The sequence below is a fragment of the Burkholderia sp. MSMB1498 genome, assembly GCF_001526245.1.
GTDB classification, from domain to species: Bacteria; Pseudomonadota; Gammaproteobacteria; order Burkholderiales; family Burkholderiaceae; genus Burkholderia; species Burkholderia savannae.
The window spans coordinates 1-57,671 of the sequence record NZ_LOYJ01000132.1 but is presented as its reverse complement, the minus strand read 5'-3'; the positions used below and the strand labels follow the sequence as shown (position 1 = coordinate 57,671).

The 57,671-nt window shown below is 67.9% G+C and carries 46 protein-coding genes and 3 pseudogenes (1 of these 49 running past the window's edge); 24 read left to right on the top strand and 25 right to left on the bottom strand.

The window, feature by feature from the left end; all coding sequences use genetic code 11:
* The 4 genes in view from WS91_RS31465 to WS91_RS31450 are tightly spaced (at most 1 nt apart) and all read right to left on the bottom strand, a layout consistent with a single transcriptional unit that may run on beyond the window.
* Positions 1-528, bottom strand: the 5' portion of a protein-coding gene (locus WS91_RS31465; protein WP_059671678.1) for an acyl-CoA reductase. 1,875 nt of this gene lie to the left of the window's left edge; only the first 528 of its 2,403 coding nucleotides appear in the window; its start codon is at positions 526-528; the stop codon falls past the left edge of the window.
* A 1-nt stretch (position 529) separates the two neighbouring features.
* Positions 530-1,660 (bottom strand): LuxE/PaaK family acyltransferase, encoded by a 1,131-nt coding sequence (locus tag WS91_RS31460; protein ID WP_059671677.1) that lies wholly within the window; start codon positions 1,658-1,660, stop codon positions 530-532.
* Complete coding sequence (locus WS91_RS31455) at positions 1,657-2,559, bottom strand: hypothetical protein (protein WP_156432582.1); 903 nt, start codon at positions 2,557-2,559, stop codon at positions 1,657-1,659. Before WS91_RS31455 ends, WS91_RS31460 begins: the two co-directional genes overlap by 4 nt.
* A complete protein-coding gene (locus WS91_RS31450) occupies positions 2,502-2,924 on the bottom strand; it encodes a hypothetical protein (protein WP_156432581.1) in 423 nt (140 codons plus the stop codon). Before WS91_RS31450 ends, WS91_RS31455 begins: the two co-directional genes overlap by 58 nt.
* Positions 2,925-3,397: 473 nt before the next feature.
* On the opposite strand from WS91_RS31450, the pseudogene WS91_RS35315 reads away from it, so the two are divergent.
* Positions 3,398-3,723 (top strand): annotated as a pseudogene (locus WS91_RS35315) (amidohydrolase); the annotation flags it as partial.
* A 157-nt stretch (positions 3,724-3,880) separates the two neighbouring features.
* Positions 3,881-3,985 (top strand): annotated as a pseudogene (locus WS91_RS36600) (extracellular solute-binding protein); the annotation flags it as partial.
* A gap of 475 nt (positions 3,986-4,460) precedes the next feature.
* Here the strand turns inward: WS91_RS36600 and WS91_RS31445 are convergent.
* Positions 4,461-5,420, bottom strand: coding sequence for a LysR family transcriptional regulator (locus WS91_RS31445; RefSeq protein WP_059671674.1), 960 nt, complete (start codon positions 5,418-5,420; stop codon positions 4,461-4,463).
* 158 nt (positions 5,421-5,578) lie between these two features.
* On the opposite strand from WS91_RS31445, the gene WS91_RS31440 reads away from it, so the two are divergent.
* From WS91_RS31440 to WS91_RS31420, 5 genes are all read left to right on the top strand, one after another.
* Entirely contained in the window at positions 5,579-7,087 is a 1,509-nt protein-coding gene (locus WS91_RS31440) for a M81 family metallopeptidase (protein WP_059671687.1), read from the top strand.
* A 285-nt stretch (positions 7,088-7,372) separates the two neighbouring features.
* Entirely contained in the window at positions 7,373-8,461 is a 1,089-nt protein-coding gene (locus WS91_RS31435; protein ID WP_059671686.1) for an alpha/beta fold hydrolase, read from the top strand.
* 17 nt (positions 8,462-8,478) lie between these two features.
* Positions 8,479-8,997, top strand: coding sequence for a cytochrome P460 family protein (locus tag WS91_RS31430; protein ID WP_038755152.1), 519 nt, complete (start codon positions 8,479-8,481; stop codon positions 8,995-8,997).
* 263 nt (positions 8,998-9,260) lie between these two features.
* The gene (locus WS91_RS31425; protein WP_038755154.1) at positions 9,261-11,339 is read left to right on the top strand and encodes a carbon starvation CstA family protein; all 2,079 of its coding nucleotides are present in this window, start codon (positions 9,261-9,263) and stop codon (positions 11,337-11,339) included.
* Between the two features lie 12 nt (positions 11,340-11,351).
* The gene (locus WS91_RS31420; RefSeq protein WP_038755157.1) at positions 11,352-11,558 is read left to right on the top strand and encodes a YbdD/YjiX family protein; all 207 of its coding nucleotides are present in this window, start codon (positions 11,352-11,354) and stop codon (positions 11,556-11,558) included.
* A gap of 189 nt (positions 11,559-11,747) precedes the next feature.
* On the opposite strand, the gene WS91_RS31415 is transcribed toward WS91_RS31420, so the two are convergent.
* The 11 genes from WS91_RS31415 to ispH form a co-directional block, all read right to left on the bottom strand.
* Positions 11,748-12,173: a transcriptional regulator gene (locus WS91_RS31415; RefSeq protein ID WP_038755160.1), complete on the bottom strand. Its 426-nt coding sequence runs from the start codon at positions 12,171-12,173 to the stop codon at positions 11,748-11,750.
* A 348-nt stretch (positions 12,174-12,521) separates the two neighbouring features.
* Positions 12,522-13,880, bottom strand: coding sequence for an aspartate aminotransferase family protein (locus WS91_RS31410; protein ID WP_059642644.1), 1,359 nt, complete (start codon positions 13,878-13,880; stop codon positions 12,522-12,524).
* A gap of 607 nt (positions 13,881-14,487) precedes the next feature.
* Complete coding sequence (locus WS91_RS31405; protein WP_038755278.1) at positions 14,488-14,925, bottom strand: hypothetical protein; 438 nt, start codon at positions 14,923-14,925, stop codon at positions 14,488-14,490.
* Positions 14,926-15,063: 138 nt separating this feature from the next.
* A complete protein-coding gene (locus tag WS91_RS31400; protein WP_059671673.1) occupies positions 15,064-16,542 on the bottom strand; it encodes an efflux transporter outer membrane subunit in 1,479 nt (492 codons plus the stop codon).
* Positions 16,543-16,551: 9 nt separating this feature from the next.
* Positions 16,552-17,466: an efflux RND transporter periplasmic adaptor subunit gene (locus tag WS91_RS31395; RefSeq protein ID WP_059671672.1), complete on the bottom strand. Its 915-nt coding sequence runs from the start codon at positions 17,464-17,466 to the stop codon at positions 16,552-16,554.
* Between the two features lie 16 nt (positions 17,467-17,482).
* Positions 17,483-17,677, bottom strand: coding sequence for a DUF1656 domain-containing protein (locus WS91_RS31390; RefSeq protein ID WP_038755172.1), 195 nt, complete (start codon positions 17,675-17,677; stop codon positions 17,483-17,485).
* On the bottom strand, positions 17,667-19,793 hold the full coding sequence (locus WS91_RS31385; protein ID WP_059575609.1) for an FUSC family protein: 2,127 nt from the start codon (positions 19,791-19,793) through the stop codon (positions 17,667-17,669). The genes WS91_RS31390 and WS91_RS31385 overlap by 11 nt, the downstream gene beginning before the upstream one ends.
* A gap of 111 nt (positions 19,794-19,904) precedes the next feature.
* Positions 19,905-20,828: a LysR family transcriptional regulator gene (locus tag WS91_RS31380; protein ID WP_059642634.1), complete on the bottom strand. Its 924-nt coding sequence runs from the start codon at positions 20,826-20,828 to the stop codon at positions 19,905-19,907.
* A 724-nt stretch (positions 20,829-21,552) separates the two neighbouring features.
* Complete coding sequence (locus tag WS91_RS31375) at positions 21,553-21,906, bottom strand: DOPA 4,5-dioxygenase family protein (protein ID WP_059671671.1); 354 nt, start codon at positions 21,904-21,906, stop codon at positions 21,553-21,555.
* A 704-nt stretch (positions 21,907-22,610) separates the two neighbouring features.
* Positions 22,611-23,771 carry an adenosyl-hopene transferase HpnH gene (gene hpnH / locus WS91_RS31370; RefSeq protein ID WP_059575607.1) on the bottom strand — a complete coding sequence of 387 codons (1,161 nt, stop codon included), beginning with the start codon at positions 23,769-23,771 and terminating at the stop codon, positions 22,611-22,613.
* A 12-nt stretch (positions 23,772-23,783) separates the two neighbouring features.
* Entirely contained in the window at positions 23,784-24,725 is a 942-nt protein-coding gene (gene ispH / locus WS91_RS31365) for a 4-hydroxy-3-methylbut-2-enyl diphosphate reductase (protein WP_038755192.1), read from the bottom strand.
* Positions 24,726-25,106: 381 nt separating this feature from the next.
* Here ispH and WS91_RS31360 point away from each other — a divergent pair, with 381 nt between their 5' ends.
* Entirely contained in the window at positions 25,107-26,297 is a 1,191-nt protein-coding gene (locus WS91_RS31360) for a glycosyltransferase (protein ID WP_059671670.1), read from the top strand.
* 461 nt (positions 26,298-26,758) lie between these two features.
* Here the strand turns inward: WS91_RS31360 and WS91_RS31355 are convergent, their stop codons facing one another.
* The gene (locus WS91_RS31355) at positions 26,759-28,396 is read right to left on the bottom strand and encodes a hypothetical protein (protein ID WP_059671669.1); all 1,638 of its coding nucleotides are present in this window, start codon (positions 28,394-28,396) and stop codon (positions 26,759-26,761) included.
* 881 nt (positions 28,397-29,277) lie between these two features.
* On the bottom strand, positions 29,278-30,285 hold the full coding sequence (gene hpnA, locus WS91_RS31345) for a hopanoid-associated sugar epimerase (RefSeq protein ID WP_038755202.1): 1,008 nt from the start codon (positions 30,283-30,285) through the stop codon (positions 29,278-29,280).
* 160 nt (positions 30,286-30,445) lie between these two features.
* Here hpnA and WS91_RS31340 point away from each other — a divergent pair, with 160 nt between their 5' ends.
* The 3 genes from WS91_RS31340 to WS91_RS31330 all read left to right on the top strand — a co-directional run bounded on the left by WS91_RS31340 (position 30,446) and on the right by WS91_RS31330 (position 33,697).
* Entirely contained in the window at positions 30,446-30,754 is a 309-nt protein-coding gene (locus WS91_RS31340; protein WP_038755204.1) for an acylphosphatase, read from the top strand.
* A complete protein-coding gene (gene rarD / locus WS91_RS31335) occupies positions 30,751-31,644 on the top strand; it encodes an EamA family transporter RarD (RefSeq protein ID WP_059575599.1) in 894 nt (297 codons plus the stop codon). The genes WS91_RS31340 and rarD overlap by 4 nt, the downstream gene beginning before the upstream one ends.
* Positions 31,645-32,596: 952 nt before the next feature.
* Entirely contained in the window at positions 32,597-33,697 is a 1,101-nt protein-coding gene (locus WS91_RS31330; RefSeq protein ID WP_442854985.1) for an OpgC domain-containing protein, read from the top strand.
* On the opposite strand, the gene WS91_RS36590 is transcribed toward WS91_RS31330, so the two are convergent.
* Complete coding sequence (locus WS91_RS36590; protein WP_156432580.1) at positions 33,687-34,412, bottom strand: hypothetical protein; 726 nt, start codon at positions 34,410-34,412, stop codon at positions 33,687-33,689. The genes WS91_RS31330 and WS91_RS36590 overlap by 11 nt on opposite strands.
* 130 nt (positions 34,413-34,542) lie before the next feature.
* Here WS91_RS36590 and WS91_RS31320 point away from each other — a divergent pair, with 130 nt between their 5' ends.
* Positions 34,543-36,216, top strand: coding sequence for a phosphodiester glycosidase family protein (locus WS91_RS31320; protein WP_059671668.1), 1,674 nt, complete (start codon positions 34,543-34,545; stop codon positions 36,214-36,216).
* A 46-nt stretch (positions 36,217-36,262) separates the two neighbouring features.
* Here the strand turns inward: WS91_RS31320 and WS91_RS31315 are convergent, their stop codons facing one another.
* Positions 36,263-36,466, bottom strand: a complete 204-nt coding sequence (locus WS91_RS31315) for a hypothetical protein (protein ID WP_059575592.1) — start codon at positions 36,464-36,466, stop codon at positions 36,263-36,265.
* Positions 36,467-36,578: 112 nt separating this feature from the next.
* On the bottom strand, positions 36,579-38,081 hold the full coding sequence (locus WS91_RS31310) for a peptide MFS transporter (protein WP_038755209.1): 1,503 nt from the start codon (positions 38,079-38,081) through the stop codon (positions 36,579-36,581).
* Positions 38,082-38,717: 636 nt separating this feature from the next.
* On the opposite strand from WS91_RS31310, the gene WS91_RS31305 reads away from it, so the two are divergent.
* From WS91_RS31305 to WS91_RS31275, 7 genes are all read left to right on the top strand, one after another.
* Positions 38,718-39,299 carry a cupin domain-containing protein gene (locus WS91_RS31305; protein ID WP_038755211.1) on the top strand — a complete coding sequence of 194 codons (582 nt, stop codon included), beginning with the start codon at positions 38,718-38,720 and terminating at the stop codon, positions 39,297-39,299.
* Positions 39,300-39,481: 182 nt separating this feature from the next.
* On the top strand, positions 39,482-41,101 hold the full coding sequence (locus WS91_RS31300) for a peptide ABC transporter substrate-binding protein (RefSeq protein WP_038755213.1): 1,620 nt from the start codon (positions 39,482-39,484) through the stop codon (positions 41,099-41,101).
* A 12-nt stretch (positions 41,102-41,113) separates the two neighbouring features.
* A complete protein-coding gene (locus WS91_RS31295) occupies positions 41,114-42,052 on the top strand; it encodes an ABC transporter permease subunit (RefSeq protein WP_038755215.1) in 939 nt (312 codons plus the stop codon).
* Between the two features lie 12 nt (positions 42,053-42,064).
* A complete protein-coding gene (locus tag WS91_RS31290) occupies positions 42,065-42,967 on the top strand; it encodes an ABC transporter permease (RefSeq protein WP_038755217.1) in 903 nt (300 codons plus the stop codon).
* A 3-nt stretch (positions 42,968-42,970) separates the two neighbouring features.
* Positions 42,971-43,960, top strand: a complete 990-nt coding sequence (locus WS91_RS31285) for an ABC transporter ATP-binding protein (protein ID WP_059575586.1) — start codon at positions 42,971-42,973, stop codon at positions 43,958-43,960.
* Positions 43,957-45,090: an ABC transporter ATP-binding protein gene (locus WS91_RS31280; RefSeq protein ID WP_059671667.1), complete on the top strand. Its 1,134-nt coding sequence runs from the start codon at positions 43,957-43,959 to the stop codon at positions 45,088-45,090. Before WS91_RS31285 ends, WS91_RS31280 begins: the two co-directional genes overlap by 4 nt.
* Positions 45,091-45,247: 157 nt before the next feature.
* Positions 45,248-46,684 carry an OprD family porin gene (locus WS91_RS31275; protein ID WP_052145222.1) on the top strand — a complete coding sequence of 479 codons (1,437 nt, stop codon included), beginning with the start codon at positions 45,248-45,250 and terminating at the stop codon, positions 46,682-46,684.
* Positions 46,685-46,931: 247 nt separating this feature from the next.
* Here WS91_RS31275 and WS91_RS31270 read toward each other — a convergent pair whose 3' ends face one another.
* The 4 genes and pseudogenes from WS91_RS31270 to WS91_RS31255 form a co-directional block, all read right to left on the bottom strand.
* Positions 46,932-47,921 (bottom strand): DedA family protein/thiosulfate sulfurtransferase GlpE, encoded by a 990-nt coding sequence (locus WS91_RS31270; RefSeq protein WP_059671666.1) that lies wholly within the window; start codon positions 47,919-47,921, stop codon positions 46,932-46,934.
* A gap of 157 nt (positions 47,922-48,078) precedes the next feature.
* Complete coding sequence (locus WS91_RS31265; RefSeq protein WP_038755227.1) at positions 48,079-48,351, bottom strand: hypothetical protein; 273 nt, start codon at positions 48,349-48,351, stop codon at positions 48,079-48,081.
* Positions 48,321-48,553, bottom strand: a pseudogene (locus tag WS91_RS38065) (hypothetical protein). The gene WS91_RS31265 and the pseudogene WS91_RS38065 overlap by 31 nt, the downstream one beginning before the upstream one ends.
* A 137-nt stretch (positions 48,554-48,690) precedes the next feature.
* The gene (locus WS91_RS31255; RefSeq protein WP_038755230.1) at positions 48,691-50,094 is read right to left on the bottom strand and encodes a GntP family permease; all 1,404 of its coding nucleotides are present in this window, start codon (positions 50,092-50,094) and stop codon (positions 48,691-48,693) included.
* Between the two features lie 285 nt (positions 50,095-50,379).
* On the opposite strand from WS91_RS31255, the gene WS91_RS31250 reads away from it, so the two are divergent.
* The 5 genes from WS91_RS31250 to WS91_RS31235 all read left to right on the top strand — a co-directional run bounded on the left by WS91_RS31250 (position 50,380) and on the right by WS91_RS31235 (position 57,399).
* The gene (locus WS91_RS31250) at positions 50,380-51,909 is read left to right on the top strand and encodes a sigma-54 interaction domain-containing protein (RefSeq protein ID WP_059575580.1); all 1,530 of its coding nucleotides are present in this window, start codon (positions 50,380-50,382) and stop codon (positions 51,907-51,909) included.
* A gap of 289 nt (positions 51,910-52,198) precedes the next feature.
* Positions 52,199-52,747, top strand: coding sequence for a BON domain-containing protein (locus WS91_RS31245; RefSeq protein ID WP_082754974.1), 549 nt, complete (start codon positions 52,199-52,201; stop codon positions 52,745-52,747).
* A 67-nt stretch (positions 52,748-52,814) separates the two neighbouring features.
* Positions 52,815-53,102 (top strand): hypothetical protein, encoded by a 288-nt coding sequence (locus WS91_RS37060; RefSeq protein ID WP_162483273.1) that lies wholly within the window; start codon positions 52,815-52,817, stop codon positions 53,100-53,102.
* 102 nt (positions 53,103-53,204) lie between these two features.
* A complete protein-coding gene (locus WS91_RS31240; protein ID WP_038755234.1) occupies positions 53,205-53,495 on the top strand; it encodes an H-NS histone family protein in 291 nt (96 codons plus the stop codon).
* A 1,549-nt stretch (positions 53,496-55,044) separates the two neighbouring features.
* The gene (locus WS91_RS31235; RefSeq protein WP_059671665.1) at positions 55,045-57,399 is read left to right on the top strand and encodes a bifunctional acetate--CoA ligase family protein/GNAT family N-acetyltransferase; all 2,355 of its coding nucleotides are present in this window, start codon (positions 55,045-55,047) and stop codon (positions 57,397-57,399) included.
* Positions 57,400-57,671 lie beyond the last annotated feature (272 nt).

Sequence of the window (57,671 nt, the reverse complement as noted above, 5' to 3'; positions counted from 1 at the left end):
TCGCGCGCTCGGCACCGGCAGCACGGCGATGTGCGCGGCGAGCCGGCCGCTCGCGTCGTGTCGCAGCAGTTCGGCGAGCAGGCGCGCGCTCAGGTCGTCGGTGCGGCTGCTCGGGCGCAGCCAGTTGATGTTGCCCGCCAGCAGACCTTCCAGCACGGCCATGAAGGGCAGCAGTGCGGCGTTGGCGGGCGTCACGTGCAGCACCACGCCGAGTGGCCGCCATGCTTCGAAGCGTGGCTCGCGGTAATCCGGACGACGCAGCGAGCCGGGCTGCTCGCCCAATTCCCGCGAGAGCTTGGCTTGCAGTGCCGGGCGCCGGCAGAACGCGGCCAGTTCGGCGCGCGCGGCGGTGTCCGGCAGCGCCGACGGCGCGCCTTCCTGCAGCGCCTCGGCGAAACGTTCGGCGCAGGCGAGCACGGTCTCGCTGTCGAGCGGATCGGCGAGCGTGTCGGCGAGCCGTTCGCGCAGCAGCGCGAGCGCCGTGTCGAGGTCGTGGTCGGCGTGCAGCACGCCGTGAAGCAGGTACATGTCAACGCTCCTTGATCAGTTCGGATGCCGCCATCGCGCAGCTCCGGTTCTTGCTGGTGCCGGCGCGGCCCAGCAGGTCGAACCAGTAGGTGGGCGCGCCGCAGCCGCAGCGCTCGGCCGGCCACAACACGGCCAGGTCGCTCAACAGCAGGCTGTGCGCCGGGCTGGAGGAAATGAAGGGCGACGCCAGGTGGAGAAAGCCCGGCGCACCATAGGGCAGCCGGGCCAGCGTGGCGGTGTCGCGGGCCCACGCGCGCGCCCAGCTCGGCACGTGAAAGCGATGGCGGGCACACTCGACGTAGGGCACCGGATGCTCGACCGAGCCATAACCGTCGCGACAGCGCGAATCCGGCACGCCGAGCTGTTCGCCCAGGCGGCGATACAGCTCGGGCTTTGGAATCGCGGCATCCGCATGGGTTTTCCAGCCGCCGCCGAGAAACACCAGCGAGTCGGGATGCAGCGTCAGCGGCGGGACGCCCATGTCGCCCATGCGCCGAAGCGTGAACCACAGGAACGCGGGAAAACCGAAGATGCGCACCGGCAGGCCTTCGTCGGCGAAACGCTGCAGCGCGCGGATCGCGCCAAACGGGTCGAACTCATGACCCGTGCCGGTATGGCGAAGCACATGGACCGCGTGATTGACCGGCGCGTACTTGCACAGGAACTGGTCGGTATAGGCCGTGCCGAGCGTGATCGCGCTGCGGGGTTCGTAGCTGAGCAGCAGGTAGTTGCAAGGTTGATCCGGCGTATGCCAGCCGTAATGCTCGAAGACCCGGTCCACCATCCGCTGGGCGGCGCCCATGCTGCGCGCGTCGTAGCGCATGCGGCTCTTCTGGCCGGTGGTGCCGGACGAGGTCAGCTCGAGTGCGTCCTGGCCGGTTTCGCTGAGCAGCAGATTGCGCTTGAAGTAGTTGGCGAAGATCGGCGGCAATGCCGACCAATCGGACAGTGCGCCCAGGTCCGCGGGCGGACAGCCGTTCCGCTCCAGCCAGCGGCGGTAGCCGGGGCTTGCGTCGCAGTGGTAAGCGACCAGTTCGCGCATCGCGGCGTCGAACAGATGGTCGCAGGCGTCGTCGGCGCGGTATGGGTGTTCGAGCGCGCAGAGCGCGTCCACATGGGGCAGCGTAGTCATGAGAGGGGGAGCAGGGAAGGTGGAAATCGGGCGACGGTGGGAGCAGGGCGCGCTTGGCGCAGCACGCGCCAGAGCAGCGGCGCGGCCAGCAGCGAGACCAGCAGCGAGACCAGGCTGACGCTGATGCCGAAGCGGGTCGGCGAATCCCCGGCGCGGACCCACGCGAGGGCTGCGCCGCCGGCCGCCGGCATCGCGACGGACGGCATGCCGAGCGGCGCGGCGACGCTGCCCGTGGCCTCGTCGGTACTGTATAGCGTCAGCCGGTAAGGCGTCGCGTTACCCAGGCCCACGCCGAATGGGTGGACGGAGAGGCCGGCACGCAGCAGTGGCAGCGTGGGTGACAGCGGCACGACGGCGCCCAGCAGTAGCAAGCCAGCGGTAGCCGGGTACAGCGCGATGCGCAGCAAGCGGGACACGTCGGGCCGGACGGTGAGCCGGTTCAATGCCAGGTTGCCGGCGATCACGGCGCCGAACACGGAAAGCTGCCAGAGTCCGTAGGCCAGCCCGCCGTACCCCGGATCGCGGATCAACCGCGGCGGCAGGCCGATCCACACGATCGGCGGCAGCGGCAACAGGCCGAGCGTGAGGCTGCCGTACACGGGGTCTCGATGACGTGGCTGCGTCGCGTAGTGGGCAAGCACCGCCCGCGCGCGCGGCGGCCGGGGCGGCGGCGCGGCGCGCGCCGTTTCCGGCATACAGCGCCACAGGCCCAGTGTGACCAGCGCGCCAACGGCGCCGATCGCGACGAACAGCTCGCGCCACGACTCTGCCCGCAGCAGCAGCGTGCCGGCCAACGGTCCGGCGAGTGGCGACTGGAGCGCGATATCGGCGAACAGCGCCATCAGCCGTACCGCGTCGCGCTCGGCAAAGGTCTCTTGCAGCGCCGGGTAGCTGACCACGACGAAAAGGTGCCCTTGACGAAGCGCAGCAGGTTGAAGCCGCCGATATGCCGGCTGGCGACCGCGGCCAGGCAGGCGGCTGCGAACACTAGAGTGCCGGTGAGCAGCAACGGCCAGCAGCCGATGCGGTCCGACCGCGGCCCCCGCGGCCATTGGAACGCGATGTCGCCGAACAGGAAGGCATGGAGTGCGACAGGCGCGTGGTGCCGCGCGGCGGACAAGTCGTGGGTGACCTGCAACATCGTGGGCATCACCATATCGCTGGTGAGATGGGCGAGCAGTTCGAAGGTGGCCAGCGCAAGACAGAACAGCACGTCTCGACGGCGGGAAATTTCCAGTAACGGGCGAAATACGGATTCAGACATGGACGATGAATGCGTGATATATGCGGAAAATCAATGGAAATGAATTTTCCAAATAAATGTTGATTTATTTGATTTTAGAATTTCAGAAATTTATTGAACTGAAAAACAATCGTGCAATGAATTTTGAATGAGTCAATTGTCTCGTCATCAGATGCGGCGATGCCGCCTCAACAGTCTCAGGGAAGTCGATCCAGAAAGATTGACGAGGTCGTTGCCGGCAAAAGACGACGGCAGAACGATTCCGGCCACCCGTGCCACGCAGCCTGCGTCAACAATCTATATCAATAGAAATCGGACTAACTCGAAAGATGGATTCCGAAGAATGGCCATTCAAAATCAATTTTAATGGAATTTCTTGGCGCCAGATAATAGTCTAGATGAAATGGAAATGCAGCGATGTGTTTCGTCGGCGCTACAGTGAGAAAAATCAATTGACCGATCGGAATCGAAAAGAAAGTCAGCGAAATCGAAGAGGGGGGAGGTGTCGACGGCGGTCGCAATCCGCGCTTTTCCGGCGGCGTCATAGAGTGGCAGCACGACACATGCATAAAGACGCGGCGTTCGGTCTGCGCAACTGGCCGGGCACTTCGCGGTGCGGCCGGGGCTGCTGAAGGCGTCGACGAGCCTGTTCCGGATCGACGTGCGCGGCGCCGGCCGCCATGGCGCGATACCGCATCTCGGCTGCGATCTGGTGTTCGCGGTCGTGCAGATCCTGACCGCGCTGCAAGGAATCGTCACACGCAACAAGAATCCGCTCGACGCGGCGGTGTTGTCGGTCACGCAGATTCACGGCGATGAACGGAATCAACGATCAGTGTTTCAGCGCCGCCCATGGGGCGGGCTTCACGATGGCGAATCGGCCGGGCGACCGGCCCGTGCCGATTTGCTCGCACAGGCGATGCTCAAGCAGCAAGGGCAATGCTGCGTCGCTTGCATCATCATGGTCGACACGCCGTGGGTACGACGTCGTGATCGCCGGCGACTATTACGTCCCCGTGCTGGTAAGGTCCGGTCTGCTGTTCAGGCTCGATAAGAACAGGTTGCCGAACATGGCAGACATTCCTATCGTGCGGACCGGAGCCGTCCGCCCGGAACCGCTCGCAACCGCCCGCAACCGCTCGGCCGGTGCGTCTCGCGAATTTCGAGCCGCCATCGGATGCCCGATTTCGAGCGGAGGCGTTTGCGACAAGCTGGGCCAAGCCGCATCGCGGCCCCGATGAGCCACCCGCGACGGTTGCGAGTTCGCCATTCGATGCGCCGGTGATACTCGTCACGGTCATGCGCGCGATGGCGTTGTTTGTGCGAACGCGATACGTTCGCGGCGAATACGAGGTTCTTGCTGACGCGCCAATGTCGCCGGATTGCCGATGGCGCTCCGTGGCTCGCGGCGCAAGGCCGGCCGCGACGCCTGAGGGCCGCCAAGGAAAACCATGGATCTCCGCGGCTCCTCGTGTGGCCCGTGAATCCCATTGCAATCGACGCGTTCGCCTATATCAGCCACCGTGACAAAACGAAGCAAGCACTGAATGCAAGCGTTCAATGCTTGCCGTGTCGACTCTTTCGTTTCCTGCCGCCGCCGGCAGCCGGCCCCGAAAACACCGCCAACCGAGTCTCGATCCATTTGAGCAATTCGAGCGGACCGGGCGCGAGCGGCCGTCCCGACTTGACGAGCACCCGCGCATGCGTCCCCTCGAATAGCGGATGCGCGATCGGCACCGTCGTCAGCTCGCCGTTCGCAATCTCCCGATAGGCGGCGAACTCGCCGATCAGCGTGATGAAGTTCTCCGCGGTGACGATGCGCTTCAAGGCCGTCAGCGAATTCGTCGTCAACGTCGGCCGGATCGCGACGTTCTCGGCCAGCTCCAGCATCTTCACCACGTGACCGATGCCGAACGTCGGCGGCATCAGCGCGAGCGGGTACGCGCGAAGATCGTCGATGGCCGCCGGCCGCTTGCGCCGCGCGAGCGGGTGATCGCGCCGCAGCAACAGCACGACCGGCTGCGGCGAGCTCGCGCGATACGCGATCTGCGGATGGGGCGGCGGATTGTACGCGAGCCCGATGTGCGCGCGGCTTTGCGCGACCTCTTCGAGAATCGAATCGACCGCCAGCATGTCCACGCCGATCGCGAGCTTCGGGTATGTCGCGCAGAACGGCGCCAGCACGTCGTCGACGAGCGTGTCGACGAATCCTTCGCTGACGACGATCCGGATGTGCCCTTGCTGCAGGCCCTTCAGCGCGTGAAGCTGGTCTTCGAGCTTTTCCTGTTGCGACCGGTAGCCCCGCCAGAACTCGAGCAGATGCGCGGCGGCCTCAGTCGGCCGCACGCCGCGCGCCTGCCGCTCGAACAGCGCGGTGCCGAGCTCTTCCTCGAGCAGCCTGATCTGCCGCGTGATGACGGACGGCGACGTGTTGATGTGCTCCGCTGCGCCGCGAATGGTGCCGTGCGTCAGCACTTCATGAAAGTACCGAAGGCGCTGGAGGTTGATGTCTCGCATCGAGGGCTCCCGTGTCGATCTGTCGTTGCTCACGAGTCAACGATATGTGAACTTAGTTGCTCTTGCTAGTAGCGCCATGCGCTGCCAACATGAACGCCATGCAGCGATCGTCCGGCGAAGGCACGCACGAGATGCCGTCCTCCACACGGAAAGGCGAAATGAACATTCTGATTGCAGGCTTCCAGCACGAGACCAATACGTTCGCGCCGACGCGGGCGTCGTATCAGAGCTTCGTTCGCGGCGAAGGCTTTCCGCCGCTGGCGCGCGGCGCGGACGTGCTGTTGCTGCGCGACGTCAACGTGCCGGTCGGCGGCTTCATCCGGGCCGCTCAGGCGAACGGGCACGCGCTGCTGCCCGTGATCTGGGCGGGCGCGTGCCCGTCCGCGCACGTCACGGCCGACGCGTTCGAGCGGATCGGCGGCGAGATCGTCGCCGCGGTCGAGGCGGGCGGGTTCGACGCGATCTATCTCGACCTGCACGGCGCGATGGTCACCGAGCAGCACGACGACGGCGAAGGCGAGATCCTCGCGCGCGTGCGGCGGATCGTCGGTAGCCGGATGCCGATCGTCGCGTCGCTCGATCTGCACGCGAACGTCACCGCGCGGATGGCCGCGCACGCGAGCGCGCTCGTCGCGTATCGCACCTATCCTCACGTCGACATGGCGGCAACCGGCGAGCGCGCCGCGCAGGTGCTCGAGCGAATCGTGTCCGAACGCCGGCCGCTGCATTGCGCGATGCGCCGGCTGCCGTTCCTGATCCCGATCAACGGCATGTGCACGCACGCGGAGCCCGCGGGCGGCGCGTATCGATTGCTCGCGCAACTCGAACGGGACGGCGTCGTATCGATGTCGTTCGCTCCGGGTTTTCCGGCCGCCGATTTTCCGGAATGCGGGCCCACGGTGTGGGCGCACGCGTTCGATGGCGACGCGGCCGAGCGTGCGGTCGACGTGCTGTGCGCGAAACTCGTCGACGACGAAACGCGCTGGGGCGTGCCGTTCCTGACGCCCGACGCCGCCGTGGCCGAAGCGATTCGCCTGAGCCGCGGCGCGACGAAACCCGTCGTCATCGCCGACACGCAGGACAACCCCGGCGCGGGCGGCGACGCCGACACGATGGGCATGGTGCGGGCGCTGCTTCGCCGCGCGGCGACGGACGCGGCGGTGGGCGTGATCTGGGACCCCGACGCCGCGGCCGCCGCGCACCGCGCGGGCGTCGGCGCGCGCATCGGTCTGAGCCTCGGCGGCCGCTCGGGCGTGCGCGGCGATGCGCCGCTCGCGGCCGATTTCGAGGTCGAGCATCTGTCCGACGGGTGTTTTCGTTTCGACGGCCCGATGTTCAACGGCGCGCGCGGCGATCTCGGCGCGGTGGCCTGCCTGCGCATCGAAGGCGTCAGGATCGCGGTGAGCACGAACAAGATGCAGACCTTCGAGCGCAACCAGTTCCGTGTCGCGGGCATCGAGCCCGAGCGGATGCGGATCGTCGTGAACAAGAGCTCGGTTCATTTTCGTGCGGACTTCGAAGCGATCGCCGAGGCGATCCTCGTCGCGAAAGCGCCGGGGCCGATGGCCGCCGATCCCGCGGATCTCGCGTGGGCGCGCCTCGATCCGGACATTCGCCTCCGGCCGAACGGGCAGACCTTCGGGGCGTTTCGCGCGGCGATGCGTTAGTTCGTTTCCGTTTCCATTTCCATTCGATTGCACGTCACCGGTGCGCGCGACGTCCGCCTGCCGGCCCGGCTCGCGCCCGCCGTTCCGCGAATGCGGGCGCGGCCCGCGTGTCCGGTGACGCCGATGGTTCGCAGTCCGTCGATTCGATGCATTGCTTCGTTCCGGGAGGCCGAGCGATGCCGCGCAATGCCGATCGATCGCCTGTTCATGCGGCGCGCCATGCGCCGCGCATTTCGCGCCGCATGCGATGCGGCGTTTTCCGGCAACCTTGAAGGAGGACTGATCATGTCCAATGCGATAAACGTCCGGCGCCGCCGGCTGATGGGCACCGCGCTCGCGGGCGTCGGCGTGATGAACCTCGGTCTCGACGGGCTTGCCCGCGCGCAGTCCGCGCCGCGCTCGGCGGGCGCGAGCGGCGCAACGGGCGATTCAAGCACCCCGAACGTCCCGAACGCCCCGAACGCCGCGAACGCCGCGACGTTCGACACGATCCATCAGATCGACGCCGGCCCGCTCAACGTCGGCTACGCGCAAGCCGGGCCGAAGGACGGTCCGGCCGTCATCCTGCTGCACGGATGGCCGTACGACATCCACAGCTTCGCCGACGTGGCGCCGCTCGTCGCATCGGCCGGCTATCGCGTCGTGGTGCCGTACCTGCGCGGCTACGGCTCGACGCGCTTGCTGTCGGACGACACGCCGCGCAACGGCCAGCAGGCGGTCATCGCCGCCGACATCGTCGCGCTGATGGACGCACTGAAGATCGATCAGGCCGTGCTCGGCGGCTTCGACTGGGGCGCGCGCACGGCGGCCATCGTCGCGGCTTTGTGGCCCGAGCGCTGCAAGGCGCTCGTGTCGGTGAGCGGCTATCTGATCGGCAGCCAGGAGGCGAACCGCAAGCCGCTGCCGCCGAAGGCCGAGCTCGCGTGGTGGTATCAGTTCTATTTCGCAACCGAGCGCGGCGCGGCCGGCTATGCGGCGAACCGCGACGATTTCAACCGGCTGATCTGGCAGCTCGCGTCGCCGAAGTGGCGTTTCGACGACGCGACGTACGAACGCTCGGCGCAATCGTTCCGGAATCCTGATCACGCGGCGATCGTCATCCACAACTATCGATGGCGTCTGGGGCTCGCGCAGGGCGAGCGTCGATTCGACGCGCTCGAGGCGCGTCTCGCGGCCGCGCCTGCGATCACGGTGCCGACGATCACGCTCGAAGGCGACGCCAACGGCGCGCCGCATCCCGAGCCCGCCGCTTACGCGAAGAAGTTCGTCGGCAAGTATCTGCATCGCGACGTCGCGGGCGGCGTCGGGCACAACCTGCCGCAGGAGGCGCCGAAGGCGTTCGCCGACGCGATCCTGCAAGTCGCGCATCTGTGACGCGAGGAGGATAGTCGATGTCGAAGCGAAGTTTTCGAATGGCCCGCGCGCTCGCCGCAGGCGCGTTTCTGCTGTTCGCGGTGCGGGGCGGCGGCGCGTTCGCGGACGCATCGAAGCCGGCCGCGTCGCCGATCTACGGTGTGACGCTTCCCGAAGGCTATCGGAAGTGGGAGATGATCGCGCCGGCCGAAGAGGCGGCGCCGCTCGACGAGCTGCGCGTGGTGCTCGGCAATCCCGCCGCCGTGAAGGCGATCGAGCATGCGACGTTGCCGTTTCCGGACGGCGCGATGCTCGTGAAGCTCGCGTACAAGCGCAAGCCGTCCGCCGAGTTCGAATCCGCGACCGTGCCGGGCCAGGCGACGACGGTGCAGGTGATGGTCAAGGATTCGCGCCGGTATGCGTCGACGGGAGGCTGGGGCTTCGGCCGTTTCGTCAACGGCGCACCGGCCGACGAAGCGCAGCATCGGACCTGTTTCGCGTGCCATCAGGCCCGCGTGAAGGATCGCGATTTCGTCTTCACGCGTTTTGCACCATAGTGTCGCGCCGCAGCGCGCCGGCGAGGCGGCGGTTTCCTTTGTCGCCGTTCGGTTTTATATTCCGAGGAATCGAACGGCGCTCACCCCCTCGCAAACCCCTACGCAATGCTACGTAGATGCCGTACGTAGTCATGCGCTTGTTAGGTTTGCATCGAAGGCGAACAATATGGCCCCATCGCTACGTCCCGACGGAGCGTGACGCTTGCCGTCGTTGCGCGCGGCTCCCCGCCGCGCATATTTCGAAAAAATAGACAGGAGACGCCATGAATCGGGCTTCCGGTTATTTGCTGTGGATCGCCGTCGCGCTGCTCGGCGCGTTCGCGTTCGGCACGATCGCGCTCGCGCACGGCGAGCGGGTCAGCGCGCTATGGATCGTGATCGCCGCCGTTTGCGTGTATTTGATCGCGTATCGCTTTTACAGCCGCTTCATCGCGAGCAAGGTCGTCCAGCTCGACGGCCTGCGGATGACCCCCGCCGTCAAGTTCAACGATGGCCTCGACTACGTGCCGACCAACAAATACGTGCTGTTCGGCCACCATTTCGCCGCGATCGCGGGCGCGGGCCCGCTCGTCGGCCCCGTGCTCGCCGCGCAGATGGGCTACACGCCCGGCATGCTGTGGATTCTCGCGGGCGTCGTGTTCGCGGGCGCGGTGCAGGATTTCATCGTGCTGTTCATCTCGACGCGCCGCGACGGCCGCTCGCTCGGCGATCTCGTCAAGATGGAGCTCGGCGCGGTGCCCGGCGTGATCGCGCTGTTCGGCGCGTTCCTGATCATGGTGATCATTCTCGCGGTGCTCGCCCTCATCGTCGTGAAGGCGCTGACGAATTCGCCGTGGGGCACGTTCACCGTCGCCGCGACGATTCCGATCGCGCTCTTCATGGGCGTCTACACGCGCTACATCCGGCCGGGCCGCATCGGCGAAGTGTCGATCATCGGTTTCGTGCTGCTGATGGCGTCGATCGCGTACGGCCAGCACGTGCACGATTCGCCGACGCTCGCCGCGTGGTTCACGTTCAGCGGCACGCAGCTCACGTGGATTCTGATCGGCTACGGCTTCGTCGCGTCGGTGCTGCCGGTGTGGCTGCTGCTCGCGCCGCGCGACTATCTGTCGACGTTCCTGAAGATCGGCACGATCGTCGGCCTCGCGATCGGCATCCTGATCGTCGCGCCGGAGCTGAAGATGCCGGCGCTCACGAAGTTCGTCGACGGCACGGGCCCGGTCTGGTCGGGCAACCTGTTCCCGTTCCTGTTCATCACGATCGCGTGCGGCGCGGTGTCGGGCTTCCACTCGCTGATCGCGTCGGGCACGACGCCGAAGCTGCTCGACAACGAAACCAACGCGCGCTTCATCGGCTACGGCGCGATGCTGATGGAATCGTTCGTCGCGATCATGGCGCTCGTCGCCGCGTGCGTGATCGAGCCGGGCGTGTACTTCGCGATGAACGCGCCCGCGGCCGTGCTCGGCACGACGCCGGAGGCGGTTGCGCAGACCGTCACGCAATGGGGCTTCATGCTGACGCCCGACATGCTGACCGAAACGGCGAAGGCCGTCGGCGAGACGACGATCATCGCGCGCGCCGGCGGCGCGCCGACGCTCGCGGTCGGCATGGCGCAGATCCTGCACCAGGTGATCGGCGGCCAGGCGATGATGGCGTTCTGGTATCACTTCGCGATCCTGTTCGAAGCGCTCTTCATCCTGACCGCGGTCGACGCGGGCACGCGCGCGGGCCGCTTCATGCTGCAGGACCTGCTCGGCACGTTCCATCCGGCCTTGAAGCGCACCGAATCGCTGCCGGCGAACCTGATCGCGACCGCGCTGTGCGTGGCCGCGTGGGGCTACTTCCTGTATCAGGGCGTGGTCGATCCGCTCGGCGGCATCAACACGCTGTGGCCGCTTTTCGGCATTTCGAACCAGATGCTCGCCGCGATCGCGCTCGTGCTCGGCACCGTCGTGCTGTTCAAGATGAAGCGCGAGCGTTACGCGTGGGTGACGATCGTGCCGACTGCGTGGCTGCTGATTTGCACGCTGACGGCCGGCTGGCAGAAGGTGTTCGATTCGAACCCGAAGGTCAGCTTCCTCGCGCATGCGGCGAAGCTGCAAGCGGCGGCGGCCGACGGCAAGGTGCTCGCGCCCGCGAAGACGCTTGCGCAAATGCAGCGGATCATCTTCAACGACTACGTCGACGCGGCGCTCGCGGCGCTGTTCATCCTCGTCGTCGTGAGCATCGCGGCGTACGGCGTGATCGCGGTCGCGCGCGCGCGCCGTGCCGCGCAGCCGACATCGCGCGAGACGCCGTACGAGCCGATGCCGGCCGCGCAGGCGCTCGGCAGCGGGCGCTGACGGGAGGCCGCGATGTTCTCCGATCTCGGCGGCGAATTGCGCACCGCGGGCCGTTATCTGGGGCAGGCGCTGCGATTGATGGTCGGCCTGCCCGACTACGAAGGCTACGTCGCGCACATGCGCGCGACGCATCCCGATCGTCCGGTGATGACGTACGAGGAGTTTTTCCGCGAACGGCAGAATGCGCGATACGGTTCGGGAGCGGGGAAATGCTGCTGACGGCGTAGTCCGCGGGCGGCGGCGGTTTCGCGATGCGCTTGTCGCGATCGCGCAAAAGCGTCACGGTGCGAGCCGTGGCGCTTTTTTCATGGGCGGATGCGGCGGGACGACGCGTTGGATCGAAGCGGCGAACGGCCAGGCGGATGGATGGACGATGGCCCGATGAGTATCCGCCGACATCTGCGCCGCTCAGCGCCGCTTCGACGGATCACCGCAGAAATGCTCGATCAATTCCTGCATCAGATAGCGATGATGCGGCGAGAGCGCCTCGATCTTCGATGCCAGCTCGATGGTCTCCGCCGTCGGCGCGTATTTTTCGTCGCGTCGCGCCGGCTCGTGCGTCCTGCCGCCGGGCGCGCCGGGCGGCGGGCCGTAATGGAGCCAATGCAGATCGACGCGCAGCCAATCGGCGAGCGTGCGCAACTTGTCGGGCGTCGGGATCGTGCGGCCCGTCAGCCATTTGTGTGCGGTTTGCGGAGAAATCGGGTGTTCGCCGCGATGCCGCAGATTGAAGTGCAGCGCAAGGGCGGTCGCGCCGGAGATTTTCTCCGGGCTGCGCTGCAGGGCGAATTTGAGGCGTTCTGCGAACGCCGCTTTTTCTTCGAGCGTCGGCATGGCCGCATTGTGCGGCTGCACATCGTCGAGGCGGACAACCAATCGGGCTATTAATGGCCTATATAAGATATATTTGGCTTGGCGTTGAAAGGTTGAGCAGATTTATTTTGGCTGCTTTATTCGCCGCCCAATCTGACATTGAATTCCGCATTGTGTCGCGACGAGTATCCAGTTGTCAGGTTTTAATTAACTCGTGTGAGATAATGTATCTGGCATCCGGTTACTCGTGCGAACTGGCGCGCTATTCGGCATCCTCCGTGTTCCCGTCGCCGACAAGCGTTCCCGCGGCACGCACGCATGCACGCACGCGCGCTCGCATCGTTCTTCGTGGCGTCCGCGCGACGTCGCTCAGACCATCTCCCCGATGCATGCATCGAATGCCGCGACCAGCCGATCGACGTCTTCCGCGCCCGTTTCCGGACACACGAGCATCATGTTGTGGAACGGCGTGATCAGCACGCCGCGGTTCAGCAGATACAGATGCACGATGTGCTCGAGCTCGCCGTCGAGCTGCATTCCGGCGATCGCGCCGTTGCGCGGCGGCGTCGGCGCGAACTGGAATTCGGTGCGCGCGCCGATCCGCGTCACGCACCACGGCAGCCCGCGCCGCGCGATCGCCTGTTCGAGGCCGGCCGCGAGCCGTGCGGCGAGGTCGAACATGTGCGCGTACGCGGCGTCCGTCATCACGTCGGCGAGCGTCGCGCGGATCGCGCGCATCGCCAGCATGTTCGCGGTCAGCGTCGTGCCGATGCCGGAATGACCGGGCGGCGCGCTCGCTTTCGCGTGCTGCGCGCGCTCGGCGAACGACGCGCTGAAGCCGTACACCGCGCACGGCACGCCGCCGCCGATCGGCTTGCCGACGACGAGCAGATCCGGCTCGAGCCCATGCGCGACCGCGTAGCCGCCGGGGCCGCTGCTGATCGTATGGGTTTCGTCGATCGCGAGCAGCGTGCCGTGGCGGCGCGTCAGCGCGCGCGCTTCGCGCCAGAAGCCGGGGTCGGGCAGCACCATGCCGATGTTGGTCAGCGCCGGCTCGGCGAGCACGCACGCGACGTCGCCGCTCTCCAGCGCGGCTTCGAGCGCGGCGAGATCGTTGAATTCGACGACGCGCGTGTACGCGAGCAGATCGTGCGCCTGGCCGAGCAGGCTGTCGCGCTGCGCCGGCTTGCCGTCGACGAGATCGACGAACACGTCGTCGACGGTGCCGTGATAGCAGCCGTTGAACACGACGATGTGCTTGCGGCCCGTTGCCGCGCGCGCCCAGCGCAGCGCGAAGCGGTTCGCGTCGCTCGCGCTCAGCGCGAACTGCCAGTACGGCAGCCGGAAGCGGCGCGCGAGCTCCGCGCCGACCCACGCGGCGTCCTCGCTCGGCAGCATCGTCGTGTAGCCGCGCGTTGCCTGCTCGGCGAGCGCGCGCGCGACGGGCTCGGGCGCGTGGCCGAACATCGCGCCCGTGTCGCCGAGGCAGAAGTCGGCGTAGCGATGGCCGTCGACGTCGGTGAAATGCGCGCCGCGCGCGTGATCGACGTGCAGCGAGAAGGGCGTCGACCAGTCGCGCATCCAGTGCAGCGGCACGCCGAACAGCAGGTGCTGCGCCGCTTCGGCGCAGCGCGCGCGCGATGTCGGCATGGCTCGTTCGAAGGCGTCGCGTTCGCGTGCGAGGAGCGCGCGGGCGCGCGTCAGATTGACTCCGTGGCGAATTTCCAAGTGGGCTCCTTTGCGGAATGAAACGGAATCGCGGAACGTCGGCGAAAGCTTCGCATATTCATTCGAGTTGGTCGATTCGCGGGAGCCGGGCGGGCGTCGGCGCGCGCCCGGCGCGACAGGCGATGGCCGAGCCGGCGCGCGGGGACGGGCGGGGGACGGCGAAATGCGCCGCGAGATGTCGGAAGCGTCGCGCAAGGCGATGGGCGAACGGGCGTTGTCGGTCGCAGTGCGTCGCGGACGATCGACGGGCGCCGGCGCTCGGCGCATTGACCGCCGTTGCGGGCGGCGAGCGTCGGCGTCGGCGGCGCGGCGTCGATGAGGGCCATGGCCGATGCGCGTTGCGACCGATCGGCTCACGCCGACGCGTAAGGCGTTCACTTGCCGTTGCGAGCATCGCGACCGGAGCGGCGAGCGCGCCGAAAGACACCTATGCCGGGCGGCGAGTGTCGTCGTCGTCGGCGGCGCGGCGTCGAAACCGACCACGTCGCATCGGCATGCCGCCGCAGCGACGCCGCCGGCATGCGCCGTCCGCGCATCGCCGGCGCACGTTCGCGCCGGCGCCGACGGCCGAGCGTGGCGACTTCGGCCCGGATCGCCGCCTTGCGTATCAGGTCCGCCGCGCGTGCGTTTCGACGCCGGTTGCGCCGCTCGCTGCCGTGAGCCGCGCGGCGAGCGCCGTCGCCTCGCCGAGCGACGCGACCGCCTCGTGCGGAATCCCGAACGCCTTGACGGCCATCCGGCCTTGCTCGGCGACGGCCGCGCGCCGCTCGGGATCGGGCTCGACGCTGATGAGCGCCCTGCACACCGCGCCGAGCGCCGTCCTGTTCCGCTTGAGCCACATCGCGCGATGCTTGCGGTCGTCGTGGCTCTCGCCGGCTTCGAGCGAGACGTACACGACGACGAACGGCGCGCCGCCGCGCATCAGCGCGTCGATTTCCTTCTCCCATTGCGTCGCGTAGCCGGGCGTCGCGGCGCTTTCGCGGAATACGCACATCGGAAACCGGCTCACGTCGTGCACGACGAAATCCTGCGGATCGAGATTCATGGCAATGCTCCCGGAATGGATGACGAAAAAAAAATCCGAAGACGAAGACGAAGACGATGGCAAAGGCAAAGGCAAAGGCAAAGGCGAAGGCGAACGCCACGACGAGGCGCGAAGCGAAGCGGCGCAGCGCGGCGGCCGTCAAGGCCCGCGCGCGTCCGGCGGGCCGTCGGCTTGCGCGACCGGCGCATCGCGCCGCCAGCCTGCGCCGAGCGCCTTGTACAGCGCGATCACGCCCTGCACGTGCGCGAGGCGGCTCAGCGCGAGCGCGTCGCGCGCGCGGTACGTCGCGCGCTGCGCGGTCAGCACCGACAGGTAATCGCTCAGTCCGCCGCGATACAGGCGCATTGCGCGCGACTGCGCGTCCTGGCTGCTGTCGGCCGCCGCGACGAGCGCCTTCTGCCGGTCGCGCTCGGCGCGGATCGCGGTCAGCGCGTCCTCGACCTCGCGGAACGCGACGCGCACGCGCTGCGCATGCGCGATGCGCGCCGCCTCGGCGGCGGCCTGCGCGGCGCTGACGCCCGCTTTCGCGCGGCCGCCGTCGTAGAGCGTTTGCGTGCCTTCGAGCGCAATGGACCACGCGACGCTCGCGCTCGCGAACAAGTCCTGCACGAGGCTCGCGGTCGAGCCGACGCTCAGCGGAATCGCGAAGCGCGGCAATTGCGCGGCGCGCGCGACGCCGATCTGCGCGGTGGCGGCCGCGAAGCGCCGCTCGGCGGCGCGGATGTCGGGCCGCTCGCGGATCACGTCGGCCAGCAGCGCGACGGGCAACTGCGGCGCGACGGGCAGCGTCGCGCCGGGCGCGGCGAGCGCGTCGCGCAGCTCGCCGGGAAAGCCGCCCGTCAGCACGCCGATCGCGTGCGCGAGCCGCGCGACGCTCGCCCGCAGCGGCGGCAGCGCGGCCTGCGCGAGCTCGAGCTCGGCGCGCGCCTGCGCGACCTCGAACGATGTGCCGAGACCGCGCCGCTGCGCGCGCTCGGTCAGCCGCAGCGTCGCGTCGAGGCTCGCGACGTTGTCCGCCGCGAGCCGCAGCCGGGCCTGGCTCGCGCGCAGTTCCGCGTAATCGGACGCGAGCTCGGCGACGAGGCTCACGAGAATCGCGCGGCGGTCTTCGTCGATCGCCTCGACTTGCGCATCCGCGGATTCGATCGCGCGCCGCGTGCCGCCGAAGACGTCGAGCTCCCACGACGTGTCGAAACCGAGCCGATACGTTCGCGATTGGCCGATGCCCGGCGGCCAGTCGAGCGCGCGCGACGAACGCAGCGCGTCGGCCGTGCCGCCCGCGGAGACGGCCGGGCCGAGCCGGCTCGCGATCCGGTCGCGCTCGGCGCGCGCCTGCAACAGCCGCTGGCGCGCGATCGCGAGGTCCTGATTGCCGCCGATCGCCTGCGCGATCAGCTTGTCGAGCAGCGGATCGCGGAACGCGCGCCACCAGTCCTGCGATCGCGCGGGATCGGCCGGCGCGGCGTCGCCGCCGCGCGCCGTCCAGTCGGACGGATGCGCGGGCCGCGGCGGACGATAGTCGGGGCCGACCGCCGTGCACGCGGCAAGCGCGATCGCGCAGGCGCCGGCCGTGAGCGCGGCGGCGCATCGTGGCGGACGGAAAGAAATGGATCGCATCGCCGCCGCCTACATCAACGTGTGCAGCCACGACGCGAGCCGGCCGCGCGGCGTCGAGCGGCGGCCGGCCTCGCCGATCTCGACGCTGCAGGTCATGCCGGCCGCGAGCAGCACGCCCGCCGGCACGCGATCGAGCTCGATGCGCACCGGAATCCGCTGCGCGAGCCGCACCCAGCTGAACGTCGGATTGACGCTCGGCAGTCCGAGTTCGTCGAGGCCGCCGTTCTCGTCGGCGATGCCGCGGCCGATGCTTGCCACACGGCCGCTCAGCAGCGGATCGAAACCCATCAGCTTGATCCGCGCGGGCGCGCCCGTTGCGATGCGGCGCAGCTTCGTTTCCTCGAAATAGCCGGTGATCCAGAAGCTGTGCGCGTCGAGCACCGAGATGCCGGGCTTGCCCGCGACCGCGTAGTCGCCGCGACGCAAGCGCAGCTGCGTGACGTAGCCGTCGACCGGCGAGCGCAGCGTCGCGCGCTCGAGATCGAGCTCCGCGACTTCGAGCGCGGCGAGCGCCTTGCGGTATTCGGCCTGCGCGATCGACACCGCGCGGCCCGAGCGCTGGATGTCCTCTTGCGGCACGAGATCGTCGAGGCCGGTGCGGCGGCGCGCCTCGTCGCGTTTCTGCCGCATCGCCTCGGCGCTCGCGGCGACTTGCGCCTGCGCCTGCTCGAGCGCGAGCGCGAAGCGCCGCGGATCGATCCGGTACAGCACGTCGCCTTTCGATACGCGCTGGTTGTCGGCGACAGCGACGCCGATCACGGTTCCGGACACTTCCGGCGCGATTCGCACGACGTGCGCGCTCACGCGGCCGTCGCGGGTCCAGGGGGCGAGCACGTACGCGTGCCAGAGGGCGGCGACGAGCGCGATCGCGAGGCCGATCGCGACGAGCGTCGCCACGGAGCGGGTCAGGGGTTTGAGCGACATGGTGCGATGTGGCGAACTAGAGAAAGAGGATCAGCGCGGCGACGAGCACGAGCGAAACCGCGAACTCGAACAGCGCCGGGTGCCACACGCGGCGCAGCAGCCCGGCGCGCGCGAGCGCGGCGCGCACGGCCAGGTAGAGCGGCACGGTCGCGCATGCATAGACGAAGAACGGCGGCAGGTAGACGCCGGCCACGGCGAATTCACTGAGCACGGCGGGACCTCGGCGGAACGGGGGTGAAGTACGCGGCGTGCGTGTGCAGCAGCGTGTGCACGTCGGCGAACGCGGCCATCAGCCGCTTCAGCTCGACGTCGTGGCCGGGATGCGCGGCGGCGAGCCGGGCGATCGCACGGGCGGCGCGGCGCGCGTGCAGCGCCGCGCGCGCGGGCTCGGCGGCGCGGCGCGCGAGCCGCGCGAGGCCGGTGCGTGCGCAGTCGAGCGCGGGCGCGGGCAGATCGCCGCGCGCGACGAAGCGCCGGATGCGCAGCAATTCCTTGCCGACGTGCAGCGCGGCGAGCCCTTCGACGCTCGCCTGCGTCATCGCGGCCGGCCGGCTTTTCAGCAGCGCGGCGAGCTGCGCGATGCGGTGTTGCTGCCGCTGCGGCCACTGGGCCGCCGCCGGCCGCCTGTGGCGAGAAGCGAGGAGCCCGAGCGTATCGTCGCGGATCGTGCGGCGTAGCCGCGCGATGTCGGCGGCGAGGTTGCGCGGCAGGATCAGCTGGAACGCGAGCAGCGTGACGAACGTCGCGAGCACCCACGCGACCGATTGATTGAGGAACAGGCCGAGGTCGGGGCGAAACGGATTGGTCGCCGCGTTCAGCGTGTTGAACGCGACGAGATACGCGAGGCCCGCGAGCGCGGTCTTCGGCGTGCTCGTCGCATAGATGCCCGGCAGCCAGAACAGCGCGAGCGTCGCGACGAGGAGCGGAAAGCCCTCGATGCGCGGCAGCACGCCGAATGCGCAGACGAACGCGGCCGGCACCGCGGCGACCGTGCCCTTGATGAATGCCTTCGCGCCTGCTGCGGGATCGCCGGCCGTGGCGAGCAGCGCGCAATACGGCGCGACGACGAGCAGCATCATGTCGCCCTGATCCCAGCCGGTCGCGAACCATATCGCGCCCGTGATCACGATCGCGCACATCGAGCGCGCGCCGTTGCGCACGGCCGAGCGCGCGTCGCGATGAAAGCGCACGGGCGCGGGCTTGCCCTGCGGCCTTGGCCGCTGCAACTCGGCAAGGCCGCGCAGCGCGGCGAGATAGTCGTCGATCTGCTCGATCAGGCGCTCGCCCGCGATCAGCAGCGTCGCCTCGTCGCGCGGGTCGGCGAACGCGATCCCGGCGAGCGCGTTCCGCAAGCGCGTGCGCGCGTCGCCGAGCAGCGCGGCCGCGTGCGCGGCGCCGTCGGGACCGTCGTCGAGCGCGTCGGCGGCGGCCCGCCACGCCGCCTCGAGCCGCGGTTGCAGGCGCGCGATCGCGCGTGCGCCCGGACTGTCCGCGGGCAGCGGCGGCGTGCCGCCCGCGAGCGCGCCGAACAGCGACGCCATCCCGTGCCGCACGGCCATCGCGCGCTGCGCGAGGTCCTCCGATTCGGCCTTGCCGAGCGCGAGCAGATCGTCGATTCCGTAGATGTCGGCCAGCAGCGCGAGCCGCGTGTCGTCGCCGGGCGCGGCCGCGATGCCGCCGCGCTGCGCGGCGATCGCGCGCGCGACCGCCGCGGCGAGCCGCGTCACCAGCGCTTCGAGCTTGCCGCGAACGTCGCGGGCGCTGAACAGCATCGACACGAGGCTCAGGCACAGCACGCCGATCACGACGGTCGAGCCGCGGCCGATCACGCGTTCGAAGGTGAGCTCGGGGCGCAGCATCGCGCCGTATGTCGCGAGGCCGATCGTGTAGCCGGCGACCACCGTGCCCGACGCGCGAAAGTGCCGCAGCATCGTCATGCCGGCGACGCATAGGCCGAGCCAGAAGCCGAAGCCTAGAATGAAGAGCAGCGGCTGCTGCGCGAAGCAGCCCATCAGCACGAACGCGACGAGCATCCCGGCGATCGTGCCGGCGACGCGCCACACGCCCTTGCCGATCACCGCGCCTTGCACGGGATTGATCACGAGCAGCACCGTCGACGCGGCGGAGTACGGCGTCTCGAGCGCCAGCAGATACGCGACGCCGAGCGCGAGCGCGGCCGCGGCGATCGAGCGCGCGACATACGCGCCGCGCGGCGTGAACAGATCGAATTCGAATCGCTCGAGGCGCGCGAGCAGCGCCGCCGTCGCTCGGCTCGGCCGTCCGCGCGCCGCCGAGACGGCGGCCGTCTGATCTGCTGCGTCACGCACTGATCGCGCTCCGTGATGAATGACGGAGGCAGTCTACGGGCGTCGCTCGCGTTCAGAAAAGTGAAGTCTTTGCAATCGGCGCATGCGTGAGACGCACGCGTCGCGCGCGCGTCACGCGTGCGCCGGCTGCAACGCGCTCGGGCCCGTGCACAGCCCGCGCACGACGCGGCGCAGCCATTGATGCGCGGGGTCGCTCTGGAAGCGCGGATGCCACGCCTGCGTGATCAGCACGGTCTCGAGCGGCACCGGCAGCTCGAACGCGCGCACGTCGAGCCCCGCCTTCACTGCGCCGCACGCGAGATGCTCGGGCAGCGGCAGAATCAGATCCGACGCGTGCAGCGCGAATACCGCCGCGTACGGCGTCGGCACGACGAGCGCGACGCGGCGCTTCAGCCCGCGCTCAGCGAGCGCGGCGTCGATCGGCCCGGACGACTTGCCGCGCCGCGACACGCCGATGTGCGGCCAGCGCGCGAAGCGCTCGGGCGTGATGTCGTCGCCGAAGATCGGATGATCGCTGCGCGCGAGCCCGACGAACGTCGTCGTGAAGAGCGGCTGCACGCGGATCTCGGGCCCGAGGCGGCGCGACGCGCTGATGAACAGGTCGATGCGGCCGCTGCGCAGCGCGTCGTCGTCGACGTCGTCCTCCTCGGGCGTGAAGCGCAGCATCGCGCGCGGCATGCCGCGCTCCATCTCCTCGAGCAGCCGGCCGCTGTGCATGCCGACGAAGATGTCGTTCGCGCGCACGTTGAACTGCTTGTCGAGCGTGCGCAAATCGATTTCGGCGCTCGGCGCGAGCAGTTGCGACGCGCGCTCGATGGTCTCGCGCACGACGCCGCGCAGCGCGAGCGCGCGCGGCGTGGGCACCATCCTGCGCCCGGCCTGGACGAAAATGGGATCGCCGACGGTTTCGCGGATGCGCGCGAGCGTGCGGCTCATCGCGGGCGGGCTGAGATTCATGCGGCGCGCGGCGCCGACGACGCTGCCTTCTTCGAGCAGTGCGTCGAGCGCAATCAGCAGATTCAGATCGGGGGCCATCGGCTTCTCCGTGTCGTGGCGTGCATGCCACGCAATGGTAGTGCGAGAGTCGATCGTCCGGCGTTACCGCGGCGCACGCATCGATTGCGCGGCGCGCAACGCTCGATGAACGTATCGGCGGCTTCGTTCGCCGGTTCGGGCATGCGACGGCGCGCGAACTGCGTCGCCGCTCAATCCGTTGCGATGTCGGTCTCGCGGCGAGATATTCGCGCAGATCCGCGCGTATTCGGCTGCATGGGCGATCGGTGTCGCCGCACGGCGCTTGCACGCGCGATCCGGATGACGGGCCGTCGACGTGGGTGCGGCGTGACGTTCGACGGAGCTTCTTCGATTGCGACGCGGGCCGAGCTCGATATGACGCGATCGAATGCGGAGCGGGCGAAAGTGCTTCGGTCCGGCGCGACTCGGTCTGACGTGCGCCGGTTTGAGGCTGACGCGACTCGGTCTGACGTGGCCCGGCCCGGCTCGGTACGACGCGGCACGGCTCGGCACGACGTGACGTGACTCGGCCCGCGTGGCCTGGCTCGACCCGACCCGACCCGACCCGACCCGGTCCGACATGTCCCTGCTCGACGCGACCCAACCCGGCTCGACGTGCGCCGGTCGAGCGTGCGCCGGTCGAGCGTGACCCGGTCGAACCCGACGTTATCCGGCCCGATTCGCCGCTTTCGCGACGTGGCCGACTTCGCGGCGCGATACGCCGATGCGGCGCGCGTCGCGTCGTTTAGCCGCTCAACGCATCGAGATTCAACGCATATGAATGGCCGATCCAGACCGCGGCGTCGCGATGATCGCGCAGCTCGTCGCCCGTGTTCGGATGAACGAACACGTCGAGCGCGCCGTGGTGCAGCACGAGCCACGGCACGACTTCGGCGAATTGCGCCGGCTCGAACGCGATCTGATACGACCACGTCGGATGCGGCCCGACGAGTCGCTCGTGAAAACGGCCGAGCTGCACGGTCGCGCCGAAGCGTCGTTCGACGATCGCGCGAAACGCCCACGCAGCGTCGCGGCTCGATGCGTCGAAATATACGTGGGCATGCCAGCCGATGATGTCGGCGACGTCGGAAGATGTCATGGCGGTTCTCGGAATGTCTGCGCGTGCGCGGCGGCGTCGTGCGCCCGTGCGCATCGTTGTCGGTGGCGGCGCGTCGTTGGCGCCGGCTCAACGCGCATCGTAACGCGGCGCGAGCAAGCGTGCTTGCGAGTTAGCGGCGCAAGTGGCGCACGCGGCGCAAGTGGCGCAAGTGGCGCAAGTGGTGTGTGTGGCGCCGGCTCGGCTCGGCGGCCGTCGCATGCGACATCGATCGGTTGCGCAAGCGGACGTGACGAAAAAGTGCGACAAAGACGCGTGAAGCGGGGAATTTCGCTGAACGTGCGCCAGGATTTCCATGTCGAGGCGTTCGACGATGCGAAATCGCATCGGCATCGATATCGGTACCGATGCCGCCACGGCCACCGCCACCGCCACCGCCACGGCCACGGCCACCGCCACCGCCACCGCCACGGCCACGGCCACCGCCACCGCCACCGCCACCGCCACCGGCCTGAACCGGCCTGACACCGCTCATTCATCCCAAAACATCGTCCGTCGCGCGCCGACCGACGTATCGCAACCGACGCACGGCGCGCCGAAAAAATGCATCGCGGCGAACTGCGCAAAGGCGCGGCCGGACCCCGGCGACACGCGCGCCAAAACAAAAGGCGCCCCGAATGTCATTCGGGGCGCCTCGGCCGTCGACGGCGGGCGCGCAATCTCGCGCGTCGCCGGCGATCGTCGGGTCAGGCCGTCGCGGCCGGCTTCGGCGACTTTTGCAGCTTGCCCTTGCCCGCGCGCTGGATCTCTTCGAGCTTGATCTCGACGTGGCGGGAGAACACGTACTCGGCCGGACGCTGCTTGTCGATCGGAATGTCCGGCGCGAACGGGCCGTCGGTCTTGATGCCCTTCTGGCTCACGCGCAGCGCCTTCAGCGGATGCGCGATCGTGTCCATCACGGCGGTCGCCTCGAAGCCGCAGTGGACCATGCAGTCCGCGCACTTCTCGTAGTTGCCGACGCCGTAGTTGTCCCAGTCGGTCGTCTCCATCAGTTCCTTGAACGACTTCACGTAGCCTTCGCCGACCAGGTAGCACGGCTTCTGCCAGCCGAACACCGTGCGCGCCGGGTTGCCCCACGGCGTGCACTTGTAGGTCTGGTTGCCGGCGAGGAAATCGAGGAACAGCGACGACTGGCTGAACGACCAGCGCTTGCCGCCTTCGCCGCGCTTCAGAATTTCGCGGAACAGGTTCTTCGTCTTGTCGCGGTTCAGGAAGTGCTGCTGATCCGGCGCGCGTTCGTACGCGTAGCCCGGCGACACCGTGATGCCGTCGACGCCGATCGGCTTGAGCGTATCGAAGAACTTCGCGACGCGCTCGGGGATCGCATCGTTGAACAGCGTGCAGTTGATGTTCACGCGGAAGCCGCGGCGCTTCGCTTCCTTGATCGCCGCGACGGCCTTGTCGTACACGCCGTCCTGCGACACGGAATGGTCGTGCATGTCCTTGTCGCCGTCGAGGTGAACCGACCAGACGAAATACGGGCTCGGCTGGTAGTCGTCCATCTTCTTTTCCATCAGCAGCGCGTTCGTGCACAGATAGACGAACTTCTTGCGCTTCATGATGCCCCGGACGATTTCCGGCATTTCCTTGTGGAGCAGCGGCTCGCCGCCCGCGATCGACACGACGGGCGCGCCGCATTCGTCGACGGCCTGCAGGCATTCCTCGATGGACAGGCGCTGGTTCAGGATCGGATCGGGGTAATCGATCTTGCCGCAGCCGTTGCACGCGAGGTTGCAGCGGAAGAGGGGCTCGAGCATCAGCGCGAGCGGATAGCGTTTGTTGCCGGACAGGTGTTGGCGCACGATGTACGCGCCGACGCGGGCTTGCTGGAGCAGCGGAATAGACAAGAGATGTCCTCCTTAAACTTCGCGGGCGACAGCTTGCATGAGCTTCGCCGGCAGCTTGAATTCGACTTTTTCCTCGCGGCCCGACATCGTCGCGACCTCGACCGGGCCGAGCGCGCGCAATGCGGCGATCACGTCCTCGACCATTTCCTCGGGCGCCGACGCGCCGGCCGTGAGGCCCACCGTGCGCGCGTTCGCGAACCATTCGGTGCGGATTTCCGAGCCGTCCGCGACGAGATAGCTCGGCACGCCGCTTTCGGCGCCGATCTCGCGCAGCCGGTTCGAGTTCGAGCTGTTCGTCGCGCCGACGACGAGCAGCACGTCGACCTGCTCGCTCAGTTCGCGCACGGCCGCCTGGCGGTTCTGCGTCGCGTAGCAGATGTCGCGCGTGTCCGGGCCGACGATGTCGGTGAACCGGCGCTGCAGCGCTTCGATGATGCCGCGCGTGTCGTCGACCGACAGCGTCGTCTGCGTGACGTACGCGACGGGCGCGTCGGCCGGCAGCGTCAACGTATCGACCTCGGCTTCGCTCTGGACGAGGATCACCTCGCCCGGAATCTGGCCGATCGTGCCTTCGACTTCCGGATGGCCGGCGTGGCCGATCAGGATCAGCCGGCGGCCGGCCGCGACGTACTGGCGCCCCTGCACGTGCACCTTCGTGACGAGCGGGCACGTCGCGTCGAGGACGTCGAGGCCCCGGGCATCGGCATCCTTTTCGACGGTCTGGGCGACGCCGTGCGCGCTGAAGATGGCCACGGCGCCATGCGGCACTTCGTCGAGCTCCTCAACGAATCGCGCCCCTTTATTTCTCAGGTTTTCAACTACGTGCCGATTATGGACGATCTCGTGACGTACATAGACCGGCGCGCCGTGCTGTTGCAGCGCGCGCTCGACGATCTCGATCGCGCGGACAACCCCCGCACAAAAGCCGCGAGGCTGGGCAAGGATGACTCGCATATTTGGGCGAACTCCGACGACTGACGCGGGGTGCGAGCGGCCGGCAGGCCGGGCCGATCGCCCCAACTTGGATGTTATGAATGCAGGAACGGGCCCGGCACCCCGAAGTAATCGCGCATTTTAACCCTATCGGCTTTTGCGTGCTTTACCGTTCCTGACGTTGTGGCAATTGGAGCAACCCCGGAGGTCCGGCGCTTGCGCGCGTCAAACCCAGTAAACTAGGCGGTTTTCACCGAACCTTTCGGCTCGCTGACGCCGGAGGGCACCTAAAGGGCTGATTTGCATGGAAGTCGATCGTAACGAAACGGGCGCGCCGGCGCGCGCGGCCGCCGGTCCGGGCGGCGCGCCGGGCCGCCGCCGCGCACGGGCGGAGGGCCGCGCATGACGCTCATCGTCGTGTTTCTGCTGTCGTGCCTGTCGCTCGTGATCTGGCTCGTGCTGCTGTTCGGGCGCGGCGGCTTCTGGCGCGCGCGCCCCGCGCGGCGCCTGCCGCGCGACGCGCGCGGCGTGGCCGCCGACGCCGGCTGGCCCGCGGTGGCGGCCGTCGTGCCCGCCCGCAACGAGGCCGACGTGATCGGCGAGGCCGTCAAATCGCTCGTCGAGCAGGACTACGCAGGCTCGTTTCATCTGATCGTCGTCGACGACCACAGCACCGACGGCACCGCCGACGCCGCACGCGCGGCCGCGGCCGCCGCCAGCCGCGTCGACCGGCTGACCGTGCTGACCGCGGAGGCGCTGCCTGCCGGCTGGTCGGGGAAGGTATGGGCGCAGTCGCAGGGGATCGCCGCGGTGCGCTCGCTCGGGCTGCCCGCCGACTACCTGCTGCTGACGGACGCCGACATTGGCCATCCGCCGGACGCGCTCGCGCAGCTCGTCACGCGCGCTCAGGCCGAGCAGCGCGATCTCGTGTCGCTGATGGTGCGGTTGCGTTGCGATTCGTTCTGGGAAAAGGCGCTGATCCCGGCGTTCGTGTTCTTCTTCGCGAAGCTGTACCCGTTCTCGTGGGTCAACGATCCGCGCAACAAGACGGCGGGCGCGGCGGGCGGCTGCATGCTCGTGCGTCGCGACGCGCTCGAGGAGGCGGGCGGCATCGAATCGATTCGCGGCGCGCTGATCGACGATTGCAGCCTCGCCGCGCGGATCAAGCATCGCGGCGCCGGTCATCACCCGATCCGGCTCGACCTCGCCGAGCGCAGCGTGTCGTTGCGCCCGTACGATAGCTGGCGCGACATCTGGAACATGATCGCGCGCACCGCGTTCACGCAGCTTCGCTATTCGCCGGTGCTGCTGCTCGGCACGCTCGTCGGGATGACGATTATCTATCTGATGCCGCCCGTCGCCGCGCTCGCGTATGGCGCGCGCGCGTGGCCGGCGTGGCTCGCGTGGGCGTCGATGTGCACCGCGTATGCGCCGATGCTGAGCTATTACCGCCGCTCGCCGTGGTGGGCGCCGGCGCTGCCGCTCGTCGCGCTGTTCTATGTCGGCGCGACGTTCGCGTCGGCGGTGCGCTACTGGCGCGGCAAGGGCGGGCAGTGGAAGGCGCGCGTGCAGGCGCCGGTGCAGGATCGCTGAACCGTTGCGGGCCGGTCGGCGGCGTTCGGGAGCGGCCGCGTCGGCCGGTTGTTCGTCGGTTTTGGCTTCGACTGCGATCTTTGCCGGACTGCGCGCGCAAGCTGTTGCGCGAAGCGTTTCGTCGGGGTGCGAGGGCGCGGCACGGGGCACGCGGCACGCGGCCCGGTTTGCCCGATCGTCCGGGTGCGTGTGCGTGTGCGTGTGCGGGCGTGGCGCCGGCGCCGCGAAAACTGCGGATGCTTGCGGACCCGCGGGGCTCGATTGCTGCTGCGGGCCGTTATCCGTTGTCAGTGGTCTCGATTGAGCGCGTCCCCCGCGTTTATTCAGGAGAATGCGCTCGCTCGATCGGGCGACTTCGCCATTTCCCGGCCGGCGGCCGTCTCGACCGCCGTTCCGGTCACCACTTCTCCTTTCCTTCCGACGGTGCGGCGCCGGCGCTGGCCGTGGTCGGCCGCGCCGCGTCACTTCTGCGTGAGCAGCATGTACAGCTGGATCACGACCTCCGGCGAGAACGTGAACGGCACCCAGCCGAACCCGCTGTGCCGCGCGACGAGCAGGCGGTCGCCGTTCGCCTGCTTCTGCACCGCCATCAGCGGATTGCGCGTCGTCACGAAGCGCCAGCCGTTCGGCAGCCCGTTCGGCTGCTCGATCGTCATCGACGCGCGCACGTGCGCCAATTCCTCGATCAACTGGCTGAGCTGCTGAGGCGGCAGCGACACCGAGTGCTCGCCGAGCGTGAGCGTGATCTGGTCCTGCGACGGCCGCGCAACGTGCAGCGATAGCTCGCCGTTCGCCGCTTGCACTGCCGCGACCGGCGCCGCGGCTTCGGCGGCCGCCCGGTTCTGCTCGGCCTGCGACGCGAGCGATTCCGCCGCCGCCTTGTAGCTCGCCGCGCGTGCGGCGGCGGCCTCGGCGGCCGAACGTTCGGTCGTGGCCTGCGCGAACAGCGACTCGGCCGCGTCCTTGTCGGCCGCCGCCTGGGCCGCGGCCTGCTCGGCCGCGGCGCGGTCCGCCGCGGCTCGGGCGGCGAGCGTTTCGGCTTCCGCCTTGTCGTTGGCGGCTTGTGCGGCCGCTGCGTCGGCGGCGCTGCGTTCCGCCGTCTCTCGTTCGGTTGCGCGCGTTTCGGCCGCAGTGCGCTCGGCGCTGGCCTGCGCGGCGAGCAATTCCGCTGCGGCTCGATCGGCCGCCGCCTGGGCGGCGATCTCTTCGGCTGCGGCCTTGTCGGCCGCCGCCTGAGCGGCGGCTTGCTCGGCGGCGGCGCGGTCCGCCGCGGCTTGCGCGGCGAGCGTGTCCGCCTTTGCCTTGTCGTCGTCGGCCTGAGCGACAGCTTGCTCGGCGGCGGCCCGATCGGCCGCTGCGCGCTCGGCGATGCCCGCATCCGCCGCTGCGCGCTCGCTCGCCGCTCGAGCCGCGAGCGATTCGGCCGCGGCCTTGTCGGCGGCCGCCTGCGTCGCAGCGTGTTCGGCGGCGGCTCGGTCCGCGGCCGCTAGCGCGGCGGCATGCTCGGCCGCCGTGCGCTCCGACGTCGCCTGCGCGACGAGCGCTTCGGCGGCGGTCTTGTCAGCCTCGGCCTGCGCCGTCGCGTGCGCGGCGGCGGCGCGATCCGCCGCTGCCTGAGCGGCGAGTGCTTCGGCGGCAGCCTTGTCGGACGACGCCTGTTCCGTCGCCGCGCGTTCCGTTGCGGTATGGGCGGCAAGCGCTTCGGCGGCCGATTTGTCCGCCGCTGCTTGTGCCGCGGCCTGTTCGGCGGCGGCCCGATCCGCGGCCGCCTGCATCGCGAGCATTTCGGCCGCGGTCTTGTCGGTGACCGCCTGCGCGGCGGCGGCTTCGGCCGCGGCCTGGACGGCGGCCGCTTGCGTCGCGAACGCTTCGGCCGCCTTCTTGTCGGCGGCCGCTTGGGTGGCGAGGGATTCGAGCGTCGACTGCTCGACGGACATTCGGGCGGCTTCCGCGTGCTTCGCCGCGGCGGCTTCGGCGGCGGCCTTGTCTGCGGCGGCGGTCGCGGCGGCTTCCTGCGCGGCGCTCGCTACGTCGCACACCGTATGGATGAGCTGATCGACGCGGCTGTCGAGCGTATCGATCTGATCGTTCAAGTTCATGCGTGCATTCTCTACGTAAGACCCGCGATTTTACCCGCAGGCCCTGTCCAGGTTCGAACGTTGCATGTAACAAAATGCTGGCAACGTGGCGGACGCGGCAGCGAGCGCGTGTCGGACCGCGCACTTGGAGCGGTTCGGCGACATTGGCTGACGTAATGGGCGAGAAGTCGACGGATGGTGCCGCCGAGGTCGACGTGTGCCCGAAGTGTGGGCCGGCGCCTCCCCGATCGTCTTCGATCTTCGAGGCCGCATGGGGGCGTTTCGTGTCAGCGGCGATCGGAAAGGGCGGTCGACGCGCGCCGGCGGCCCCGCCGGCGGCCCGTTAGGCAGGTCCGTCGTCGTGTCGGCCGCGATACGGTGAGATCGCGGTGAGATCCGCGGTGAGATCCGCGGTGAGATCGTGGCGAGATCGCGGCGCGAACGCTGGTTGGGCGGCGAGATGTCCTTTGCCCCGTGGTTACCGCACGCTTTGCTGCTGCGGCAGCCTGCTCGAGGGTCTTTCTCGATCGAAAGCGTCGGGCGATCACATGCTCGACGCGTTCGCATCGATCGCTTCAAGATCGATGGGGATCTTGCCTGATGGCGACAAGAAGAGCGACGGCGCGAATGCGCATCGCAGCCGCGGGCCGCTCGTGGCGAGCCGAGCGCCGCGCGATGCGTCGCGATCGCCGATTTTCGATCCGGCACGCGGATGCGGGCGTCCCGTTTTCCGGGAAGAGGGGCGAATGCGTCGATAACCCGTCGCGGTCCACGATGAGTCGGCGAAAAATCGGAACGTTGCGCGGACCGTGAACGGCACGCGCAGAATTGCTGCCGAAACGCCGAAACGCCGAAACGCCGAAACGCCGAAACGCCGAAACGCCGAAACGCCGAAACCCCGCTCAGCGCAAATAACCCGCCTGCCGGAACCAGTCGAGCGCGTCGCGAATGCCCTCGCGGTATGGCCGAGCGCGATAGCCGAGCTCGCGCTCCGCCTTCGCCGACGTGAAATACATCTTGTTCTTCGACATCCTGAGCCCGTCGACCGTCACGAACGGCTCGCGCTTCGTGATCTTCGCGACCGCTTCCGCGCCGAGCGCGATCGGATACAGCGGCCAGCGCGGCAGCGCGAGCGTCGGCGCCTTGCGGCCCGTCAGTTGCGCGATGTCGGCGAGCATCGTCTGCAACGGCAGGTTCTCGCCGCCGAGGATGTAGCGCTCGCCGGTCCGCCCGCGCTCGAGCGCGAGCAGGTGGCCGTGCGCGACGTCGTCGACGTGCACCAGGTTCAGGCCCGTGTCGACGAACGCGGGAATCTTGCCGAGCGCGGCTTCGACGATGATCCGGCCGGTCGGCGTCGGTTTCACGTCGCGCGGGCCGATCGGCGTCGACGGATTGACGATCACGGCGGGCAGCTTGTCCTCGGCGATCATCCGCTCGACCGCGCGCTCCGCGAGCACCTTGCTGCGCTTGTAGACGCCGATCGCCTGCTCGGCCGTGAGCGGCGACGACTCGTCGGCCGATGCGCCCGACGGCGTCACCTTCAGCGTCGCGACGCTGCTCGTGTAGACGATCCGCTCGACGCCCTCGGCGAGCGCCGCGCGCATCGTCGCGACCGCGCCTTCGAGATTCGCACGCTCGATCTCGAGCGGATCGGGCGCCCACAGCCGGTAGTCGGCCGCGACGTGCAGCAGGTAGCGCACGCCGCGCAGGGCGGCGCGCATCGACGCTTCGTCGCGCATGTCGCCCGTCGCGATCTCGGCGTCGAGATCCGCGACGTTCGTGCGCGGGCTCGTCGGCCGCACGAGCACGCGCACCCGATAGCCTTGCTGCCGCGCGGCGCGCGCGACGGCGGAGCCGACAAAACCGGAGGCGCCGGTCACCAGAACGAGATCGCGTTGTGTGTCAGTCATAGTCCTCATGGCCGCGCGCTCGTGCAGCGCGGCGTGTTGTGCGTCGTGCGAGATTGTACGTGGTCGCCTCGCGCGGGCGGCGCGCGGTTTCGTCGAGCATCGTTCGCGGCGCGCGACTACAATGCCGGGCTTGGATCGACTGGATGACACGGGGGATGCGATGAGCGGCGACGATCTGGACGAGCGTCTGGACGAGCGGATCGAAACCTATTACGTGCGGGTGCGCGGCGTGGTGCAGGGCGTGGGCTTTCGGCACGCGACCGTGCGCGAGGCGCATGCGCTCAAGCTGCGCGGCTGGGTCGCGAATCTCGACGACGGCTCGGTCGAGGCGATGCTGCAGGGCCCGGCGCCGCAGATCGACCGGATGCTCGCGTGGCTGCGGCACGGGCCGCCCGCCGCGCGCGTGACCGAGGTGACGTTCGAGGAGCGCCGGACGGACAAGCGCTTCGAGCGCTTCCAGCAGCATTGAGCGCCGCGGCCGATTATCCGCAGGCGGGGCGCGGGATCGCGCTGTCGGTGGCGGCGTCGGCGCTGTTCGCGCTGCTGTCCGCGTATGCGAAGCTGCTCGCGCCGCTCACGGGGCTCGACATCTTCGCGTGGCGGATCGTCTGGACCGCGCCCGGCGCGATCGCGGTCGTCGCGCTGCGCGGCCGCTGGCCCGCGTTGCGCGAGCTGCTCGCGCGCGCGTTCGCGAACCGGCGGCTCGCGCTGTCGCTCGCGGCGAGCGCCGCGCTGCTCGGCCTGCAGCTATGGCTGTTCCTGTGGGCGCCGCTGCATGGCCGGATGCTCGAGGTGTCGCTCGGCTATTTCCTGCTGCCGCTGACGATGGTGCTCGTCGGGCGCTTTTACTACCACGAACGTCTGAGCGGGCTGCAATGGCTCGCGCTCGCGTGCGCGGCCACGGGCGTCGCGCACGAGATCTGGGCGACGCGCGCGTTCGCGTGGCCGACGCTCGTCGTCGCGCTCGGCTATCCGCCGTACTTCGTGCTCCGACGCCGCGTGAATGCGGATTCGCTCGCGCTGTTCTCGGTCGAAATGCTCGCGCTGCTGCCGGTCGCGGCCGCGACGCTCGCGATGGGCGGCACGCGCGTCGCGGATCGGCCGCTCCTGTGGGCGATGCTGCTGCCGGGCCTCGGCGCGATCAGCACGTTCGCGCTCGCCAGCTATCTGAAAGCGAGCCGCATGCTGCCGATGGCGCTCTTCGGGATTCTCGGCTACGTCGAGCCGGTGCTGCTCGTCGCGGTTGCCGTGTTCGTGCTCGGCGAGGCGCTGAGCTGGGAGCAGCTCGCGACGTACGTGCCGATCTGGGCGGCGGTCGCGCTGACCGCGTGGCACGGATTCTTGCTCGCACGGAGGTAGGCGCGCGCGTTCGGTGCGCATGGCGATTGCGTGTTCGATGGCGCGGCGCGTGGTTCGAATGGCGGGCGTTGGCTGGCTGGGCGATGGGAGCGGATTGCCCATGCCGACCTGCCGGCGCGCTGACCTATCGACCTGCGGACCCGTCGACCCGCTGAACCGCTGAACCGCTGAACCGCTGAACCGCTGAACTGCTGAACCGCCGAACGGCTGAACGGCTGAACGGCTGAACGGCTGAACGGCTGAACGGCTGAATTAGCAATTCCGCAATTCCGCAATTCCGCAATTCCGCAAATCCGCAAATCCGCAAATCCGCAAATCCGCAAATCCGCAAATCCGCAAATCCGCAAATCGGCAAATCGGCAAATCGGCAAATCGGCAAATCGGCAATTCCGCAATTCGATGACCGATCAACGTCGAACCACGACCGGCGACCGGTGACGCGCTGCGTCACGGAGATCCCGGCTGACGGATTCGCCAATCGACGGCCGTGATGCGAGCCGGCGCATTGCAGCCGATTACACGATGCGTCCGCCGCGCGATTCGCTGCTGCGCGGCGACGCGCTTGCCGACGCCCACCGCGCGCCGACCGCATGACACGCACGCGAATCAATCCCGTTGCGCCGAGCACGCCGCATGCCCGGCGGCATTCGCGACGCGCGATCCGTCTTGTAATCCGGCTAAAGATTTCGTTGCATTTTGTTACTTAGGGCATACCCTGAGCGGCGATTAAAATTTTTAGACGAATTCTTTCGCCCGCGGGCCCGCCCATGAACGGTCATGTTTTCACGTCGCAGGGGCGTTGCTCCGTCACGTCGGCGCATCGCCGGATTTTCAGCCGGCATTTGCATTGCGCCACGGCAGAACGGCTCGCAAGCCCGACTTTCCCGCTTTCCGCAGTTCGCCCGGCGCGCGCCGCGCGCATCGGTCCGGCCGTGCGATGAGCGTTCCCGTCATGTCTGCCCAAGCGGCCGCCGGACGCTCGATCGAGGTCGATTTCTTTCGCGGCCTCGTGCTGCTGACGATCGTCGTCGACCACATCGGCGCGAGCGTGCTGTCGCGCGTGACGCTGCACGCGTTCGCGCTGTGCGACGCGGCCGAGGTGTTCGTGTTCCTCGGCGGCTTCGCGACCGCGAGCGCGTATCTCGCGGTCTGTGCGCGCCACGGCGCGGGCGCGGCGCGGCGCCGTTTCGTGCGCCGCGCCGCGCAGATCTACCGCGCGTTTCTCGCGACGTCGACGCTGATGCTCGTGGTATCGGCCGTGCTCGATCACTACGGCATCGACGCGCCGAACATGGCGCTCGACGACATCAGCGTGCTGCTCGCATCGCCGCTCACGGGGCTCGTCGAGCTGCTGACCTTCAAGCGCCAGCCGTATCTCGCTTCGGTGCTGCCGATGTACGTGCTGTTCGCGCTCGCGACGCCCGCGGTCGTGCCGCTCGCGCGCGCGAAGCCGTGGTGGCTGCTGTTCGGCAGCGTGCTGATGTGGAGCTGCGCGCCGTGGCTCGCGGCCGACCTTCTCGACACCGATTCGTTCCGCTGGAGCTTCAACCCGTTCGCGTGGCAACTGATGTTCGTGGTCGGCGTGATCGTGCGCTGCTGGCCGCTGCATCGCGACGTTGCGGCGCGGCCGGGCGGCGCGGCGATCACCGCGGTCGCGCTGGCGGTCGTGCTCGCGTGCGCGTACTACAAGCTGTTTGCCGGGCTGCCGCTGCCGGAGGGTGAGCTCAAGCGCCATCTCGCGTGGCCGCGCGTGATGAACTTCGTCGCGTTCGCGTGGCTGATGGCCGAGCTCGTCCGCCACGGCTGGATCGCGCGGATCGCGCGGGCGGCGTGGCCCGTCGTCGCGGTCGGGCAGCGCGGGATGCTGTGCTTCGTCGTCGGCGCGGCGATCTCGCTGACGTTCGATTCGCTGCTGCACGGCATGCAAGGCAACGCGCGGATGCTGCAATTCGGCGTCGGCCTCGCCGCCGATGCGTGCGCGCTCACGCTGATGCTGACCGTCGCGAGCTCGGATCTCCTGTTCCAGCGCTTGCGCAGAAGCGTCATTGCGTGAAGCAAGCGGGCGACGCGCATCCGGATTCGATTTCGCCGCAGTTGCCGTTTCCGGGCCGACTCGTCTGCGTGTCGAGCCGCCGTCGTCCGGACGCGCACGAGCCGCTGACGCTCGAACGCCTTAGCCGCGCTCGACGCTCCAACGTGTCGATCAGTCTTGCCGACAGCCGCCTGATCGCCGCGATGCTCGCCGATATGTGCGCCTTGTGCCGCGCGCGGTCGATGCACCGCACCGGCTCGTCGCGGCAAGCATGCTCGATACGTTGCCGCTTGCCGTGAACGTATCCGCGCCGTTTGCGCCAAGTGTTTGCGAACCGCGAACCGCGAACCGCGAACCGCCAACCGCCAACCGCCAACCGCAAACCGCAAACCGCAAACCGCAAACCGCAAACCGCAAACCGCAAACCGCAAACCGCAAACCGCAAACCGCAAACCGCCGCTCGATACGGAGTCCGTAACGCGGCCGCTGCATCGGCATCGTCGCGAACGACGACGGCAGCGTCGCGCACGCATCGCCGCACGATTGCATGGCGGACATCGTCGACGAAATCGATCGGCGCGGCTTGCCCGAAAAGGCGAGCGCGGTCGGCCGGGCGGCGCGAGGCGTTACGTCGCGCGGCGCGAGCGCGCATTGCGTGCATTGCGCCTGTCGTGCGTTCGGCTCGAATTGCGCGCGCCGGCTTCGCCGCTCCAGCGCGATCGATCCATTTGACCAACGCGTCCGCGCCCGCCCGCTCGCGTGCGTCGCCTTGCGTTTAACCGCGCCGTCATGGGCGGTTCGTATACTCGGTCCCCGCCGTTGCGTCGCAATGGGCAGCAACGGACGAAATCGACCGAGGAAGAATCTTGCGGACTACGAATTCAATTGGCATCCTTGCCGCGCGCCTGCTTCCCGCCCTCGCGCTGGCGCTCGCGAGCTGCGGCGGCGACGACCTGACGCCCGCCGCGCAGCGCTGGGCGATGCCCGCGAGTGAAATGCCGCTCGGTCCGCAAGGGCTTGCGCAGAACGTGTCGTCGCAAACGGTCGCGACGGGCGTCGCCTATTACCAGATCAAGCGCGGCGCGCCGAGCGCGGCCGATTTCTGGACCGTCAACATCGGTTTCTACGCGACGCAGGCCGCAACCCAGGCCGATGCGGCGAACCTGGCCGCCGCCGGCTTCGCGACGCGCGTCGACGCGTCGGCGGGCACCGACCTGCAGGGCAAGGTGCTCGGCTACTGGCTGTCGGTCGGCCGCTACGCGGCGCAGGCCGATGCAACGGCCGCGGCCACGCAGATCGCGCAGGCGACGCAGAACCGCTACAAGCCCGGCACGCGGCATACGTCGCTCGCCGGCAATCCGACGACGGGGCCGTGGATCGTCAACGTGCTCGCGATCGATCCGTCGCAGGCCGGCGCGAAGCTGTCGATTGCGCTGGCGGGCGGCAACGATCTCGGCGCGGGCGGCGAGACGGTGTCGGCCGCGCGGGCGCGCGTCGACGCGCTCGCCGGCGTCAACGGCGGCTTCTTCACGAACGTCAATCCGTTCGGCGCGCCGCTGCCGCCGCGCTCGCCCGTCGGCGCGACGGTGGTCGACGGGCGTCTCGTCGCCGCGGCGATCGGCAAGCGTCCCGGCCTGCTGCTCACGCGCGACGCGAACGGCCGCCAGCGCGCGACGATCGCGCGCAATCTCGCGACGGCGATCACGCTGACCGACGCGCAGGGCGGCGCGATCGCGGTGCAGACGCTGAATCGGCCGATCCTCGGCACGGTCGCCAACTGCGGCGTGCAGGCGAAAGTGCCGACGAGCGAGCCCGCGCAGGACACGGTCTGCACGAATTACGACGATCTCGTGATGTACGACGCGCTGTACCTGCGCGGCGGCGCATCGAACACGCTCGTCGACGCCGGCTATCAGGGCGCGCGATATGAACTCGTGGTCGATGCGAACGGCGTCGTCGTCGCGGGTCACGCGACGCTCGGCGCGGCGCCGCCGCCGAACGGCTATGTGCTGCAGGGGCTCGGCGCGAGCGCCGCGTGGCTGCAGGCGCACGCGGCGCCGGGCACGCGCCTCGCCGCATCGCAGCGGCTGTCGGCGAACGGCGCGGATCTCGCGCTCGCGTCGGGCACGTCGCTCGTCGAGGCGGGGCCGACGCTGTCGGCGCCGAATCTCGCGCAAAGCGCCGCGCAGGAGGGTTTTGCGCCGACGGTGGGCGGCGTCGACGCGGGCGAAGGCGGCGCCGCGAACGGCAGCTGGTACAACGGCTGGTACGTCGCGCGCAACGGGCGCACGGCGGCGGGCGTCGCGGCCGACGGCACGATCCTGCTCGTCGAGATCGACGGCCGGCAGCCGGCGCTGAGCGTCGGCACGAGCATTCCGGAGACGGCGGCGGTGATGGCGTGGCTCGGCGCGACGTCGGCCGTCAATCTCGACGGGGGCGGCTCGAGCAACATGGTGATCGGCGGCAAAACGGTCGGACATCCGTCCGACGCAACGGGCGAGAGAGGCGTCGGCGACACGTTGATGCTGTTGCCGAGCTGACGGGACGAAAAAGCCGCGCGCAGGCGGCGCGCGCGGCGCGGCGGTGTCAATGGCGCAGATCGGTCCTCGCGCGCTTCGCGCTCGACGCGTCGTCCTGCGTCGCGTCGTCCGCGTCGGGAGGATCGTCGTCGCGCTCGGTCAGGAGCGCGTCCACGTCAGCGGCGGCCGCCGCCGCGCGCAGCGCCGTGCAGCGCTGTGCGCGGCGGATGTCCGACAGCATCCGCCAAAGCCTCGTAGTCTTGTTTTTCATCGTTCTCTCCCTGCCGATGTCGCCCGTGCCGGCGAGTTGGTTTCAGTGTAGGACGCTTGCGGGCGAACCGTAGGGAGAATGTGGCGCGCAAGTCACATGTCGAGGGATTTCACTAGTGCGCGGCAACCGCCTGCGCTTCGCGGCGCTCCGTCTCGCAGCGGTGATGCTCGCGCGACAGCTTGTTCATCAGCGGCAGCATCAGCAGGCCGATCGCCGTGCCGCCCGCGGCGAGCCAGCCGAGGCCCGTGAACAGCTCGATGTAGAGCGGCAGCGACGCGGTCGCCGGCAGATCGTTCGACGGCATCTGCGCGAAATTCGCGACGACGCTGCCGAGATATTGAGATACGCCCGTCGCGACGAAGTAAGCGCCCATCATGAAGCCGCCCATCCGGGCCGGCACGTAGCGCGCGATCATCGCGAGGCCGAGGCCGCTCACGAGCAGCTCGCCGAGCGAGTAGAAGCCGTAGCCCGCGACCATGAACCACGACGACACGCGGCCGTCGACCGCGAAGCGCCCGCTGATCGCGAACGCGAGATAGCCGATCGCGACGACGGCGAAGCCGAGCGCGTACTTGCCGGCGACGGGCAGATCGCGGCCGCGCTTGCCGAGCCCGTTGTAGATCGCGACGAGCACGGGGCTCAGCAGCATGATCCAGATCGGATTGAGCGCCTGGAACTGCGCGGGGCTCCACGTGAAGAGCGTCGTGCCGAACAGCATGAAGCGCGGATCGACGTTGCGCAGCGCGAACAGCGTGAGCGACGTCTGCATCTGCACGTAGAAGATGAAGAACAGGATCACCTGCGCGATCAGCAGCAGCGCGGCGATGAGGCCCGAGCGCTCGGAACGGTTCGATTTCGCGATCATGTACGCGAAGATCGCGAGGATCGCGAACGCGGCGGCCCACACGCTCGCGACCGCGAGCTGCTTGTGGCCGAGCACGTACATCGTGACGAGGCCGAGCGCGATGCCGCCCGCCGCGACCGCGGCGAGGCGCCGCCAGTGAACGGGCTGCGCGTCGGGCTGCGAGCCGATGCGCGCGAGCGTGCGGTGCATCAGCACGAAGTTGAGGATGCCGAGCACCATCCCCGCGCAGCAGACGGCGAACGCCGTGTGCCAGCCCCAGTGATCCTTGATCCACGGCGTCGCGAGCATCGACGCGGTGGAGCCGATGTTGACGGCCATGTAGTAGATCGTGAACGCGCTGTCGATGCGCGCGTCGTCGCCCTCATAGATGCGGCGCACGAGATTCGCGGCGTTCGACTTGAAGAGCCCGTTGCCGACGACGATCACGCCGAGCGACGCGTACATGAACGCCAGATGATCGTTCGGAATCGCAAGCATCAGGTAGCCCGCGCACAGCACGACGGCGCCGATGATCATCGAGCGGCGCGCGCCGAGCACCTTGTCGCCGATCCAGCCGCCGATCGACGGCGACGCGTAGACGAGCGCGGTGAACGCGCCCCAGGTCAGGTTCGCCTGGCCGTCGGTGAAGCCGAGCTTGTCGACCATGAACAGGACGAGCAGGGCCGCCATCCCGTAGTAGCCGAAACGCTCCCACATTTCGATCAGGAAGACCGTCGTGAACGAGCGGGTCTGGGAGACGCGAGTATTCATTGTGCACCTCTGGATTGAACAGACGAAACGCCGCGCGCGGCGGCGCGGCGGATGGCGGGCGAGACGCCGGCCGCTGTGCGGCCGCGAACCGGTCCCGGCGGATCGGTGCCGGCCGGAGGGTTGCGCGGTGAAGGGGGCGAGGTGCTCAGGCGCGCGCGCGCGGCGCGCGGCAAAGTGGAAAGGGTCGTCATGTCGATAAGCGGGCAAGCGCACCGATCGGGGCGCAAGACGAGGCGCGGCGCGCGGCGGATGGTCCGCGCGACTTCACCGTTGAAAAACATGCGGACCGCGAGATCGTCGCAGTCCGCCGGGCGGCCGCGATTCTCGCGGCGTGTCGGATCTTCGTCACTCAGGGTAATCCCCGAAAAAGAGGGCTGTCTTCTTTGCTGCTCATGGTCGTGGGCGGGTTGAAAGCCGTTGGTCGAGCTCCGCCGCAACACCCGCAAACCCGCTTGCAGCTTGCCTGTGAAGGCGGCGAGTCTGGCAAGATAGCGTGCTGTCTCGATTTCGGCGCCACGGCTTGCTGCGTCCGCTTCGGGGCGACAGCGCTGCGCGAGACGACGAAGAGTAAGTCATATCTATCAAACTTCGTTATTTTCCATCAAACATTTTTTGACGATAAGATTTCGGCCTGCTATGGTTCCTTCCACTGAAAACACGCGGCCTGCCAATGCCGGCATCGCGCTCGGGAGCAAGATTCGGGCGCTGCGGCAGAGGTTGAAGCGCACGCTCGACGAAACAGCGACCGCCGCGGGTATTTCCAAGCCGTTTTTGTCGCAGGTCGAACGCGGGCTCGCATCGCCGTCCATCACGTCGCTGGCCGGCATCGCGCACGCGCTGGGCGTCACGGTGCAGTACTTCGTCGAGACGCCGAGCGAGGAGCGTTCGGTTTGCCGCGGCGATCAGTTGCGCTTCTTCAGCTTCGCCGATTCGGCGAACCTGTTCGCGCGGCTGACGAACGTGCCGGAAGGGCGCCAGCTCGAGGCGATTCTCGTGCGGATGCCGCCCGGGCAGAAGCGCTCCGAGGTAACGACGCATGCAGGCGAGGAATTCCTGTACGTGATTGAGGGTGAAGTGTCGTTGACGCTGGAAGGCAAGTCGTTCGTTCTGTATGCAGGTGACAGTGCGCATTACCAGTCGACGGTCCCGCACAGCTGGGTCAACACCGCGAAGATCGAGTCGGTGGTGGTCTGGGTCGGGACGCCGAGGCTGTTCTAAGACGGGGCATTCCTTCGTTCTTTCGACGGGGTGCCTGTCGAAAGGAACGTAAGGATGACTAATATGAAATTCAGGAACCAGGGGCCTCCCGTTTCCGTGCGCCCATAAGCGTTCTTCGCGCCGCGCCGCGCACGGCCTCGTGTCGCGCGCTGCATTCCCGCTATCACTACCAATCGCACACGATGAAACACACGCATGCCTTCGCGGCCGTGCTGGCCGCGCTCGCCCTGACGACGTCGCAATCCGCCTCGGCCGTCTCCGTTCCCTCGAACGTCGTCCTCGCCGATCAGCAGGACATGACGCGACAGATGCCCGCGGAGGTCGAGTCGCTCGATCCCGCGCACATCGAATCGTGGACGGGCAACACGATCGGCCTCGATCTGTTCGAAGGGCTCGCGCGTATCGCGGCGGACGGAAGCGTGGTGCCGGGCGTCGCGCAATCGTGGGAGCACAAGGCGCCGGATACGTGGATTTTCAAGCTGCGCCGCGACGCGAAGTGGAGCAACGGCCAGCCGGTGACGGCCGCGGATTTCGTGTATTCGTGGCAGCGTCTCGTCGATCCGAAGACGGGCTCGAAGTACACGATCCTCGTCGAGTTCGTGAAGAACGCATCGGCGATCATCGCGGGCAAGCAGCCGCCGAGCAGCCTCGGCATTCGCGCGGCCGATCCGTACACGATCGAAGTGCAAACCGAGGTGCCGGTGTCGTACTTCCCCGAGCTCACCGCGATGGCGCCGCTCGCGCCCGTCAACAAGGACGCGGTCGCGAAGTTCGGCGACGCGTGGACGCGCCCGAAGAACATCGTGAGCAACGGCGCGTACACGCTCGTCGACTGGCAGCCGAACAACCGCATCCTGATGGCGAAGAGCGACAAGTACTGGAACGCGCGCAACGTCGTGATCCGCAAGGTCACGTATCTGCCGATCGAGAACGACGAAACCGCGCTGCGCATGTACCAGGCGGGCCAGATCGACTACACGTATTCGATTCCCGCGGGCGCCTTCGGCCAGGTCAACAAGCAGTTCGGCAAGGAGCTGCGCCCGGGGCTGCAGCTCGCGACGTACTACTACTACTTGAAGAACAGCGATCCGGCGCTGAAGGACAAGCGCGTGCGCGAGGCGCTCGCGATGGTGCTCGATCGCGACATCCTCACGTCGAAGATCACGCAGGCGGGCGAAGTGCCGATGTACGGACTGATGCCGAAGGGCGTGAAGGGCGTGCAGAAGCCGTTCACGCCGGACTGGGCGTCGTGGCCGATGGCCAAGCGCGTCGACTACGCGAAGAATCTGCTGAAGCAGGCGGGCTACGGCGAGGCGAATCCGCTCGTGTTCACGCTGACCTACAACACGAACGACCTGCACAAGAAGGTCGCGCTCTTCGCGGCGTCCGAATGGCGCACGAAGCTCGGCGTGACGGCGAAGCTCGAGAACGTCGAGTTCAAGGTGCTGATGAAGCAGCGTCATGACGGCAAGGTGCAGGTCGCGCGCGACGGCTGGTTCGCCGACTACAACGATGCGATGACGTTCTTCGATCTGATCCGCTGCGGCAGCCCGCAGAACACGGTCGGCTATTGCAATTCGAAGGTCGATTCGCTCGTGGCCGACGCGAACCAGAAGCTCGACGAAGGCGCGCGCACGGCGTTGCTCACGCAGGCGCACGATCTCGCGATGAGCGACTATCCGATGCTGTCGCTGTTCCAGTATTCGGCGGACCGTCTCGTGAAGTCTTACGTCGGCGGCTACACGCTGACGAACTACATCGACATGCGCGCCTCGCAGGACATGTACCTGACCAAGCACTGAGCGGAGCCGACCATGCTGGCCTATGCATTGCGGCGCACGTTGTGGGCGGTGCCGACGATCCTCGCGGTCGTCACCGTCTGCTACCTGCTGCTGCACTTCACGCCCGGCGGGCCGTTCGACAGCGAGAAGCAGCTTTCCGCCGCGACGCTCGCGAACCTGAACGCGAAATACCATCTCGACGAGCCGCTGTGGAAGCAGTACCTGCTGTATCTCGGCTCCCTGCTGCACGGCGATCTCGGCCCGTCGTTCCGCTATACGGACTGGTCCGTCAACGATCTGGTGCGCAAGGCGTTTCCCGTGAGCCTCGGCGTCGGCGGCGTGTCGATTCCGCTGTCGATCGTGCTCGGCGTGCTGCTCGGCACGATCGCCGCGGTGCGGCGCGACAGCTTCGTCGATCGCTTCGTGATGCTGATCGGCAACTTCGGCAACGTGATACCGCCGTTCGTGCTCGGCCCCGTGCTCGTGCTGATCTTCGCGATCCTGCTGAAGACCTCCGAGGGCGTGGGCTGGCTGCCTGCCGGCGGCTGGAGCGACGGCGGCTGGCGCTATCGCGTGCTGCCCGTCACGCTGCTCACGCTGATCAACGTGTCGCTGCTCGCGCGCGTGATGCGCGGCTCGATGATCGAGACGCTGTCGAGCAACTACATCCGCACCGCGCGCGCGAAGGGCCTGCCCGGCCACACGATCGTGCTGCGCCACGCGCTGAAGCCCGCGCTGATGCCCGTCGTGTCGCTGTTCGGCACGGTCTGCATCTCGTCGATCACCGCGGCCGTCGTGACGGAATCGGTGTTCGCGCTGCCGGGCTTGGGCCAGCTCGTCGTCAACGGCGCGATCAATCGCGACTACACGCTCGTGCTCGGCCTCGTCGTGCTGACCACCGTCTGCGCGGTGCTGTTCAACCTGCTGGTCGACCTCGCGTACGCGTGGCTCGATCCGCGCATCCGCTATTGAGAGGGCGACGCGATGACGCCTGTTTCCTCTTCGATCGAGGTGCCGCAGCCGGCCGATACGCCGCCGCGCTCGCGCACGCCGCTCGAGCTCGCCGCACGGCGCTTCGTGCGCAACCGCGCGGCGCTCGCGAGCCTCGCGGTGCTCGTCCTGATCGCGCTCGCGTGCTTCGTCGGGCCGCTTCTTTCTCCTAACGATCCGGCCGCGAGCGACTGGTCGTCGATCAGCCTCGCGCCGACCGTCGCGAACATGCACTGGTTCGGCACCGACGAGCTCGGCCGCGATCTGCTCGTGCGCACGCTGATCGGCGGGCGCGTGTCGCTCGAGGTCGGCCTGCTCGGCACGTTCGTGTCGGGGCTCTTCGGCGTAGCGTGGGGGGCGATCGCGGGCTTCGCGGGCGGCCGCGTCGACGCGACGATGATGCGGGTCGTCGACATGATGTACGCGATTCCGTATCTGCTGATCGCGATCCTGATGATGACGCTGTTCGGCCGCTCGTTCATCCTCGTCGTGCTGACGATCAGCGCGTTCTCGTGGCTCGACATGGCGCGCGTCGTGCGCGGCCAGACGCTGTCGCTGCGCACGCGCGAGTTCGTCGACGCGGCGCGCGCGATCGGCGTCACGCCGGCCGCGATCGTCCGGCGCCACATCGTGCCGAACCTGCTCGGCGTGGTGGTGGTTTATGCCACCGTCAGCGTGCCGGCGATCGTGCTGACCGAATCGGTGCTGTCGTTTCTCGGGCTCGGCGTGCAGGAGCCGATGACGAGCTGGGGCGTGCTGATCCAGGACGGCGCGCAGAAGCTCGAAGCGATGCCGTGGCTGCTGCTCGCGCCCGCCGTGATGCTGTGCGTGACGCTCTATTGCGTGAACTTCGTCGGCGACGGTCTGCGCGACGCACTCGACCCGAAGGACCGCTGAGATATGGCGCTGCTCGAAGTCAAGAATCTCGGCGTGCGCTTCACGCGCAGGGAAGGCGAGCCGGTCGACGCGGTGTCGGGCGTGTCGTTCTCGCTCGAAGCGGGCAAGACGCTCGGCATCGTCGGCGAATCGGGCTCCGGCAAGAGCCAGACGGTGATGGCGCTGCTCGGCCTGCTTGCGGGCAACGGCTCGACATCGGGCGAGGCGCTGTTCGACGGCGAGAACCTGCTGCGGATGAGCGCGCGGCAGTTGAACGAAGTGCGCGGCAACCGGATCGGCATGATCTTTCAGGACCCGATGACGTCGCTCAATCCGTTCCTGACGATCGAGCGGCAGATGACGGAAAGCCTGCAGCTTCATCGGAAGATGTCGCGCCGGGATGCGATCCGACGCGCGGTCGAGGCGCTCGAATCGGTCAGGATTCCTGACGCGGCGCGCCGAATCCGGATGTATCCGCACGAATTCTCGGGCGGCATGCGCCAGCGCGTGATGATCGCGATGGCGCTGTTGCTCGAGCCCGAAATCCTGATCGCCGACGAGCCGACGACCGCGCTCGACGTCACCGTGCAGGCGCAGATCATCGAGCTGCTGCGCGAGCTGAACCGCGAGCGCGGCACGTCGATCGTGCTGATCACGCACGACATGGGCGTCGTCGCGGGGCTCGCCGACGACGTGATGGTGATGTACGCGGGCCGCACGGTCGAGTACGCGAGCGCCGACGCGATCTTCTCCGCGCCGTCGCATCCGTACACGATCGGGCTGCTGAACGCGCTGCCGCGCCTCGATGCGCCCGACGGCGCGCCGCTCGTCGCGATTCCCGGCAATCCGCCGCTGCCCGGCCAGGGAATGCGCGGCTGCGCGTTCGCGAAGCGCTGCTCGCACGCGTCGGATCGTTGCGGCGCCGAGCGCCCCGAGCTGGCCGCCTATTCGGACGCGGGCGCCGTGCGCGCGTGTCATCGACCCATCGCGGAAATCATGGGAGGGCTGCGATGAGCGCCGCGACTGATCTCATTTCCTCTACGTCCTCGTTCGCGCCGGATTCGCCGGATGCGTCGGGCGGCGTGGGCGCCGCCGGCATCGGCGCGCCCAATGCCGATGCGCAACGCGACGGCGCGCCGCCGGATGCCGATGCGCTGCTGTCGGTGCGCGATCTCAAAGTGCATTTCCGCGTGCCGCTCGGCGGCTATCCGTGGTCGCCGAAGGGCACGCTGCGCGCGGTCGACGGCGTGTCGTTCGACGTGAAGCGGGGCGAGACCGTCGGGCTCGTCGGCGAATCGGGTTGCGGCAAGTCGACGCTCGCGCGCGCGCTGATCGGCCTCGCGCCGGTGACGGCGGGCACCGTGCAGTGGCGCGGCGAGCCGATCGTGACGGGCGCGCGCCGCGACGCGCGCAAGATCCGCCGCGAGATGCAGATGATCTTTCAGGACCCGCTCGCGTCGCTCGATCCGCGGATGACGATCGAGCAGGTCGTCGCCGAGCCCATCGTCACGCATCGGCCAGGCATCGGCCGCGACGAGGTGCGCCGCCGCGTGTTGACGATGCTCGAGCGCGTCGGCCTGAACGCGCATCATCTGCTTCGTTATCCGCATGAATTTTCCGGCGGCCAGTGCCAGCGCGTCGGCATCGCGCGCGCGTTGATCGGCGAGCCGCATCTCGTGATCTGCGACGAGCCCGTGTCCGCGCTCGATGTGTCGATCCAGGCGCAGATCGTCAATCTGCTGCGCGATCTGCAGCGCGAACTGTCGCTCTCCTATCTGTTCGTCGCGCACGATCTCGCGGTCGTCAAGGCGATCAGCCAGCGCGTGCTCGTGATGTATCTCGGCCGCGTGATGGAGTTCGGCGCGCGTCGCGACGTGTACGGCGCGCCGCAGCACCCGTACACGCGCGCGCTGCTCGCCGCCGCGCCGACGCCGGAGCCCGCGCGCGAACGCGCGCGGCGGCCGCTGTTGCTCGCGAGCGAGATGCCTTCTCCGCTCGATCCGCCATCGGGCTGCGTGTTCCGCACGCGCTGCCCGGATGCGATCGATGCATGCGCGCGCGAGGTGCCGCAGCCGGAGGTGCGCGGCGGATCGTCCGCGCGCGTCGCGTGCATCCGGGCAGGCGTCGCCGGCGCGCAGCGCTGAGCAGTACCGACAAAGACACAATAAGCCAACAGGGGTGTGGACGGCGCGAAAGAACTTCGCGCCGTGGGAAGACGCGCCGTTACGGCGGCGCGTTGGGGTGTCGCCGGCCGCGCATCGCGGCCGGCGCGTGGGTAGTCAACATAAAAAGAGAAGCGCAATGACACAACATCAACCGATGAAGAGGGTCGCGCGGGCAGTCGTGCTCGCGTGGGGACTGCCGGTGCTTGCCGGCGTGTCGATCGCAGGCGCGGCGCGCGCGGACGATGCGGCGCCCGCCGCGCCGCTCGCGCAGCAGGCGACGACGCCGAACGCGGTGATCAACGCCGACGCCACGCAGGAGGTCATGCCGGCGGAACCGGTATCGAGCCAGGCGAAGTCGAAGGGCTTCATTGCCGACAGCCATTTCGACGTGCTGCTGCGCAACTACGCGGACGTGCTCGACGCGAAGGGCGGACCGCATCGCCATGCATGGGTGCAGGGCGTGATGGCGAACTTCGAGTCCGGCTACACGGGCGGGCTGATCGGCTTCGGCGTCGACGCGTCGATCTACGCGGCGCTGAAGCTCGACGGCGGCGCGGGCGCGGGCAACATGGTGCACATCGCGAAGGGCGGCGGCGGCTCGAACCAGCTCGCGTGGGCCTTTCCCGGCATCTACGACGTGAAGGCGCGCATCTCGAACACGGTGATCAAGTACGGCCTGCAGGCGGTCGACAATCCGTTCATGGAGCAGCACGACAACCGCGCGCTGCCGCCGACGTTCCTCGGCGCCACGATCGTCAGCAACGAATTCAAGAACGTGATGCTCGAAGCGGGCAGCTTCACGAAGACCAACGCGCGCGGCCATACGACGCTCACGAACCTGACGACGCAATACGGCGGCACGCGCGTGGATCGCTTCACGTATCTGGGCGGCACGTGGGATTATTCGTCGACGGGCTCGGCGACGTTTTACGCAGGCCAGGCCGACGACGTATGGCGCCAGTACTACGGCTCGGTCAAGCAGAGCTACGGCTCGCCGCAGACGATCAAGTGGACGGGCTTCGGCAACTTCTATTCGACGCACGACACGGGCGATGCGCGCCAGGGCAAGATCGACAACAACGCATACAGCCTGTCGCTCGCCGCGCAGCATGGCCCGCACGAGCTGCTGCTCGGCTATCAGCAGGTGCTCGGCGACCAGTTCTTCGATTACCTGAACGAAACGAACGGCGTCTTCCTCGTCGATTCGATGGACGTCGACTACAACGCGCCGCACGAGAAATCGCTGCAGCTGCGCTACACGTTCTACGGCAAGGACGCGGGCCTGCCCGGCTTCAAGGCGACGGTGTGGGGCGTGACGGGCTGGGGCGCGGACGGCTCCGCGAGCGCGGCGCTCGATCCGACGCGCTCGAGCATCTACTGGAAGGACGGCGCGCCGGTGCAGGGCCGCCATCACGAGTTCGGCTTCATTCCGTCGTACACGATCCAGAGCGGCAAGTTCAAGGACACGAAGATCACGTTCATCGCGATGTGGCACGTCGGTTCGGCGCATTACTCGGACAGCACCAACCAGGAATACCGGCTCGTCGTGAACGTGCCGGTGAAGGTGTTCTGAGCACGCCGAAACGATTCGGGCGGCGGCGAGCGCGAGGCGGCCGACGGGGCGTCCGCGCTTTCGGCCGCGGCGACGGCGGTTGCGGCATCGGCATCGGTGTTCGGCGACGGCGTTCGACGTGAGTGTTCACGCGCCGGCCGGCACCGTTCGGCCTGATTCGCGTGATGCGCGCGTGTGCGGCCGCGCGCCCGATCGATCACGCGAATCGGGCAGCCAGGACGGATCGCTCCGATCAGCGGAAGTGGGATCAGGCGGTTTTGTGCGCGGGCGCGAGCCCCGCTTCGCTTGCCAGTTGCGAATCGAGCTCGATCAATTGCCGGCCGGTGTCGCGCCATGCGTCGAGGCCGCCGCGCAGCGCGAGCGCATCGGCGAAGCCTGCCTGCTTGAGGCGCTGCGCCATCAGCGCCGCCGACACCTCGTTCGGACACGAGCAATAGATCACGAATTTCTGCGTCGCCGGATAGCGCGCGACGATGTCGCGCAGATCGCGCTCGTCGGCGAATTGCGCGCCGGGGATCGCATAGGGGTCGAGCTTGCGATGCTCCGCCGAGCGCGTGTCGAAGACGATCGGCGCGGAATCGGTTTGCAGCAGCCGATCGAGCTCGTCGACGTCGATCCGCGCGTTCGCGAGCTGACGAATCAGCGCGCGGCGGCGCATCCAGCGCACGGCCGTATAGAGCGCGAGCAGCGCGACGATCACGGCGAGCACCGCGCGGCCGAGCTGGTTCGCGCCGGTGAACAGCCAGTCGATCTGCCGCGCGAACACGAACCCGACGGCGACGCCGCAGCCCGCCCACAACAGCGCGCCGAGGCCGTCGTAGCCGACGAAGGTGCGATAGCGCGTGCCGAGCGCGCCCGCCATCGGCACCGAGATCAGCGACAGACCGGGAATGAAGCGCGCGACGGCGAGCACGCGCACGCCCCAGCGGCCGAAGAAACGCTCGGTCTTCTTCACGCAACTGTCACGCGACAGTGAAAGCTTGCATAAGGTTTTCAGCGCGCGGCCGCCGAAATGCCGGCCTGCCACGTACCACACGGTGTCGCCGATCAGCGCCGCGAGCACCGCGAGCGCGAGCACGGGCGCGAGCTGCGCGCCGAGCGCGTCCGGATGCAGCGTCGCCATCGCGCCGAACAGCACGAGCGTCGGCATGGCCGGCACGGGCAGGCCGATCGCGGCCGCGAGCACGTTGACGAACACGATGAGCGGCCCGAAACGGGCGACGAGATCATGAAGCATGACGAAACGATGGACGATCGCCGCGAAGCGCGCGCGGCATGAAGCGCGTTGATGTGCCGATTATCGGCTATTTTCGGAAAGGAGATCGCGCCGCGCATGGACGCGCGGCGAAGACGGCGAGGGCGCGGGCCAGCCTCGGCTTCACCGCGGCGGCGGATCAGGGCGCCGCGGTGCGGGCGAGCGGAACGGTGCCGTGCGTTTCGCCCGGCAGTTCCGCGCCGTGCGAACGTATCGCGGCGATCAACTCGGCGGGTGTGATCTCGTAGCGTACTTCCCGATGGATGCCGGGTTTGCGTTCGTCGATTTCGATAAGCAGTACGCTTTTACCGTCTTCGGTGGCTGCGAGACGCAGCGAGCGAAGCTCGCGCCCGTCGGCCTGATCGAATTCGGTCAACAGGGTCATGGCCCCGGAAGAACCGGTCGTGCGCATTGAACGTGTCCTCGTGTCGTGAAGTAGGAAATGTTGCTCTGCGAACTGCTTCAATGCAGTTTAGCCGAACCGGACGACGGCAATGAGAATTTTGCGAGATGTTGGAGCCGTGGGGCCGGGCGGCCCGACGGCGCGCTGCGGCGCGTTGAACAATGAGCCGTTCGGTGTACGCGCAAACCCGCATGTTGCGGCGGCGCGTCACGGCAAAAAGTATGAGCGAAAACGCAATCGGCCCGGCGCGCCGTCGATCGGCGAGCGCCGGGCCGATGCAGCGGGCGGCGCCGCGCCGAAGCAGTCGGGCTGCCGCCGCTGGACGGGCGCGTTGCGCCCGTCGCCGGATCAGACGAGCCCCGTCAGATAATAGACGGCGATCACGAAGAACACCGCGAGCGTCTTGATGACGGTCACCGCGAAGATGTCGCGATACGATTCGCGGTGCGTGAGGCCCGTCACCGCGAGCAGCGTGATCACCGCGCCGTTGTGCGGCAGCGTATCCATGCCGCCGCTCGCCATCGCGACGACCCGGTGCAGCACGTCCATCGGAATCTGCGCGGCCTGCGCGCCCTTGATGAAGAGATCCGACATCGCCGCGAGCGCGATGCTCATCCCGCCCGACGCGGAGCCCGTGATCCCCGCGAGCGAGCTGACCGACACGGCTGCGTTGACGAGCGGATTCGGAATGTTCTTCAGCGCGTCGCCGACGACGATGAAGCCCGGCAGCGCGGCGATCACGCCGCCGAAGCCGTATTCGGACGCGGTGTTCATCGCGGCGAGCAGCGCGCCGCCGACGGCCGCCTTGGTGCCGGTCGCGAAGCGCTCGTGCACGCGCCTGAACGCGGTGATGACGACGAGCAGGATGCCGAGCAGCAGCGCCGCCTCGACCGACCAGATCGCGACGACGGTCTTGATCGGCGTCGTGATCGGCGTGTGGACGCCCGGCAGCACGTCGGGCGGCACCGTGTACGATGCGCCGCCGTACCACACTGGAATCAGTTTCGTCAGCGTGAAGTTCGCGACGCCGACGAGCACGAGCGGCGACACGGCGAGGATCGGATTCGGCAGCGACTGCGTCTCGACGCGCTCCGGCTCGTTGACGAGCGACGTGCCGTAGCCTTCGCCGCGCGCGAGCGCCGAGCGGCGGCGCCATTCGAGATACGACAGGCCGACGACGATGATGAAGACCGAGCCGATCGTGCCGAGCGCGGGCGCGGCCCACGCGGTCGTCTTGAAGAACGTGGTCGGGATGATGTTCTGGATCTGCGGCGTGCCGGGCAGCGAATCCATCGTGAACGAGAACGCGCCGAGCGCGATCGCGCCCGGCATCAGGCGCTTCGGAATGTTGCTCTGACGATAGAGCTCGGCCGCGAACGGATAGACGGCGAACACGACGACGAACAGCGACACGCCGCCATAGGTGAGCAGCGCGCACACCGCGACGATCACCGCATTCGCGCGCGAGCGGCCGATGTAGCGGATCGCGGCCGCGACGATCGCCTCGGAGAAGCCGGACAGCTCGATCACCTTGCCGAACACGGCGCCGAGCAGGAACACCGGGAAGTAGAGCTTCACGAAGCCGACCATCTTTTCCATGAAGATGCCGGAGAAGACGGGGGCGACGGCGGCGGGGTCGGTCAACAGCACCGCACCGAGCGCGGCGACGGGCGCGAACAGGATCACGCTGTAGCCGCGGTACGCGGCGAACATCAGGAACGCCAGCGCGGCGAGGACGATCACGAATGACAAGAGAGTCTCCTAATCTTGGTTGTTGTGCGAGCGTGCGCGCCTCGCGGACGGCGCGATGCCGCGGCAGGCGCTGCCGCAGGATTCGTGCCATCCGCCGTGCGGCGGGCCGCTGCCGCACGGGCGAGGGGGCGCGCGCGGCGGCCGGGTGCCGGCTGCGTCCGATTCTACAGAAAACGTCTCTTTGGCTAGACGAATGCGCCGCCCGGTGCTCGTCGTTTCGTGGTTTGGTCTTTATTGACAAGCGCTTGCCGGATGTCTCCCGCGTGAGATAATTCGTCTCGTTTTGTGGACAAGAATGAAAAAGTGGAGACGAGTGCACAGATTTCGGACGGCTGGGCCGCGCTTCCCGCCGATTACGGCGATGTGCTGCGGCGCGCGGCGGCGTCGCTTTTCAAGACCTTCGAGCATTCGAGCGTCGGCACGCTGATCGTCGACAAGGACGCGCGCGTCGTCTGGATCAATCAGCGTTACGCCGCGCGCTTCGGGTTCGCCGATCCGCAGCAGGCGATCGGCCGCGATTGCGAAGCGGTCATTCCGCACAGCCTGATGCGCGAAGTGGTCGCGACCGGCCGGCCGATTCTGCTCGACATCATGGAAACCGGCCGCGAGCCGCTCATCGTCACGCGCCTGCCGCTCACGGACGACGCGGGCGAGACCGTCGGTGCGATCGGCTTCGCGCTCTTCGACGAGCTGAAGACGCTGACGCCGCTTTTCTCCCGCTACATGCAGGTCCAGCAGGAGCTGATCGCGACACAGCGCTCGCTCGCGCAGGCACGGCGTCCGAAATACACGTTCGCGAGCTTCGTCGGCACGAGCGCGCTGATTCTCGAGACGAAGCGGCAGGGGCGGCGCGCCGCGCAAGTCGATTCGCCCGTCCTGCTGCTCGGCGAGACGGGCACCGGCAAGGAGCTGCTCGCGCATGCGATTCATGCGGCGTCCGCGCGCGCGCTGAAGCCGCTCGTGACCGTGAACGTCGCGGCGATTCCCGATGCGCTGCTAGAGACCGAGTTCTTCGGCGCGGCGCCGGGCGCGTACACGGGCGCGGACCGCAAAGGCCGCGTCGGCAAGTTCGAGCTCGCCGACGGCGGCACGCTCTTTCTCGACGAAATCGGCGACATGCCGCTGCCGCTGCAGGGCAAGCTGCTGCGCGTGCTGCAGGACAAGGAGTTCGAGCCAGTCGGCTCGAACCGGATCGTGCGCGCGAACGTGCGGATCATCGCGGCGACGTCGGCCGAGCTGCCGGCGCTCGTCGCCGAAGGGCGCTTTCGCGCGGATCTCTATTACCGGCTGAACGTGCTGACGATTCACGCGCCGCCGCTGCGCGAGCGCGCGTCGGACATCGAGGCGCTCGTCTACACGATGCTCGAGGAACTCGCCGCGCAGCACGGACTCGCCGAGCACTGCGAACTGACCGACGACGCGCTGCGTCTGCTATGCGCGTATCCGTGGCCCGGCAACGTGCGCGAATTGCGCAACACGCTCGAGCGGGCGCTGATGCTGTCCGATCGCGCGTTGATCGATGCGCGCGCGCTCGCGCCGTTCATCGGGCCGGGGCGCGGCGCGGCGTCGGGCGGCGGCGCAGGCGCCGGCTTCGGGGCGGGCGCGGGTTTGGCCGCGGGTGCGGCGCCGGCGGCCGTGTCCAACGCAAGCGCTGCATCTTCTTCTTACTCGGACGCATTGGCCGCGTGGGAGCGTCAGTTCCTGACGGACGCGCTGGCCGCATGCAACGGCAAGGTGACGGAAGCGGCCGCGCGCATCGGCATCGGGCGCGCGACGTTCTACAAGAAGCTCGCGGCGCTCGGCATCGATACATAGCGGACGGTTCGCGCGACGCGCGGAACACGTGCGCTGCGAACGCGTCGGCGCTCGCACGCCGAGCGGGCGCATCCGTGTGGAGGTCGCGATGAAGCGCATCAGATTCGCCGCATCGTGCGTGGCGTTCGTCGCCGTCGTCGCGCAGGCGTTTGCGCAGGGCGGCGCGGTGCGCGTATTGCCTGCATCGCCTGCATCGTTTGCGTCGTCTGTGCCGTTTGTGCCGTCCGCACCGCTTGCGTCGCTTGCAGCGCTTGCATCGTCCGAATCGGCTGCGAAGTCGTTGCCCGCGATGTCGGCGTCGACGATTTTCGTGGCGTCGTCGCCGGCATCGTCAACGTCACCGGCATCGCCGGAATCATCGGTTTCGTCGGTGCCGGACGCATCGCCGGGATCGACCGCTTCGATCGAACGACGCAATTGGTACGACGATCCTTTTTTTGTATTGTCGAATTCGATTGCCGAATGTCCGATGCCGCTGGGTCCATTGATGACGCGTGCGCAAATGGAAGACGATGCGCATTACCGCGTCGAGCGCGGAACGACTTGCTGGCTCGCACATCGCTGCAGCAAACCGAATTCCTATTTATATGACAAGCAGATTGCCGAAGAACTGAAGCAGCGATTTCTCGCCGGCGATCCGGCTTTGGCGGGCACGAGCATCTGGATCACGATTCAGCGCCGCTTCATTTATGCCGAAGGATGCGCGCCTGCGTCGTTCGATCGCGATGCGCTGCGACGCAGGCTCGAAGCGCTGCCGGACGTCGAGCAGGTATTCATTCGGCTTACCGACGATCCGCGCGGACGTGCGCCCTACAAGACACTCGTTGCGCCTGATTGACCCTTTGCCGCGCGCGTTGGCATATACTCGCGTCGTCCAAGAAGAAAGCGGAGCGATAGGCAGATTCATGAAACAGACGGGTGCGCCAGCGCCGGGGCAATGCGGCGCGTTCTTGCGGACGGTATTTTTGATTGCTTTAATGGCGGTGCTCTCGGGCTGCGGGGGTAGCGCGCCGCTGTTTACGCCGGACGGGCGTGCGACCACGATGGTCCAGTGTCCGGAAGGCGGTCCTTGGGACACCTGCATTCAGAATGCGCGCGGCATTTGCGGCGGCGATTTCGATACGATCAAGCAATCGGTCGATAACGGCGTGCGAAACCTTCTCTTCGCATGCAAGGCTAGAAATGGCTTTTGAGCATCGCTTGCGGAATATGAAAGCAATGCAAAAAATATTCGATTGATCCTGAATAGATTCATATAATTCCCTCTATAAATAACGAGACGGAGCTTCATCCATATGGCGACCTATAGGCAACTGACCGCACAGCTCGAAAAACTTCAGCAGAAAATCGACAAGGAACGCGAAAAAGCAATCGCGGACGCCATTGCCGATATCCGGGCGAAGATCGAGGAATACGACATCACGCCCGAGGAGTTGGGGTTCAGAAGCATCAAGACCGCGGCGAAGCCGAAGCGCCAGCTGCCGCCGAAATACCTCAATCCGAAGACGGGCGAGACCTGGAGCGGCCGTGGCCGTGCGCCGGCGTGGCTCGGCAAGAACCGCAACCGTTTCCTGATCAAGGACTGATCCCGAAAAACCTCACCTTTGGCGCCTTGAACGACGGTGCGAACGGCAAGCCTGCCATTCGCACCGTTTTGTTTTGGCCCAACGGCTGCTTGTTTCACGGCAGCCACGCGATGTCGTGCCGCACATGGTTGCACGCTGATTCGGCGATAAAACTCGTGGCTTTAGACGGATATTGCGTCATTTCACAATCGAAGCGAATTTTCCGATTCGTTGAAATTGTTTCACACCGCATCGCGCATATGGGACGGCGTTCGCGAATTTCCCGTTTTGATTCGAGATTTCGGCGCGACTCGACGACCTATCCCGAACATCCTCACCATGACTCCCGAAAACGCTCACCTTTGACGGGCGAAGCGAGCCTCGTATTCGTCGCGGCGGGGCATACCTTTCGAGACTCGGTTCGGAAGCCGGGCACGCGCTTAGATCGCGATGCCAAAGACGCGATGACGTGTCGATGATGCGATTCCTCGGTCCTGATTCGCCGAACGGTATGCCGGAATGGACATCGCATTCGAACCGCGAATGTGTGCGGACGGCATTTTTGAGACGGGCTTCTCATCCGATTGACGATTGGTTTGAGTCGCACGGCGGCCGGCGAGAATGGAATGCGTTCGTTGTTTTCGCGAGATATATTTCTTAACGGCTTGTAATGTTTGCCGGTGTGCATGCGCATTCGCGTTCGTCGTGAAGCGCCGGCGCCGGCACCGCTACATTGCGAGCGACATGTCGCTTGCGGGACCTCGATCGCAGGCCCGTTCGACGAAGCGCCATGCGCAATGGCCGTTGCGCCCGCATTCGAACGCAATCGTGCGATGGAGCCGCGCAATGAACGCGATTTCGGTCGCATGCCGGACTTCGTCGCTCGACCGATTCCGCAGTGAGGCCGCACACCGAACGAAAGTTGGCCGCTATTGAGCAATGCATCGAATTCGTTGAATCGGGGCGCGCGATGCTTCATCCGGCTGGATCGGATTTTCGAGACGATCGTTTCAACACGAATCAGCATGTCTTTTAAAGCCGTGTGGCGAGACATGTCTGCGCGTGCAATCAAATGCGGACGAACGGGCCGTTTCGGGATTGCGCGTCTTCTGTAATCGATTCCGGGGAATGGGCGCTCGTTCGGGCGGACCGTGGCCGGCCGTGTGTCGGGCAGCGGTATCGCGAGCCGCGCCGCCGAGGCAGGCGAATTTCGCGCCGCGCGCCGTTGGTCCGCATCGCCGCGTTCGCGGCAAAGCCGGCGGGCAGCTTCGTCGAAGACGGGTAGCGCCGCCGCCGATTGCGTGGCTTGCTCGATCCATCCTTGCATGTTGTCCTGCTCCATTTCAAAAGGCCGGTATCTCCGTTCCGTGTTTCCGGCGGAGATGGGGCTGCGTCGGCGACCGGCAGGGAGGTGTCGATGTCGATGATGCCGACGCTTGCGCGAATCGGCGACTCGGCCGAACGGCATATAGGCGACGTGTGGCGCTTCGCCTATCCTATGGGCTCACAGGTTCGGTTCGGCCCGGCCGCGCCGTCGAGTGCCGTCATTCAACCTTTCAACGGAGTTGCCGTGACCGTTCGCAATCTCGATGCGTTGTTCCAGCCGACTTCCGTCGCCGTTGTCGGCGCGTCGCCGCGTCCGGGCAGCGTCGGCGCGATGGTCTGGGCGTGCGTGCTCGACGGCCGGTTCGGCGGTGCGATCTGGCCCGTCAATCCGAAGTACGGCGAACTGAACGGGCACAAGGTTTATCCATATGTCGATCAACTGCCGAGCGCACCGTCGATCGCGATCGTCTGCACGCCGCCCGCGACATGGCCCGGCATCGTGCGCAAGCTCGGCGGCTTGGGCGTTCGCGCGGCGATCATCGTCGGCGCGGCCCGATCGAGCGCCGATCGGGCCGCGCTCGAACGGGCGCTCGCCGCGGCGAAGCCTCATTTGCTGCGGATCATCGGGCCGGGCAGCCTGGGTGTCGTTTCGCCCGCGCTGAACGCGCACTTCGGCGCGCCGGCATGCATCGTGAAGGCGGGCGGGGTCGCGTGGGTGTCGCAGTCGAATGCGCTGACGAACGCGGTGCTCGGCTGGGCGCATGCGCGCGGGCTCGGTTTCTCTCATGCGATCGCGCTCGGCGGCGAGGCGGACGTCGACGCGGCCGACGTACTCGACTACCTCGCGAGCGACGCCGCGACACGCGCGATTCTGCTCGAGCTCGACACGGTGAAGTCGGCGCGCAAGTTCATGTCAGCGGCGCGCGCGGCGGCGCGCAACAAGCCCGTGCTCGCATTGCGCACTGGCCGTGGCGATTCGGGCGATCTGCTTCATACGGCCGCGTTTCAGCGCGCCGGGATGGTGCGCGTCGACGCGCTCGACGATCTCCTCGACGAAATCGAGACGCTCGGCGTCGGCAGGGCCGCGGCGAGCGGCGCGGCGACGCTCGTGACGAGCGACAGGGGCGTTGCGAAGCTCGCCGTCGATGCGCTGGCGGCGGCCGGAGAGACGCTCGCGCAATGGCCGCAGGCCGCCGTCGACGAAGTCGGTGGCGCGCTGCCCGCCGGCATCGACGCGGGCAATCCGCTGCTGCTCGGCGACGATGCGCGTCCCGAATATTTCGGCGCGGCGCTGAAGGCGCTCGCGCAGCACCCGCAGACGGGCACCGTGTTCGTGGTGCACGCAACGTCGCATAGCGCGCCTGCCGACGACGTCGCGCGCGTGCTGATCGAAGCGCGCAAGTTCGCGCGCCGCGGCATGCTTGCATGCTTCTTCGGCGGCGTCGATGCCGCGACGCGCGACGCGTTGCACGAGCACGGCATTCCGGTGCACACGACCCCGCAGCGTCTCGCGCGCGCACATGCGCGCCTCGTCGACTATCAACTGGGGCGCGAACTATTGATGCAGACGCCGGAGGGCACGCCGCCGCAGCCGACTGCGTCGGTCGCCGCTGCGCAACAGGCGGCGCGCGCGGCGCTCGCACAGGGGCGGGACGTGTTCGAGGGCGACGCGGCGCTCGGCTGGCTGGCGGGTTTCGGCGTCGAGCGTGCGAGCGAGGCGGACGTCGGCGATGCGATCGTCGACATTACGGTCGAGATGTACGACGACCAGAACTTCGGGCCGGTGTTCCGCTATTCGGTGCCGCCGGCGGACGGCATCTCCGCGCCGTTTGTCGTCTACGGACTGCCGCCTTTCAACACTGTGCTTGCGCGAGCGGTCGTCGCGCGTTCGCCGTATGCGCGCCGCGCCCCGCCCGAGCCGTTGTTGCATGCGCTGACCGCGCTTTCTCAGGCGGTGTGCGAGGTGCGCGAGGTCGTCCAGATGTCGCTCGTGCTGCGCGTGAAATCCGAGCGCGTCATCGCGGTGAGGCCGTGCATCAGGCTCGCGACGGGACGCAGCCGGCTTGCGATCGTGCCGTATCCCCGTTACCTGGAGCAGAGAATCGACTGGCACGGAGAGCCCATCACGGTGCGTCCGATTCGCCCCGAGGACGAGGCAGCGCATCGCGAGTTGCTGAGTGCGATGACGCCGGACGATTTGCGGATGCGCTTCTTCGGCGCGGTTCGCAACTTCGATCACTCGCAGATCGCGCGGATGACGCAGATCGATTATGACCGCGAGATGGCGTTGATCGCGACGGTCAACGACGCCGACGGCCGCGCGCATACGCTCGGCGCGGTGCGCGCCGTGACCGATCCGGACAACGAAGCGACCGAGTTTGCGATCGCGGTGCGGCCCGATCAGAAGGGCAAGGGGCTTGGGCGGCTGCTGATGGCGCGCATCATCGAATACGCGCGTTCGCGCGGAACGGCCTGGATGATCGGCGAAGCGTTGCGCGAGAACACGGCGATGATCACGCTCGCGAAAAATAGCGGCTTCGCGGTGTCGGCGACGGAAGAGCCGGGGGTGGTCGGGCTCAGGTTGAAACTGCAGCCGTGAGCCCGGCGGCGTGGCATTCGGCGTCGTGCGCGTGCGTTCGGATGAGGGGTTAAGTAGCCGCTGCCGGATGTCGTCGATGTGGCCGAAGTTTTGAAATCCGATGCTTGAGGCGCGGACGGTGCTTCGGGCGTTGCCGATATTTTCCAAGCCGTCGACATTGCTGATTGCAGACCGCGGCCGACGATTTCAGCGTCCCGGTTGCCATTGCCGCCAACGACGCCAACGACGCCAACGACGCCAACGACGCCAACGACGCCAACGACGCCAACAAC

Coding starts and splice junctions, on each gene's coding strand:
- WS91_RS31460 (WP_059671677.1), bottom strand. CDS start 1,660: ATGACTACGCTGCCCCATGTGGACGCGCTCTGCGCGCTCGAACACCCA.
- WS91_RS31450 (WP_156432581.1), bottom strand. CDS start 2,924: ATGTCTGAATCCGTATTTCGCCCGTTACTGGAAATTTCCCGCCGTCGA.
- WS91_RS31445 (WP_059671674.1), bottom strand. CDS start 5,420: ATGCGAGACATCAACCTCCAGCGCCTTCGGTACTTTCATGAAGTGCTG.
- WS91_RS31440 (WP_059671687.1), top strand. CDS start 5,579: ATGAACATTCTGATTGCAGGCTTCCAGCACGAGACCAATACGTTCGCG.
- WS91_RS31435 (WP_059671686.1), top strand. CDS start 7,373: ATGTCCAATGCGATAAACGTCCGGCGCCGCCGGCTGATGGGCACCGCG.
- WS91_RS31430 (WP_038755152.1), top strand. CDS start 8,479: ATGTCGAAGCGAAGTTTTCGAATGGCCCGCGCGCTCGCCGCAGGCGCG.
- WS91_RS31425 (WP_038755154.1), top strand. CDS start 9,261: ATGAATCGGGCTTCCGGTTATTTGCTGTGGATCGCCGTCGCGCTGCTC.
- WS91_RS31420 (WP_038755157.1), top strand. CDS start 11,352: ATGTTCTCCGATCTCGGCGGCGAATTGCGCACCGCGGGCCGTTATCTG.
- WS91_RS31415 (WP_038755160.1), bottom strand. CDS start 12,173: ATGCCGACGCTCGAAGAAAAAGCGGCGTTCGCAGAACGCCTCAAATTC.
- WS91_RS31405 (WP_038755278.1), bottom strand. CDS start 14,925: ATGAATCTCGATCCGCAGGATTTCGTCGTGCACGACGTGAGCCGGTTT.
- WS91_RS31400 (WP_059671673.1), bottom strand. CDS start 16,542: ATGCGATCCATTTCTTTCCGTCCGCCACGATGCGCCGCCGCGCTCACG.
- WS91_RS31395 (WP_059671672.1), bottom strand. CDS start 17,466: ATGTCGCTCAAACCCCTGACCCGCTCCGTGGCGACGCTCGTCGCGATC.
- WS91_RS31380 (WP_059642634.1), bottom strand. CDS start 20,828: ATGGCCCCCGATCTGAATCTGCTGATTGCGCTCGACGCACTGCTCGAA.
- WS91_RS31375 (WP_059671671.1), bottom strand. CDS start 21,906: ATGACATCTTCCGACGTCGCCGACATCATCGGCTGGCATGCCCACGTA.
- ispH (WP_038755192.1), bottom strand. CDS start 24,725: ATGCGAGTCATCCTTGCCCAGCCTCGCGGCTTTTGTGCGGGGGTTGTC.
- WS91_RS31360 (WP_059671670.1), top strand. CDS start 25,107: ATGACGCTCATCGTCGTGTTTCTGCTGTCGTGCCTGTCGCTCGTGATC.
- WS91_RS31355 (WP_059671669.1), bottom strand. CDS start 28,396: ATGAACTTGAACGATCAGATCGATACGCTCGACAGCCGCGTCGATCAG.
- hpnA (WP_038755202.1), bottom strand. CDS start 30,285: ATGACTGACACACAACGCGATCTCGTTCTGGTGACCGGCGCCTCCGGT.
- WS91_RS31340 (WP_038755204.1), top strand. CDS start 30,446: ATGAGCGGCGACGATCTGGACGAGCGTCTGGACGAGCGGATCGAAACC.
- WS91_RS31330 (WP_442854985.1), top strand. CDS start 32,597: ATGTCTGCCCAAGCGGCCGCCGGACGCTCGATCGAGGTCGATTTCTTT.
- WS91_RS31315 (WP_059575592.1), bottom strand. CDS start 36,466: ATGAAAAACAAGACTACGAGGCTTTGGCGGATGCTGTCGGACATCCGC.
- WS91_RS31310 (WP_038755209.1), bottom strand. CDS start 38,081: ATGAATACTCGCGTCTCCCAGACCCGCTCGTTCACGACGGTCTTCCTG.
- WS91_RS31305 (WP_038755211.1), top strand. CDS start 38,718: ATGGTTCCTTCCACTGAAAACACGCGGCCTGCCAATGCCGGCATCGCG.
- WS91_RS31300 (WP_038755213.1), top strand. CDS start 39,482: ATGAAACACACGCATGCCTTCGCGGCCGTGCTGGCCGCGCTCGCCCTG.
- WS91_RS31295 (WP_038755215.1), top strand. CDS start 41,114: ATGCTGGCCTATGCATTGCGGCGCACGTTGTGGGCGGTGCCGACGATC.
- WS91_RS31290 (WP_038755217.1), top strand. CDS start 42,065: ATGACGCCTGTTTCCTCTTCGATCGAGGTGCCGCAGCCGGCCGATACG.
- WS91_RS31285 (WP_059575586.1), top strand. CDS start 42,971: ATGGCGCTGCTCGAAGTCAAGAATCTCGGCGTGCGCTTCACGCGCAGG.
- WS91_RS31280 (WP_059671667.1), top strand. CDS start 43,957: ATGAGCGCCGCGACTGATCTCATTTCCTCTACGTCCTCGTTCGCGCCG.
- WS91_RS31275 (WP_052145222.1), top strand. CDS start 45,248: ATGACACAACATCAACCGATGAAGAGGGTCGCGCGGGCAGTCGTGCTC.
- WS91_RS31270 (WP_059671666.1), bottom strand. CDS start 47,921: ATGCTTCATGATCTCGTCGCCCGTTTCGGGCCGCTCATCGTGTTCGTC.
- WS91_RS31265 (WP_038755227.1), bottom strand. CDS start 48,351: ATGCGCACGACCGGTTCTTCCGGGGCCATGACCCTGTTGACCGAATTC.
- WS91_RS31245 (WP_082754974.1), top strand. CDS start 52,199: ATGTCGGCGTCGACGATTTTCGTGGCGTCGTCGCCGGCATCGTCAACG.
- WS91_RS37060 (WP_162483273.1), top strand. CDS start 52,815: ATGAAACAGACGGGTGCGCCAGCGCCGGGGCAATGCGGCGCGTTCTTG.
- WS91_RS31240 (WP_038755234.1), top strand. CDS start 53,205: ATGGCGACCTATAGGCAACTGACCGCACAGCTCGAAAAACTTCAGCAG.